This window comes from Mesorhizobium sp. M0923 (assembly GCF_040319365.1).
Classification (GTDB): Bacteria; Pseudomonadota; Alphaproteobacteria; order Rhizobiales; family Rhizobiaceae; genus Mesorhizobium.
The window spans coordinates 113,336-170,058 of the sequence record NZ_JAMYNW010000001.1; the positions used below are offsets into that span (position 1 = coordinate 113,336).

The following is a 56,723-nucleotide window of genomic DNA, read 5'->3' on the forward strand; positions in this document are numbered from 1 at the left end:
AGCGCCAGGGCGTCTCGCCGGCCATGATAGGCCTGTCGGCGGCAATGACGCCGATCGGCTTCATCGTCTCCTCGCCGCTGGTCCCGGCTCTGTCGCGCCGTTTCGGGGCCGGGCGCACCGCGCTTACTTGCGCGGCACTTTCCGCGCTGGTGCTGGCGCTGATCGGCTGGACGCAAAATGTCTATCTGTGGTTTCCGCTGCGCTTTTTGATCGGTGGGGTCACCAACCCGCTCTACGTGCTGAGCGAAGTCTGGGTGATCGCACTGGCGCCGCCAGCACGCCGCGGCCGCGTCATGGGCATCTATTCGACGATCATTTCGGCGGGCTTTGCGGCGGGGCCGCTGTGCCTGCTTGCGGTCGGCACCGTGGGATGGCCGCCGTTTCTGGTCGGCATCGGCGCATTCCTGTTTTGCGGCGCCTGCCTTGCCTCGGTGCTGGCACGGCTGCCGAGGGTCGACGAGAGCGGGCACCGGGTTTCGGTGCTGGGATTCGTGCCGCAGGCGTGGCTGCTGTTGTCGGCGGTCGTGGTGGCCGCTGGTTTCGAACAGGCAGTGCTCGCCTTGCTGCCGGTCTACGGAACGCATTACGGCATCGCCGAAGCGCGCATGTCGGCGCTGCTGTCGGTGATGATCGCCGGCAACATCGCTATGCAGGTGCCGCTCGGCCTGTTGGCGGAACGACTGACGGCGCGGCTGGTGCGGTTCATCTGTGTGGCGGTGACGGTGCTCGGATGCGTGCTGTTGCCGGTTCTCATCGAGACGCCGCTCATATGGCCATGCGTCTTCATCTGGGGTGCGGTTTCCTACGGCATCTACACGATGTCGATCATCGAGCTCGGCGAGCGGTTCACCGGCTCGGCGCTGGTCGCCGGCAACGCCGCCTTTTCGCTGATGTGGGGCGTCGGCGGCATCGCCGTGCCGCCGCTGGCGGGCGGCGCCATGGATGTTGTTGGCGCAGGCGGCCTGCCGCTCACGCTTGGCGCCATTTGCCTGGCGCTGGCGCTTGTAACGGTCATTCGAAGGCGGATGGTGTGAATGCCTGAAGTCGCCGTTCTGACGCAATGACTTGAATATTAGCGGCCCCGTGTCGATCTTGGCGATGCCGACGCCCGACTCAACCGGAGACCTCATGACCAAATTGAACAGCCAGGCCCAACCGGATCCGGCGGCCGAAGATCCCTTCCTCTGGCTGGAGGGCAGGACTGACCAGCGAGCGCTCGACTGGGTTCATCGCCAGAATGAAATCACTGTCGCCGAATTGCAGGGTGACCCGTCCTACCAGGCAACGTTCCAGACCGCGCTCGACCTGATGACGGCCGAGGATAACATCGCCGTCGGGGCCGCTATCAACGGCCATGTCTATAATTTCTGGCAGGACCGCACGAACGTACTCGGCCTCTGGCGGCGCACCACCGTCGCGTCCTACAAGACCGACAAGCCGGATTGGCAGACGATCATTGACTTCGACAGTCTGGCGGCGGAAGAGGGGGTGAAATGGGTGTTCAGCGGCGCCAGCCGGCTTTACCCCGATTTCAGCCGCTGCCTGCTCAGCCTGTCGCCGGATGGCGGCGATGCCAGCGAGATGCGCGAATTCGATATCGAAAGCAGGTCCTTCGTCGAGGGTGGCTTTCGTGCTCCCGCCTCGAAATCGAACTTCAGCTGGCTGGACGAGGACACGGTCATCGTTTCCGCCGCCTTCGAGGAGGACGACAAGACCCAGTCCGGCTATCCGCGCGTGGTCAAGCTCTGGCGGCGCGGCACGCCACTGGAAGCGGCGATGCCGATCTTCGAGGCGCTGAAGCAGGATCTCGCCGCCGGCGGATCCGTCGAATTCGACGGTGACAGGCGCCACGTCTTCCTGGCCCGGACGCTCGACTTCTTCGCCTCGCACAGTTTCCTGCGGCTGCCTTCTGGCGAGAACCGGCGCATCCCGTTGCCGGACGACGTCACCGATACGGCGCTGTTCAAGGGCCAGCTTGTCTTCGGCGTGCGTACCCCGTGGACGGCGCCGGACGGCACGCTGTGCAAGCCCGACGGGCTCTATTCACTCGATTTCGAGCGCTGGATCGAAACCGGTCTGTTCGGATCCATCGATATCGTGCTCGAGCCGGCGCACCGTGTCTCGATCGCCGGCATCGCCCGCACGCAGGCCCGGCTGTTCATCAATTTGATGGACAATGTGCGCGGCAAGGTCATCGCCGGCGAGCGCAGCGACAGCGGCTGGGAGTTCAAGCCCGTTGCATTGCCCGAAAACGGCAATGTCGGCATCAGCCATGCCGAGCATTTCGGCTCCAGCGTCTCCTTCTCCTTCACCGATTTCCTGACGCCGAGCTCGATCATCTGGTCGGACGATAATGCCGCGGCGCTGGCAACGGTGAAGTCGCAGCCGGCGCGCTTCGATGCGTCGTCCCTGGTCTCCGAACAGTTCGAGGCGCGCTCGAAGGACGGCACGATGATCCCGTACTTCGTCGTCAGGCGGCGCGACCAGGACGGGCCGGTGCCGACATTGCTTTACGGCTATGGCGGCTTCGAAGTGCCGCTGCTGCCCGGCTATGCCGGCGTGCGCGGCAGGCTGTGGCTGGAGAAGGGCAATGCCTATGTGCAGGCCAACATCCGCGGCGGCGGCGAGTTCGGCCCGAACTGGCACCAGGCGGCGCTCAAGGCCAATCGCCAGAATGCATTCGACGATTTCGCAGCGGTGGCGCAAGATCTGGTCAAACGCGGCATCGCCACACCGGCCACGCTGGGCATCCAGGGCGGTTCGAACGGGGGCTTGCTGACTGGCGTCTCGCTGACGCAACGCCCGGAATTGTTCGGCGCGGTGATCATCGACGTGCCGCTGCTCGACATGCTGCGTTACACCGAGCTGCCGCCCGGCGCGTCATGGACGGCCGAGTATGGCGATCCGGCGAAGCCGGAAGAGGCAGCTTGGCTCGCCTCCTATTCGCCCTACCAGCATGTAGACACGGATGCAGCCTATCCGCCGGTACTGCTGACGACCTCGACTGCCGACGACCGCGTCCATCCCGGCCATGCCCGCAAGATGGCGGCGCGGCTGCAGGCGGCGGGCCATGGCAAGACGCTGTTCTTCGAAGAGACCGAGGGCGGGCATGGCGGGCGCGGCGATCGGCGGCCGCAGGCCGCACAGGCGGCGATGAAGTACGTCTTCCTGCAGCGGGCCCTGACTGGCACCAATTGACCGACATCGCTTGACCGGTACGGCTTGAACTGAGGGCTGGAGGCAGCCTAAGGTACATGCATGGCTCGGCTGGCGAAATCGGGGTGCGCATTTGGGGTGGCGGTGACGCCGTCGCCGCGCACGCTTCGCGCCGAGCTGTTGCGGCTGTGCGCCCGTATCGGCTATTCGCCGCCCGCTGTCCTCTAACGAATCCGCCCCGGCGCGAAAGCTGCCGGATTGGTTCAAGAGGAAAGACCAGACATGACCTACCAGAATTATTCGCTGAAGCAGCTTCAGCAGATCGATGCCGCGCATCACCTTCATCCGTTCACCGACCACAAGGAGATGCGCGAGACCGGCTCGCGCATCATCACTCACGCCAACGGTCCGTTCATCTACGATGCCGAAGGGACGGAAATCCTCGACGGCATGGCCGGGCTATGGTGCGTCAATGTCGGCTACGGCCGCGACGAGCTTGCCGACGCCGCCTACGCCCAGATGAAGGAATTGCCCTACTACAACTCCTTCTTCAAATGCTCGACGCCGACGCCGGTTCTGCTGTCGAAAAAGCTGGCGGAGATCGCGCCAAGGCACATCAACCAGGTGTTCTACGGCTCATCCGGTTCGGAGGCCAACGACACGGCGCTGCGCCTCGTCCGCCACTATTGGGTGCTGGAAGGCAGCCCCGAGAAGAACCGCATCATCTCGCGCAAGATGGGCTACCACGGCTCGACCATAGCCGGTGCCTCGCTCGGCGGCATGGATTTGATGCACAACCAGCTCGGCGGCGCCGTGCCCAACATCGTCCACGTGATGATGCCCTATGCGTACGAGCTCGCACTGCCCGGCGAAAGCGACCATGATTTCGGCCTGCGCGCGGCAAAAGCGGTCGAGGACGCGATCCTCGAAGCTGGCGCCGATAAGGTCGCCGCCTTCATCGGCGAGCCGGTGATGGGGGCAGGCGGGGTGAAGATCCCGCCGATGAGCTACTGGCCGGAGGTGCAGCGCATTTGCCGCAAATACGATGTCCTGCTGATGCTGGACGAGGTTATCACCGGCTATGGCCGCACCGGCGAGTGGTTCGCCGCACAAGCCTTCGATGTCGAGCCCGACACCATCACCACGGCCAAGGCGCTGACCTCCGGCTATCAGCCGCTGTCGGCGCTGCTTGTCGGCGACCGCATCGCGGCGACGCTGGTCGAAAAGGGCGGCGAATTCTATCACGGCTACACCTATGCCGGGCATCCGGTGGCCTGCGCGGTGGCACTGAAGAACCTCGAGATCATCGAGCGCGAGGGCCTGGTCGAGCGCGTCAGGAACGACACCGGGCCTTACTTCGCCAGGGCGCTGCAGGAACGTTTCGGTGGGCATGATCTGGTTGGCGAGGTGCGCTCGTTCGGGCTGATGGGGGCGATCGAGATCGTCAAGGACAAGGTGACCAAGGAGCGCTTCCTGCCGGCCGGCAGCGCGGCGGTGATGGTTCGCGACCACGCCCTTGCCCAAGGCATGATGCTGCGCGCCACCGGCGACACGATGATCCTGTCGCCGCCGCTGATCTGGACGCGCGAGACGATCGACATGGCCTGCGACCGCATCGCCAGGGCGCTCGACCTGGCCGAAGCAGATTTGCGCAAGCGGTAAGATGGAACGATCGCCGGGCGTCCGGTAATCGGGCGCCCGGAGTTTGAATGCCGCTTTATGGCGAAGAGTTCGCCAGGCGAGGCTGTTGGCAGTATCGACGACCACGCGTGATCACTGGCCCGCCTTGACACCGATGACGTGCCCCTTCGCGTCAGTGACCAACATCCCTTTCGATTGGTCCAAGATCACAACAATGTTGCCGAAAGGATCGCGGACACGGGCGCACCGCCCGACCGCGATCTCGAATGGCGGTTGCACAGCCTCACCGCCGGCGGCCAAGAATTCCTCAAACGCGTCGTCCACGTTATCGACCAGGATGTCGGTCTCGGGACCGATATGAAGATGGACAACCAGCTCCGCATCGGTTTCAGGCAGCGCAAAGCCGGCGGCTTCATCGTCCCGCCAAACGAGCGCATGACCGAGACGATCCCCATAGAACGATACGGCTGCATCGAGGTCGCTCACCCGCAATAGATGATTATCGAGCTTGCGGAATAATGGTCTTTTTCGAGGCTCGTGCGCCATTGCGGGACCTCAATATGTGAAGAGATTCGTGCGGCCGTATAGCCTCTAATGAAATAGTCTTCGCGACTATGTCTGCAACTGGGTTGCCTTCAAGCTTTCGAGCCCGCTCGGTGGAAATGGTAGCGAGCCGAAATTCATGTGGGGGTCGTGAGCGGAAATTCAAACTGAGACAGCACCGAAGGGCCGCATCAGCGACGCGGCAATCGGAATATAGCTCCGACGACATGGCGAAAACGCAAAAACCGCGCTCCATCGGAACGCGGCTTTGCCAGATACGCATGGTGCTTCGCCAACAATACACTTGCGAAACTTACGGCGAAACTTACGGGCTCCGGTACGCGAGACCTGATCCGGAGCGCCGGGCGGATGTCCGCCTCGCAATCCGTTTTAAACGCACATCGTTACTGCAGGGTTAGCAAGAGCTTAAGCAAACCTAAATTTGCCGACTTTCCGCTTTGGGCAGATCGAAAACTATGAAATTTGACCTTACGCAGGGTCACCGCGCAGGAAATTGATGATGCCGGAAAAATCCGCGCCGGCATTGCCTTGTGCGTTGAACAGCGCATAAAGCTGGGCTGCCTCGGCGCCGAGCGGCGTTGCCGCACCGACGCTCTGTGCGGCCTCCTGCGACAGTTTCAGGTCCTTCAGCATCAGTGCCGCTGCAAACCCGGGCTTATAGCCATTGTTGGCGGGCGATGTCGGCACAGGGCCGGGCACCGGGCAGTAAGTGGTCAGCGACCAGCACTGGCCGGACGAGGTCGAGGCGACGTCGAACAGCGCCTGGTGCGACAGGCCGAGCTTTTCCGCCAGCACGAAGGCCTCGGCAACGCCGATCATCGAAATGCCCAAAATCATGTTGTTGCAGATCTTCGCCGCCTGCCCGGCGCCGTCGTCGCCGCAATGAACGATGCGGCCGGCCATTGGCTTGAGGATCGGTTCGGCCTTGGCGAAGGCGTCCTTCGAACCGCCGGCCATGAAGGTCAGCGTGCCGGCCGCCGCACCGCCCGTCCCGCCGGAGACCGGCGCGTCGATCGTCAGCAATCCGTGCTTGGCCGCGGTGGCATGGGCCTTTCGCGCCGACTCGACGTCGATGGTCGAGGAATCGATGAACAACGCGCCTTTTTTCGCCTTGGCCGCGATGTCTGCGTAAACCGACAGCACATGCTTGCCGGCCGGCAGCATGGTGATGACCGCATCGGCATCCTTTACCGCCGCAACGGCATTGGCCATGATGACGACGCCGTGCTCCCTGGCGATGACGAGGTTTTCCGGCACCAGGTCGAAGCCGTGCACGGCATACCCGGCCTTGACCAGGTTGGCGGCCATCGGATTTCCCATATTGCCGAGGCCGATGAAGGCGATGGTGGTCATAATGGCACTCCGCGGTTTGGGTAAGGCAGGCAGTAGGCAGTAGGCAGTAGGCGACCTATTCGGGCGCAAGTTTGCTAATAAGTTGGCGAAGCATTTTTCCGATGCCCTCGGTCGCTAACAGTACGTGATAAGCTTGGTCATGCGTGGCAAGGCCAATGCGTTCAGCGATCTGAAGGTGTGTCTCGAACTCCTTCAACGATCCTTGGGCTATCCTGAGAAATTGCTGATAGGAGCCTCTGTTGTCTCGACCATAAGCTTCCGCGATGTTTGCAGGAATAGAGGTTGCTGAGCGGCGAATTTGGCTGGTCAACCCATACAATTCTTCTTTTGGCCATGCCTTGGTCAAGGAGTAGGTGGTGACGGCCAGATCCATCGCCTGCTGCCATACGATAAGATCCTTGTACGAATTGATCTTGCCGGTCATCTTCCTGCCTACTGCCTACTGCCTACTGCCTACTGCCTACTGCCTACTGCCTACTGCCTACTGCCTTACCGTCCGATCAGCGCGCGAGCGATGATGACGCGCATGATCTCGTTGGTGCCTTCGAGGATCTGGTGGACGCGCAGGTCCCGTACCAGCTTCTCGATGCCGTAATCGTGCAGATAGCCATAGCCGCCATGCAGCTGCAGGGCGTCATTGGCGACGTTGAAGCCGGTGTCGGTGACGAAGCGCTTGGCCATCGCCGACCATTTTCCGGCATCCGGCGCCTTGCGGTCGAGCTTCGAGGCGGCGGTGTAGAGGAAGATGCGTGCTGCCTGCAATTCGGTCTCCATGTCGGCGAGCTTGAACTGCAGCGCCTGGAACTGGTTGATCTTCGAGCCGAAGGCCTTGCGCTCGGCGGTGTAGGCGAGAGCCTTGTCGAGTGCCGATTGCGCGCCGCCGAGCGAACAGGCGGCGATGTTCAAGCGGCCGCCGTCGAGCCCGGCCATGGCGATGCCGAAGCCGGCGCCTTCTGCCGACAAAAGGTTTTCCGCCGGCACCTTGCAGTCCTCGAAGACGACCTGGCGGGTCGACTGCATGTGCCAGCCCATCTTGTGTTCGTTGGCGCCGAAGGAAAGGCCGGGCGCATCGTTCGACACGACGAAGGTGGAAATGCCTTTCGGCCCGTCGGCGCCGGTGCGCGCCATGACGACATAGAGGTCGCTGTCGCCGGCACCGGAGATGAACTGCTTGGCGCCGTTCAGCACATAGTCACTGCCGCTTTTGACCGCGCGCGTCTTCAGCGCCGCCGCATCCGAGCCCGAGCCCGGCTCGGTCAGGCAGTAGCTTGCCAGCCATTCCATCGAGGTCAGCTTCGGCAGGAAGCGCCGGCGCTGCTCGTCGCTGCCGAAGCGGTCGATCATCGATGCTGCCATGTTGTGGATCGAGATGAAGGCGGAAAACGCCGGATCGGCACGCGAAAGCGCCTCGAAGATCAGCACGGCGTCGAGCCGGCCGAGCCCCGAGCCGCCGACATCGTCGCGGACATAGATGCCGCCAAGGCCGAGCGGGCCGGTCTCGCGGATCACGTCGGCGGGGAAATATTTGTTGCGATCCCAGTCGAGTGCGTTCGGCGCCACACGATCGGCGGCGAAGGCCTCGGCCATCTCTTGGATGGCGCGCTGGTCCTCGTTGAGTTCGAACTGGCTGGTGCCCGCATCGACAGCGGCGTCCATGGCGTGCTCCCTGATGTTTCCGGCCTGCTGGCCTGTCGTTTTTGGCTTTGCGCGCCGTCCAATCTAGACCAATGATGCCGCCGCGCAACCCGACCGTCTGCGCAGCCGCTGTGTGCGAATGCGCTTTGGAGCAAAGTGTGACGACAAATTTCGACGAACTGCTTGGACGCTTCCATGCCTATCTCCAGACGTTCGATGATGCGCTGGTGCGCGACGCCGTGGCCCGAATCGGCTGGGACATGCCAAGCCGGCCGCTCGAACCGCATGCACTGCGTTGTCTCGTCCTGCTCGACCGTATCGTCGAACTCGCTCCCGCTGCGGCCAAGCCGCTGGCGCGGCTGGTTGCGCAGCGTCGCGGCGATCTGCGCTGGGGCCAGACCTATGGCGAAGCGGATTTCGGCAAGATTTTCATCGACAATTACGGCTGGCTGGAGGTATTCGGCACGCGCGGTCATTTCGTCAATGAAGAGGTCGCGGCCGGCCTGCTGATCCTTGGGCCCGACATTGTCTACCCCGACCACCATCATGTCGCGGAGGAGATCTATATCCCGCTGACCGGCGGCGCCGAATGGCGCATGGGCGATGGCGGTTTTCGCCTTCGAGCGGCGGGCGAGTTGATACACCATGCCTCTGACGTCAGCCATGCCATGCGCACCGGCAAGGAGCCGCTGCTGGCGCTCTATCTCTGGCGCGGCGGCCCGCTGGCAGCCAAGTCGACGATCACCGGAACCGTTGCGCAGGGCAGGGGCTGATATGGCCAAGGCAATCATGCTGCAGGGCACGGGTTCGGATGTCGGCAAGACGGTGCTCGTCGCCGGTCTTTGCCGCGCGGCGAAGAACCGCGGCTTGAAAGTGCGGCCGTTCAAGCCGCAGAACATGTCGAACAATGCCGCCGTCGCCGATATTCCCGGCGATTCAAGCGGCGGTGAGATCGGCCGCGCGCAATGGCTGCAGGCGATCGCCTGCGGCGTGCCGCCGACCATCCACATGAATCCGGTGCTGCTCAAGCCGCAGACCGATGTCGGCGCTCAAGTTGTCGTGCAGGGCAAGGTGTTCGGCGAGGCGCGGGCGCGCGACTACCAGGCGCTGAAGGGCCGGTTGATGGATGCGGTGCTGGACTCCTGGGCGAAGGTCGGCGAGGGCGCCGATCTGGTCATTGTCGAGGGCGCCGGCTCGCCGGCCGAGATCAATCTCAGGAGCCGAGACATTGCCAATATGGGCTTTGCGACGCGCGCCGGCGTGCCGGTGATCCTGGTCGGCGATATCGATCGTGGCGGTGTCATCGCCTCGGTCGCTGGCACCCATCTGATCCTGCCGGAGGAGGACCGGCGTATGATCGTCGGCTACCTCATCAACAAGTTCCGTGGCGATGTCTCGCTGTTCGATGACGGCATCGAGGCGATCGAAAAATTCACTGGCTGGCGCTGTTTTGGCATCGTGCCGTGGCTGAAGGCGGCGGCGCGGCTGCCGTCGGAGGATTCCGTCGTGCTCGAACGGCTGGCGTCCGGCCAGAGGCGCGCGCTGAAGATCGCCGTGCCGGTGCTCTCGCGCATCGCCAATTTCGACGACCTCGACCCGCTCAAGGCCGAACCGCAGGTCGAGATGGTGTTCGTGCCGCCTGGCCAACGCCTGCCGCAGGATGCAGGGCTGGTGGTCATTCCCGGCTCAAAGTCGACGATCGGCGATCTCGTGAAATTCCGCGAGAATGGCTGGGACCGCGACCTTGCCGCGCACAGGAAACGCGGTGGCCATATCGTCGGTATTTGCGGCGGCTTCCAGATGCTCGGCCATAGCGTGCGCGATCCCTACGGCATCGAGGGCAGCGTTACCGAGACGCAAGGCCTCGGCCTGCTCGACGTCGAAACGGTTATGGAGCCGGAAAAGACGGTGCGCAATGTCAGCGCGCGCTCGGTGCCGTTCGATCTGCCGCTCGAGGGCTACGAAATCCATCTCGGCCGCACCACCGGTCCCGACACGCTGCGGCCATCCGCCGTTATCAACGGCGTCGATGACGGCGCCATCTCCGCCGACGGCAAGGTGTCAGGCACCTACATGCACGGGCTGTTTTCCGCCGACGCCTTCCGGGCGAAATTCCTCGAAAGCCTCGGCGTCAAGGGCGGCGGCATCGACTACCGCGCCGAGGTCGAACGGGCACTGGACGAGATCGCAGCCGAACTGGAAACCCACCTCGACTGCGACGCGATTTTCGGGCTGGCGCGTTAGCTGGCGGCTTCGTCAGCCTTCGGCCAGTAGGTGCCGAACGACCAGACATTGCCTTCCGGATCGCGGCAGATGAATTCGCGGCTGCCATAGTCGCGGTCGGTGAGCTCTTCCAGAATCTCGGCGCCGGCGGTTTTTGCCCGAGCGTATGCCGCGTCGGCGTCAGCGACCGCGACATAGATCGACTTGCCGCCGCCCGAGCCGGGCGCGCCGACCATCTTTCCATAGGCATCGTCGCGGGCCGTGCCGAGCATGATGATCGAGGAGCCGAATGCGAGTTCGGCATGGTGCACCACGTCGCCTTCGCCATAGCGGGTGCGGACGCTGAAGCCGAAGGCCTCGCACAACCAGTCGATCATTTTGCCGGCATTTCTGTAGCGCAGCGCCGGGTAAAGCCGCGGTGCTTCGGTGGTGTTCGGCATGGCTGATCTCCTTCGCTGTGTTGGTCGATCAACCCAGTCTGGGCGAAGGCCGGTCGCGCGTCTTGAAGAAATGTTACCTCACGGCGACAGTCGTCGGCGTGACGCCTGCGAGGTCGCGAAACTCGCGCACCAGATGCGCCTGGTCGGCATAGCCGCAGTCGGCGGCGATGTCGGCCCAATCGCTGTTGGCCTTTCTCGACAGGCAAAGCGCGTGGTTGAAGCGGACGATGCGCGAGAGCGTCTTGGGTCCAACGCCGACCGCGTCCGAAAATTTTCCGGCGAGATGCTTGCGGCTCCAGCCAAGCTTTTCGGCCAGCGTCGAGATGCGGGTCCGACCACTCGTCGAGACGATCGTCTCATAGGCCCAGACAATTTCGGCTTGAGTGCCGTCTGTGGTTGCCAACCGGTCGGCGACGAAGGCCTCGGCGATGGCAAAGCGTGAGCTCCAATCCGGCGCATTGCCAAGCCTTTCGCGAAGCGCGACGCCTCCAACGCCGAGCACGTCATCCAGGCCGACCATGCGATCGGTCAGTTCGCTCATCGGCCGGCCGAAGAAGCGACGAGCGCCGAGCGGGGTGAAATTGATCTGCACACAACAGGCGCCGCCGAAGGATTCGATCACCACCGGCCCGGCGTAGAGGCCGGCGGCAAAACTGGCGAAGCGGTCATTGTCGCCGGGGTCCCTGCCGAGCCCGATGGCAAAGGGTTCGGCAAAGCTGATGACCAGCGGCACGGTCAGCGAGGCATATTCGATGACGCGGAAATGGCCTGGCATGGTTTCGCGAAAGCCGCACATGTCGGTGACGGCGCCTTGAAGCCGATGACTGGGCGCGCGCCGCACCATCTCGAACCGATCGAGCCCTGGGCCGTCGTGGCGGCTGCCGTCTTCGCTGGCGGGCATGTGCTTCCCTCGTCCAGGAATTCTAACAGACCATTCTGCAGAATCAAAAGCGCCCGGCTTTTGGCCGGGCGCTCCGAGTTGCCTGAGATTCTGAATTGTCTGGACGTGTTTAAGCGCCGCGCATCAGGCAGCCGGCGGCCAGCACGATGTAGGCGATGACGACAATCCACGCGGCATTCAAAGGGATAAACGCAAGAACGCCAAGCGCGGCGAGAACGCCGATGATGGCGATGACAAGGGATATGATGAAAATAAGCTGGGTAGGCGCACTGAGATTCATGTCCGGTCCCTCCTCAACATGATTCGTACAACGGCATACTATCAGTCGCGCGGTCACACACCAATGCGCGCGCAGCGGGGCTTGCCGGATCGGCCAGCAGTTTTATGGGAGTGGCCAGAACGGTGCCGCGAGTTCGATCACGAAGGGCAATCGCTTCAGACGAATGACAGTTTCCAAATTGTGGCGGAGACCACCAATTGTCGATGTCGCCGCCGCCGCTCATTGCCCTGCCGGGCATTTCTCCCCGTATAGTGACGGGGAGAAAGGGCTGGTCGCAACGTCGGCGCCTTTTCTTGCAGCGTCTGCGATTGGCGAAACCGGTGACGAGAGCGCCCTCTCCCCGTCACTAAACGGGGAGAGGATGCCGGCAGGCAGGTGAGGGGCAGCGCCAACGCCCTAAAGGGGTGAGGAGACGAATTCAAAACCTGAAGCGATTGCCCAGTTCCACCCTTCGCACCCCGTTTGCGCAAAGCCGATTCCGCGCTACCTTCCCGACGAATCGGAAGGGGCTGATGGCGATGGGATTGCTGGACCAGATACGCTCGATCTTCGACGGCGATCCCGGCGTGCGCAAGGTCGCAGACGATCCGGTGCTGTCGGCGGAATTGCTGATGCTGTTCCGCATGATCCTGGCCGACGGATCGGTCAGCGAAAGCGAAATGACAGCCTTCAGGCGTATCTGCCGGGACGCCTTCGGCATTCCCGAAACCAGCATCGACAGCGTCATCGAGTATCTCAACGAATTCGGCTACGAGACCAACGGCTCGCAAGCCATCGCTCAGTTTCGCGACCTCGACGTCGAGCGGCGCAAGCTGCTCGCCCGTCACATGGCCGAGATCGCCAAGGCCGATTCGCAACTTGCCGGAAGCGAGATGCAGCTGTTGCGCCGCACCCTCGACCTGCTCGACATCAGCCCGGCCGATGTGGTGAAGCCGCAAGACTGAGTCATCGGCTGACTGCTGACGTTCTGAGCGTCATTTTGTCTGTAATAGGTCATCCTCCAGGATAACCTGTCACAGAAATTGCCGTGTCTCATTTATGTGGTGAGGTCCAGCACTGTCACCGTAGTTCCAGTTTTGTACATCTAGCGAAAAAAATCTTTAGGCATCTAATTTCTCTATTTACCTTTGCGTCTCCATCGCAAACTTTTTAAACTGTTCGATAATCTTCGACAAGTTCCTTGCCCCTCCAAATCCCTTGAAAGTACCATCCTTGACTGTTACAAAAAACCAATCTATTTCCTCGCCATACTGAAAGCTTACGTCTGTAAACTTTCTTCCATAGAGCTGCGTCCCGTGCAAATCTATTGAAACTTCCCATCCAGGGTTGTCGATCGTATCAATTTTTATGCCGTATTGGTGTTCCCAATCGCCGTTGCACTGCCCTTGGTACCACTCCTCTAACCACTCGAGCATTGATAGGTCGACCATTAGCCCCTCCTGTTAGTCGTTTGGAACAGAAGGAGGTTTATCGCCTCCTTTGTTGGGATTTGGCTTTACAGGGTCCCGACGCCCCGTTTCGCCGCCTCCTTAGCCATTCTAATGTCCGCCATTGTTGCCGGTCGAATCCTTGCTTTCCTTGTGGCTAGACTCGACACTCCGCTCGCCTGATTGACCGCGATCGGTGTAGTTTTCACGTGAGGGGGTAGGTATGCTTTGTGGATCAAGCCGTGCCACGAAGCTGCTCACCCCTGTTCTTGCAGCCGTTTCGCAATTGCCCGATGCAAATCGGGAGCGGCGGCGACCAACGCCTTGGCAGCTTCGGATTGCGGGTGGTCGAGCACTTCGCTCGTCCTGCCGCGCTCGACGATCTTGCCGTCATGCATGACCATCACTTCGTCGGTGATGGCGCGGGCGACGGTCAAATCATGGGTGATGAACAGATAGGCGATGCCGAGCTTCTGGTTGAGCTCGGCAAACAGATCGAGGATCTGGGCGCGGATCGAGACATCGAGCGCCGAGACCGGCTCGTCGGCGACGACCAGCTTCGGTCGCGTGATGATGGCGCGGGCGATCGACAGGCGCTGGCGCTGGCCGCCCGAAAACTCGTGCGGATATTTGTCCATGTCTTTAGGCGACAGGCCGACCTCGTGCAGCGCATGCGCCACCATTTCGCGCCGCGCGGCGGGCGCCGGCTTCTTCTCCAGCACATGCAGCGGCTCGGCCACCAATCTCTCGACCTTCTGGCGTGGGTCGAACGAACCATACGGGTCCTGGAACACGACCTGCATGTCGCGCCGCGCCGGCTTCAGCTCCGCCTCGCTCTTGCCGGTGAGGGTGTCGCCACGGAAGCGGATCGTACCGGCCGTCGGCTTGTCCAGCGCCAGGACCATGCGGGCGAGCGTCGACTTGCCGCAGCCGGAGCGCCCCACGAGCGCCACCGACTGGCCGGGCGCCATCGAGAAGGAGACATCGTCGACGGCGCGGATGGGAGCTGCCGGTTTCAACAGCGATATGCGCCGTCCGCGATAGTCCCGCGTTACGTTCGCTACCTGAAGCAGCGGTTTGGCTGATCCGCTGTCATGCGTGCGGGCTCGCGCCGGCAAATGCATCGAGGCCTGCGCCAGTTGGCGCGTGTAGGGGTGAAGCTGTTCGGATAGCGTGCGGGCCGTGTCGCCGGCCTCCATCACCTCGCCATGGCGCAGGATGGTGATGCGGTCCGCCATCTCCGTCACCACGGCGAGGTCGTGCGAGATGAGCAGAAGACCCATGCGGTTTTCCGCTACGAGGTCGCGCAGAAGGTCGAGGATCTGCGCCTGCAGCACCACGTCGAGCGCGGTGGTCGGCTCGTCGGCAATCAGCAGCTTGGGTTTCAGCGCACAGGCAATGGCAATGACGACGCGTTGGCGCTGGCCGCCGGAGAGTTCGTGCGGATAACGCGACAGCGGGAATTGTGCTGCCGGCAGGCCGACCCGGTCGAGCATTTTTCGCGCCCGTTCCTCGGCGTCGGCGCGGCTTGCCCTGGTGTGCCAGCGAATACCCTCGGCGACCTGCTCGCCGATGGTCTTGACCGGATTGAGCGCCGTCATCGGCTCCTGGAACACCATGCCGATATCGTCGCCGCGCAGCGCGCACATCTGGTCCTCGCTGGCGGCAAGGATGTCGATGCCGTCGAAGGTGATGCGTCCGCTGGTGTGCGCCGCCCAGGGCAGAAGCTGCATGACGGTGAGCGCCGTCATCGACTTGCCGGAGCCGGATTCGCCAACGAGCCCCATCACTTCGCCCGGCGCGACGGAAAGTTCGATGTCTCTGAGGATACGGGTGCTGCCGATGGTCAGCGACAGCTTGTCGATTTCGAGCAGGCTCATCGCTGCCGCCGCGATTTCGGATCGAGAATGTCGGCAATGCCGTCGCCAAGCAGGTTCAGGCCAAGCACGGTGACGACGATCGCCATGCCCGGAAAGATCGCCATCCAGGGCGCCACCACCATGCGGGTCTGGGCGTCGAACAGCATGCGGCCCCAGCTCGGCATCGGCGGCTGGGTGCCCAGCCCGACATAGGAAAGCCCGGCTTCGGCCAATATGCCCAGCGCGAACTGGATGGTGCCTTGCACCAGCAGCAGCGTGGCGATGTTGGGCAGCACATGTTCGATGCTGATCAGCGTCCTGCTTTTGCCGGCGGCGCGGGCGGCGAGGATGAATTCGCGCGGCCAGATCGCCAGGGCGCCGGCCCGGGCGACGCGCGCGAACACCGGGACGTTGAAGATGCCGATGGCGATGATGGCGTTGAACGCGCCCGGCCCGAAGATGGCGGTGATCATGATTGCCGAAAGCAGCGCCGGAAAGGCGAAGACCAGGTCGTTCAGCCGCATCAGCACGTCGTCGGCGATGCCGCCGCGCGCCGCGGCAAAGGCGCCGAGCGGCACGCCGATGCCCATGCCGATGCCGACCGCCACCAGCGCCACGGCGATCGAGTTGCGGGCGCCGACCATGATCATCGACAGGATGTCGCGACCGAAATGGTCGGTGCCGAACCAGTGCGCCAGCGATGGCGCCTGGGTCTTGTCGGAAATGACCAGCCTGGTGACATCGTAAGGCGTCCAGAAGAAGGAGAGGATCGCGACCGCAGCCACCAGCGCGGTGATGACGAAGCCGGCGAGGAACGAACGGTTTTTGAACGCCTTGGCCAGGATGCCGGCAAGGTTCTCGTCGGGGATGTCGATGTGCAGCGTCATTGCCGGCCTCTCAGGCGCGGATCGACCACCGCATAGGAGAGATCGACAACGAAATTGACGACGATGACGGCGGCGACCAGCAGCATGACGACGCTCTCGACCACGATCAAGTCACGCTGGTTGATCGCCTGGAACACCAGCCGGCCGAGGCCGGGCAAGTAGAAGACGTTCTCGATGATGACGGTGCCGGCGAGCAGGAAGGCGAATTGCAGGCCTAGAATGGTGACCACCGGGAGCATGGCGTTGCGCAGTGCGTGCCGCCACAAGACAATACGATAGGGCAGGCCCTTGGCGCGGGCGGTGCGGATGTAGTCCTCGCTCAGCACTTCGATCAGCGCTGAACGGGTGACCCGGGCAAGGATCGCCGCCTGCGGCAGAGCGAGTGCGATTGCCGGCAGGAGCAGCGATTTCAGCGCCGGCCAGACGCCGGCGCTCCAGCCGGGAAAGCCGCCGCCAGGCACCAGCCGCAGCCAGACGGCGAAAAGATAGATCAGCATCAGCGCAAACCAGAAATTGGGCACGGCGACGCCAAGCTGGGCGGCGCCCATAGCGATCGTGTCGCCGGCCCGGCCGCTACGGCTGGCGGAAAACAGCCCGACCGGGATGGCAATGACGGTGGACAGCGCCAGCGCCATCAACGCTAGCGGCAGCGACACGACGAGCCGCTCGCGGACCAGATCGATGACCGGCACCGAATAGGTATAGGAACGGCCGAAATCGAGGCTCAGCAGCCCGCCGGCCCAATGCAGATAGCGCAGCACGACGGGAGCGTTGAGGCCCATCTGGTTGCGCAGCAATTCGATCTGGTCGGCGCTGGCGTTCAGGCCAAGCATCAGCCGTGCCGGGTCGCCGGGAATGATCTCCAGCACGGCAAAGACCACCATCGAGGCCAGAACCAGCGTGACGACGGCGATGGCGAGGCGCTTGAGGAGGTAGGCGGTCATGGACGTTGAGGAACCGCTGTGTTGCCGGACGCAAAAACCGGGCGAAGCTTGCGTTCCCGCCCACCCCCCTCTGTCCTGCCGGACATCTCCCCCTCAAGGGGGGAGATTGGCAGTTTCCACGCTGACACTGTCCTTGCAACGCTAGTGGTTAGCGAAAGCGGCGATGAGGGCTCGATCTCCCCCCTTGAGGGGGAGATGTCCGGCAGGACAGAGGGGGGTGTGACGGAGTGCAACTTTCGCCCTTCTGTCAGCGGCTCAATCCGTCCACTTCACCTTGGTCAGGTCGTTGGCCTGGATGGGGGCGTTTTCCCATAGGCCCTGCAGTTTGGCGTCCCAGACGCCGACCTTCGGCAATTCGTAGAGGAAGCCGACCACGGCGTCATCGGCCAGAACCTTCTGCGCCTCGCCGAGCAGCGTCATGCGCTTGGCCTCGTCGGAGGTAAGGTTCAGCTCGTCGATGATCTTGTCGAAGGCCGGATTGTCGTAGTTGAAGTAATAGTCCTTGCGCGAATAGATATCGATGTCGTTGGGCTCGGTGTGGGAAACGATGGTCAGGTCGTAATCCTTCTTGGTGAAGACCTGATCAAGCCACTGCGCCCATTCGACAGGGATGATCTCGAGGTCGATGCCGATTTCGCGAAGCTCGGAGGCGATGATCTCGCCACCAAGCCGCGCATAGGAGGGCGGCGGCAGCTTCAGCGTCGCCTTGAAGCCATTCTCCAGGCCGGCTTCCTTCAGCAACTCCTTGGCCTTGTCCACATTGTGCGGATAGAGGCCGGTGAGGTCGACATAGGCCTTGCTGGCGGGCGACATGTGCGAGCCGATCGGCACGCCGAGGCCGGCCGAGGCGCCGTCGATGATCGCCTTGCGATCGAGCGCAAAGGAAATCGCCTGCCTGACCTGCAGCTTGTCGAAGGGCGGCTTCTTGTTGTTGATCGACAGGATGGTTTCGCCCTCGGTCGAGCCGATCACCACCTTGAAGCGCGGGTCGTCCTTGACCTGGGCGACACTGTCAGGATCGAAGAACGGAAAGGCCTGGATGTCGCCGGAAAGCAGCGCCGGAACGGCGGCGGCGGCGTCCGGAACGATGCGGAACTCGGCCTTGTCGAGGAACACCGGGGCGCCCCAGTAATTGTCCGACTTGACCAGCGTGATCGATGAGCCCTTGGCCCAGTTCTGGAACTTGAACGGGCCGGTGCCGATCGGTTTTTCCTTGTTGGTGTCGGCTGTCTCAGGCGCGACGATCACCGCGTCGCCCCAGCCCATATTGTAAAGGAACGAGCCTTGCGGGTTCTTCAGCGTGACCGTCACCGTCGCGGGATCGACGACCTCGACCTTGCCGATGGCGGCGAACAGGCCCTTTTGCGCGTTGACGGAATTGTCGGCGCGGGCACGATCGAGCGAGAATTTCACGTCGTCGGCGTTGAAGTCGCTGCCGTCATGGAATTTCACGCCTGTATGCAGCTTGAAAGTGTAGACCTTGTCGTCGTCGGAAATGCTCCAGCCTTCGGCGAGATCGGGCAGCACTTCGCCGTTCGGTCCGATGCGGGTCAGGCCCTCGAAGACATTGGCGTAGAGCACCTCGTCGATCGCAGCCGCAGCACCCGCGGTCGGATCGAGATGCGGGGGTTCGAGCGGAATGCCGATGACCAGGTCAGTTCGCGCGGCCATCGCCGAGGTTCCGGCGGCCAACGCCAGCGCCGCTGCGGCCAGAATGGTTTTCCACAATTTCATCGTGCAACTCCCCATATGCTAAAACACGTGCTGAAACCCGGCGGATAGAAGCGTGAATTCGCCGCCGAGTAAATTGCGTTTCGTACCGTCCGCCGCCGCCGGGAGGAATGTTTTTCCGCCCATAGCCGGATCATCGCGGGCCGGCGCTCCTCAGCAGAACGCCGAGGCCGATGGCCATCACCTTTGCCGAGTCCAGCATATCGGCAATGCCGACCCATTCGTCGGGTCGGTGGGCAAGGTCGAGAATACCCGGGCCATAAGCGATGCAGTCATAGATGTGGCCGATGCGGGCGATGTGCTTCTGGTCGTAGGTGCCCGGCGAAATCACATAGTCCGGCTCGCGGTCGAATATCTCCATGATGCCTTGCGCGACCGCCTTCACCACCGGTGCGTCGCGCTCGGTCATCAGCGGCAGCACCTCCATCAGATCGCGGATTTCGTAATCGAATTTCTTGCGCTCGCGCTTAAGCCGCTCGAGGATATCGATCACCTCGCTCTTGACCGTGCCGAGATCCTCTTCGAGCAGGAAACGTCGATCGATGGTCAGCCGGCAGGAATCGGGCACGTTGGGCGAGGGCAGGCCGGGCCGGAAATCCTCCGTCTGGCCGCCATGGATCGAGTTGATGTTCATGGTCGAGCGTTTTGCGCCTTCGGGCACGACCGGCATGCGCGTCATCTTGCGGTCGAGCGCCGGAAACAGCTCATCCTCGAAGGCCCGCAGCACGGCGCCCATATGGCGCACCGCGTTGTCGCCGAGGAACGGCATCGAGCCGTGCGCGATCTCGCCTTTGGTCTCGATCTCCGCCCACCAGACGCCGCGATGGCCGAGGCAGATGCGGTCCTTGTTGAGCGGCTCGGGAATGATGACGTGGTCGACCTTCGGCCTGGAGAAATAGCCGAGCTTGGCCAGATGGGCGACACCGCCAAAGCCGCCGGACTCCTCGTCGACCGTGCCCGAAATCTCGATAGCGCCGGGAAAATCGGGAAAGACCTCCATGAAGGCTTCAGCGGCGATGATCGAGGCGGCAAGCCCACCTTTCATGTCGCAAGCACCGCGGCCATAGACCTTGCCGTCCCTGACGATGCCGGCGAACGGATCGAGGCTCCAGCCGTCGCCGGGCTCGACCACGTCGATATGCGAATTGAAGTGCACGCAAGCACCCGGCGCGCGGCCATCGAAGCGGGCGACGACGTTGACGCGCGGATAACGGTCAGTGTCGCCGGGCGTGCCTTCGGCACGGATGAATTCGATCTCAAAACCGCGCTTCTTCAGCCGCGCGCCGATAAATTCGGCACACGGCCGATAGGCTTCGCCGGGCGGGTTGATGGTCGGAAAGCGGATCAGATCCGCGGCCAGCGCAACCAGATCATCGGCTCGGTCATCGATCGCCTTGAGGAGCCGTTCGTTCGGTTCGTTCATTCGGCGAATTGAGCAGCGGATGAGGCGGTTTTGCAAGCCCGATGGCGAATTGCGAGGCGATTGCGTGTCGTTACGGCAACTATTGCGGGAAATCGTTCAAATTCGCTGCTTTGGATTGGTGAAATCGTCAGGGAGTAGGTGTTAGCTCGCTGGCTTGCCATCAAAATGCTGGAGAACAGCGTGAGGGCACGCAGGCAAGGGGCATCAAAGGGGTTTGATCGCATGAAAAACACTGTTCTCATGGCAGCAGCATTGGTAGCGATGCTGTTCGGTTCGTCGTTCGAGGGCCGGGCGGCCAGCCTGGTCGCGAACATTGATATTTCCTCACAGACGATGACGGTAAGATACGGGCTTTCGTATTACCGGTGGAGCGTTTCCACCGCCCGCAAAGGCTACATCACGCCGCGCGGCAGCTATCGTCCGCAGCGGACGGCCAGGATGTGGTATTCGCGCAAATACGATATGTCGCCGATGCCCTATTCGGTGTTCTTCCGCGGCGGCTATGCCATCCACGGCACCGGTGCCGTCCGGCAATTGGGGCGCCCGGCATCGCATGGCTGTGTGCGCCTCCACCCCAGCAACGCCGCGGCCTTCTATTCGATGGTGCGCAAAGCCGGCTTCGGCAACACGCGGATCCTGGTGACGAATTAGGCCTGTCACTGGGCCCGAAAATAAAAAACCCGCCGGAGCGGCAGGTTCGTCGGCGCCAAGTAGCACCATACCGAAATTAGTAGCATAGCTGCCGGCACAAAGCAAGAACAAAATACGTCAGTAGCGGAAAATGTTTGCTATGATTTCCGCTCAGGCGGCTTTGTCGCGCAATTTCAACGGCCGCCGCTTTTTGCGCTTGCTGATCTCCCAGCGCTTGTGGAACCACATCCACTGGCCAGGGTCTTCGCGCACCCAGCGCTCGACCACATCGTTGAGAAGCTGGGTGGTGGCGGGGACGTCGACATTGCCGCCTGCGGTGCGCGGCAAGGTGAGCTTGTCCTCGATCTCGAGCCGGAAACGATTGTTCGGCAAGCGCACGCAGCGCGCCGGGTAGACATCGCAATCGTAGTGCCTCGCCAGCGTGCCTAGTACGCGGTTGCTCTCGCAGGGGCGGCCGAAGAATGTCGTCTCGAGCCCGCCCGTGAATTTCTGGTCGACCAGCACGCCGATATTGCCGCCGTTCTCCAGGATGGCCGCAAGCGCGAACGAGGCGCCGGTCGAAGACGGCAGCAGCGATCCCATGCTCGAGCGGCGGGTCGAGAGGATGTAGTCGGCGAGGTAAGGGTTGTTGGGCGGGCGAAACAGCGCCGTGATGTTCATGCCGAAGGTGGCAGCAGCCACCGGCAGCAGCTCGAAATTGCCGAGATGCCCGGTGAAGACGATATGCGGCTTGTCCTCGCCGGCGATGCGCACGAAATGCTCCACGCCCTTGACCTCGACACGGCCCGGCATCGTCGCAGCAGGATCGTAGTCGAACAAAGCATCGAGGAAGATATATTCGGCGGCGAGGCGAGCCATGTTGCCCCACATGTCGGAGGCGATCGCCTCGATCTCTGTATCGCTCTTTTCCGGATAGGCCTTGCGCAGATTGTCGATCGCAACCTTGTGGCGCTGCACCCAAGGGCCGATGCGGCGGGCGGCGCGGTCGGCGAAACTGAGCGCCCTGTCGGGCGGCAGCAGGCGCAGCGCGGAGATGATGATCATCGCGACCCGCGCGACCAGCCAGTAGTTGAACCGTCGAAGCCGCCGGCCATGGCGGAATCCCAGGTCCCGGCTGATCTTCCTGAAAGTCTTGCCGACCATTCTCAGCCGACGCGCAGGATGATCTTGCCGAACACGTCGCGGCCTTCCATGCGCTTCAGCGCGGCATCGATGCCGTCGAAACCGACCTCGGTGTCGATCACCGGCGCGACAAGACCCGCCGCCATCTTCTGCATGGCGTCGGCCATGTTTTCCATGCGGCAGCCGAACGAGCCGAGCAGCTTCAGCTGCTGCTGGAACAACTGCATCAAATTGATTTGCGTCGACACGCCGGAGGTCGAGCCGCAGGTGACCAGCCGTCCGCCGCGTTTCAGGCACAGCATCGAGGCGGCAAAGGTGTCGGCGCCGACATGCTCGAACACCACGTCGACGCCCCTCTTCTTCGTCAGCTTGCGCACGACGCCTTCGAAGCGGTCGTCGCGGTAATTGATGACGTGGTCGGCGCCGAGCGCCTTGGCCTTGTCGATCTTTTCGTGCGAGCCGACGGTGGTGATGACCGTGCAGCCCATCTTCTTGGCCAGCTGAATGGCGGCTGAGCCGATGCCGGAGCCGCCGGCATGGACGAGTATCGTCTCGCCGGGCTGCAGCCGGGCATTGTCGAACAGCATATGCTCGACCGTGCCGAAGGTAACCGGCGCCACCGCCGCGCCGATCTCGCTCACGCCTGGCGGGGCGGGGACCAGAAGGCGCGCCGGCAGGTTGATCTTTTCCTGCGCAAAGCCGTCGAGATGGAAGCCGTGCACGCCCGAAACATGCTCGCAGAGATTGTCGCGGCCTTCGCGGCAGGCGCGGCAAAGACCGCAGGTGCGGGCTCCATAGATCGACACCAATTGCCCGGGCACAAGGCTGGAAACGCCGGGGCCGACCGCCTCGACCTCGCCGGAAGCCTCGGCGCCGACGACCAGCGGCAGCTTGCGCTTGGCAAAAGCCATGCCGCGCCAGCCCCAGACGTCGATGTGGTTCAGCGCCACGGCCTTGATGCGCAGCGTCACCTCGCCGAGCGAAGGCGGCGGCGGTGGTGGCAGGTCCACCGTTTCAAGCCGGCGATCCTCGATAAGTTGCAATGCGCGCATGCCAGATCCCAGGTTGCGCATGACCCGAGAACCGTTTCGGAAAGGACCATGCGCACGACAACAGTGCTAGAGCGGAACGGTCGCTTAGACCGGTTCCCGCGCCATGACAAGGCAGGTGTTCTGGCCGCCGAAGCCGAAGGAGTTCGACAGGACCGTGCCGACCTCGGCGTTGCGCTTGGTGTTCGGCACCACGTCGAGCACGATCGCCGGGTCGGGATTGTCGTAGTTGATGGTCGGCGGAATGACGCTTTCGCGCATCGTCATCAGCGAAAATGCAGCCTCGACGGCACCGGCTGCCGATAGGGTATGGCCGATCATCGACTTGTTCGACGAGACCGGCATTGACGAGATACGCTCGCCGAACACCGTCGACAGCGACAAATGCTCCATCTTGTCGTTTTCGGGCGTCGAGGTGCCATGGGCGTTGACATAATCGATCCCGTCCTCGCTCAGGCCGGCATCGGCAAGGGCGGCGCGCACCGCCGCGATCGCCGGCGAACCGTCCGGCTTGGAGCGGGTGCGATGGAAGTCGTCGGCCTTTTCGCCGCAGCCGCGCAATATGCCGAGAATGGTGGCGCCGCGGGCAAGTGCTGCCTCCAGCGATTCCAGCACAAGGGCGCCCGAGCCTTCGGCCAGCACGAAGCCGTCGCGATCCTTGGAGAACGGCTTGGATGCCTTTTCGGGGATGTCGTTATGGGTGGAGAGCGCCGACAGAAGCGAGAAGCGGATCAGCGCCTCCGCGGTTGCCGATCCGTCGGCGCCGATCGACAGCGCCCGGTCGCATTCGCCGCGGCGGATCGCCTCGACGCCGAGCTGGATCGCCGTGGCGCCCGAGGCGCAGGCGGTCGACAGCGTGATCGGCAGGCCGCGCGTGCCGAAACGATCGGCAAGCCGGTCGGCGATCGAACCGAACTGGGTGGTCTCGAAAATGTCGAGTTCCCTCAGGCCGCGCGCCACCCGCAGGAGCCTCTCTGCACCGGTATCGTGCGTGTCGGAATTGTAGAGCGAAAAGCGCTCGCTCCAGTCGAGTTCGACCGGCGGCGAAGCGAGGAAAAGCGGTCCGCCGAAATCGCCGGCATCGAGGCCTGCCTCAGACATCGCTTCCTGGGCCGCGGTTTCGGCAAGCTCATAGGTGAGGAGACTGGCGCCCTTGGAACTCGACGGCAGGAAATCGACCATGCCGGAGATGCGGGTGTTGAGATGATCGACCGGGAAGCGGGTGATCGGATGGATGCCGGACTTGCCGGATGTCAGCGCCGCCCAATTATCGGCCTTGCCGACACCGAGCGAGGTCACCACGCCGATGCCGGTGACGGCGACGATCGGCCTGCCCATGTGGTCGTTCAGATTGGCCATTTGTTGTCCAAAAACCTGTTTCTCTTGGAGCATCGGATCGCCCGAAAACCGCGTCACGTTTTCGGTCCGATGCTCTAGGCGGCTTTGATCAGCGCCATGCCCTCGAATTGGTGATAGCCGATCGCCGTTGCAAGGACGGTCTTCGGGACGCCGGCAAACGGTTTTTCGACTGTGGCGTCGAAGACAGGGTAGGCGGCCTCGCGGTCGACAGCCAGGGCCGCCAGCGCGACGGCGAAGGGGAACTGCGCTTCCTTCATGTGGCCGGTGAGCGTCGAAAAGCCGCGTGCGGCGATCGCCGGATTGGCCTCGAGCGCCGATTTCTCGGCGGCGGTCGCGGCATGGGCGCCCGAAGCGCCGGAGATCGCCAGCAACTCGCCGTCCGGCAATGCGGCTTGCTTCAGCAGCATGGCGATCTCTCCATCGAGTTCGCCCCGCCGGCGCCTGGCGCGACCGGACAGGACCGGGCCAAGTTCCGCATAGATCTTCCGGCCACGGCTTGTCGCGTGCTCGCGCTGCTCCAGGACGAGAAACGCGCCGCCGGATCCGGTCACCACGCCGCCGCCCTCGGCACCTTGCCTCTGCCAGACCGGCCGCCACGGACCGCGATGCAGGTAGCCGGCCAGTTCATAGCCGAGCAGCATGTCGGAATGTTCGGTCTGGAAAGCGCCGCCGACCAGTATATGCGTCGACTGACCGGAACGGATGCGCGCGGCCGCGGTCTCGACGGCGGCGACGCCCGCACCTTCCTCGCCCATGAAGGTGCGCGACGACCCCGTCACCTTGTGGACAATCGAGATGTTGCCGGCGAGCAGGTTGGAAAGCTGTGCCAGAAACAGCGTCGGGCGCAATTCCGTGGTCAGCTTCTCGTTGAGCAGCACGTCGCGGTCATTGCGGCTTTCCGATGCCGCGAGAATGGCCGCGTCGACCGCTTCGTCGCGCTCGCCGCCGCCGGCGGCCACCACCATGTCCATGGTCGCGCAGAGTTCGTCATTGCCCTTGATGCCGGCATCATCGAGCGCAAGGCCGGCCGCATAGGTGCCGAGCCTCTGCCAGGTCTCCATCTGCCGCTGGTCGCCACGCTTGGAGATCTGCAGGTTCCAGTCGACCTCCGGCAGCGGGTGGACTGTATAGGGCGAGAAGCGCGAGGCCTCCAGAACCGGCTCAAGGCGCGGCTGGACGAGCTTTTGCCAATGCGCATCCGGACCCTCGCCCAGCGACGAGACTAGGCCGATGCCTGATATGACGACGTCGTGGGGGTTCATGGGCGGCTGTTCGGGTGAAGGCGCGTCAAGCGCTGTGCTTACGTGGCGTTCTTGGCGGCGACGAGCGCGTCGATCTTGGCGCACAGGTTCTTCATGACGAAATAGTCGTCGGTCGACGCCTTGCCGTCATTGACCTCCTGCGTCCACTTTTCCAGCGGCACCTTGATGCCGAATTCCTTGTCGATGGCAAAGACGATGTCGAGGAAGTCGAGGCTGTCGATGCCGAGATCGTCGATGGTGTGGCTTTCGGGCGTGATCGTCTCGATGTCGATCTCGCTGGTGTCGGCGATAATCTTGGCGACTTTGTCGAACGTGGTGGACAAGGGCTTTTCCTTCGATTGCGGGCGGAATCTGTCCGCATGTGTTTTGGGCTGTCTAATCGGTTTTTCCGGGCAGGAAAAGGCCTGATGCGCCGGCGGCAACTGGGATTGCTGTTCTGGCAGAGCAATAGGGGTCGCTGGCAACTCCTCCCGGCGATATGCCGAAACCGTCCCATCTCTGGTCATTGCGTGTACCAATGTACCACGAAGATCTATGACCATAGAACGCGTGCAGACCGGGTGCGCCTGGAAAAACGATTGGTGAAGGTGCTCAAGGCCTTGGCTAAGCATGGCGACATGAGCATGGGTGGGCGGCTGGCGCACCGCATCCGCTATGTTCGCGTTACGCCGGATTCGCGTGTCGGATTGTCGAGGTGGCCTGCCGACCGACCACTAACGGAGGCACGGAGGCGTCGATTACCTATGCGTTCACTGCCTGAGCCCGGCAGGAGCATCGTATCTGTCCGAACTGACGGAGGACGCGTTCGCGGACATGATCGAGGGATGGAAGCTCCATGTCGACGCTTGGCTGGTAGCGGTGAAAATCTGACGCCGGGTAACTTGAACGAATTGCCACCAACGGTGGAATGTTACCTTCGTCTCGTAGATGGGAACGAGCAAGTAGCGGACAAAGCGGTCGCTCAGTGAGTTTTCCTTCGTTCTGTGCCTTGATGGGACAATTCTTCGCCGCTGATCGGAGCAACACCCGTGGTCATGCATTCCTTCCACATCCACATCCCGGATGAACAGATCGAGTACCTCCAGCGTCGTATCCAAGCGACAAGATGGCCGTCGTCGATCTTCGCATACGGATGGGAGGACGGTACTGACGTTGATTTCCTCAGAAAGCTTTCACGTTACTGGGAATACGATTTCAGGTGGCGCGATCACGAAAAACGTCTGAACCTGTTGCCTCAGTTTAGGGTCACGATAGACGGGTGCGACATCCATTTCGTTCACCAGAAAGGAAAGGGGTCATCGCCCTTGCCGTTGATCCTCACTCATGGCTGGCCCGGCTCCTTCGCCGAGTTCGAGCATGTCATTCCGCTGCTCACGGAACCTGCCAAATACGGCGGGGATGCCGATGACGCCTTCGATGTCGTCGCACCGTCGCTTCCGGGTTTCGGCTTCTCGTCCCCGCCGCGTCAAGCCGGCGTTAGCTCAAAGCATGTCGCGAAGCTGTGGCGGGGGCTGATGCGCGAACTGGGATATGATCGCTTCGCCGCACAAGGTGGCGACATCGGCGCCGGCGTCTCGACCTGGCTCGCTCAGCTTTACCCGGAGGACCTTATCGGATTGCACCTGAATTACATTCCGGGCAGTTTCCGCCCGACCCTCGGTCGCGGCGACCCACCTGTCACGCCGGAGGAGAAGGCATTCCTCGACAGTGCGGCGAATTTCGTCGCGACGGAGGGGGCCTACGCTTTTCTGCAGGGGACCAAGCCCCAGACGCTAGCCTTTGCACTGACAGATTCCCCAATCGGGCTAGCCGCATGGATTGCCGAGAAGTTCCGCAGTTGGAGCGACTGCGAAGGCGAACTCGAACGCGCCATCCCTCTAGACACGCTGCTTACCGACATCTCGCTCTACTGGTTCGGTAACACGATCGAGGCCTCGCTCCGGATTTACAAAGAGAACCGGCTCTGCCCCCTGATCTTCGGGCCAAGGGAGCGAATAACACCGCCCCTCGGCGTTGCAGTCTTCCCTCGAGAGCTCCCTATGCCACCTCGCTCCTGGGTCGAACGAGTCTTCCGTGTCGAGCGCTGGACCGACATGCCGAAAGGAGGACATTTCGCGGCGATTGAGCAACCCGAACTCCTGGTCGAGGACATCCGGGCCTTTTTTCGGCCGCTGAGGCTCCGGCCGGCAAAGTAGAGGACGAAAACCTCGCCCGTTGTCACGGCTCGGAAGGCCTAATGAGACGTACCATCGCATTCGCTTTCGTTGAAAGCGCTCGTTGGTCCTGACTAAGGGTCAATGTCGACCTTGGACTCGATCAAGACCTCATCGCGGGTCGGAACCGGTATTCCGCTTAAGGTACCAAACGCTAGATTTCACTACTAGCGAACGCTTCAACCGGCTCCGGCGCAGTCAGAAAGTGACGCGGCCGAGTACTCGCAGGCCGTCGCCCTGCGGCTCGACGACCACCGCCTCGCCTTCACGCGGCGAGATCCCGGTCAATTCCTGGATGTTTTCGAGATGCGTGACCATGACCAGATTGTCGGAGCCGGAATAGCCGCGGATCTCGGCAAGGATCGCGGCAATTTGGTCGGCCTTTTCCTTTTCGTCGGTCTTCAGCAGGTCAAGCGGTGCGAACGGCTCCGGCTCGCTTTCGAAAGCGATGCGGGCGGTCTCGAGGCAGCGGCAATAGCGGCTGGACAGCACGCGCTCGACCGGTGCGGCGCGGGCGCCAAACAGCGCGCCGATCTTGCGCGCCTGTTGCTTGCCGCGCTCAGAGAGATTGACCTGGGTCGCGCATTTGCCGAGGTCGAAATTGGCCGCATCGGTGGTGCCGGTGACCATGGCATGGCGAAGCAGGACCACATGCCCGCCGTCGCGGAGCAGCGCCCAGCCGGCTTCCGTCGCATGGGCTGTGGCGGAAACGGCAAGCAACAGCAGCGCCAGCACAAATCGAAGCATCAGACATCCTTTCGGGTGACCGGCAGGCAGGTCCCCGGTGACCGGCATATAGGGACGGCAAAGCCGGCTGAAAGACAAGCCGAGTGCAACCTGCGGCCGAGACGCCTATTTCTTCGCTATCTGCTTCTTCACCAGATCGATCTTGCGGTCGGTCAGCGGGATGGGGAGTGTGTAGCCGGCTTCGGTAAAGCCTTGCTTGGCGTTCTCGAAGAATTCGATCGCCTTTTGGTATTCGGCATTGCCGCCGCCATAGCTGCCGCGGTTCCAGTGGACGTCGCCGAGATTGTTCTGCTCGAAGGCCCATTGCATCGGCTGGCCTTCGCGGGTGAAGACCTTGAGCGTCGCCTCGAAGGCGGCTTCGGCGTCGTCCAGATATCTGCCGGTCCGTTCGAGATTGCCGAGATTGATCAGGCTCATGCCGATGCCGTTCTGCGCGTTTGCCCAATCGACGGGGGAGGTCTCGAAGGTCAGCACCTGTAGCGCCGCCCGGCGCGCGGCGATAGAAGCGGCCAGTTTGCCGGGATCGGCCTCGCTCATGCTCAGCCATTGCAGCGCCGAGCCGAGGCCGGCCTGCGCCAGCGCCCATTGCCGCGGCGTCGTCTCGCGCTTGTATTCGCGCAGTGCATCGCGATAGGCCTCGATCGCGTCTTCGTAGTGCACCGGCTTGTCGGTCACGCCGCCGAGCAGTTGCAGCGTGTTGCCGAGATTATAGTGGGTCATCGCCCAGTCGAGCGGAAAGCCCTTCTTGGTATAGACGCGCCGTGCCGCCCGGTATGCGGCGGCCGATTGCTCAAGCCTGGCAGCATCGCGGGTGCGCTGGCCGAGCGTCTGGTAGATCGAGCCGAGATTGTTCTCAGCGGAAGCCCAATCCATCGGAAAGCGCTGGCGGGTGAAGATGGTCAGCGCATCGCCGTAGGCGGCAGCCGCCTCTTCGAGCAGGCCGGTGCCGAGATCGAAACGAGCAGCACTGCTCAGCGCGTTGCCGAGATTAAGGCGGCTGGTCGCCCAGGAGACCGGAAAGGTGGCGCGGGTGCGGATCTTGAGCGCAGCGCGAAAGGCATCGGCCGCTTCGTCGATTTTCGCCTTGTCGTTGCGTTGCGTGCCGAGAGACACCAGCGTGTTGCCCAGATTGTTCTGAAGCATCGCCCACTGAACGGGTGCTTTTTCGCGCGTGTACTCTTCAAGCGCCAGCCGGTAGGCAGTCTCGGCCTCGGTCAGGCGCTCGCCATTCGGTTCCCGTTCCGAAAGCGCATAAAGCGCAAGGCCGAGATTGTTTTGCGAGGCGGCCCAGTCCAGCGGGACTTTGTCCCGCGGACGCTTCTCCAGCGTGGCGCGCATCGCCACCACCGCCTCGTTCAGGCGTTTCGGGTCGCTCTCGCGCTCGCCGATCTTAAGCAGCACATTGGCCAGGTTGTTCTGGGCGGCGGCCCAGTTGAGGTCGTCCTTCTCGCGCTCGAACACGACAAGCGAATCGCGAAAGATCTTCGCTGCCTCTTCCAGCCGGTCGGTTTCGCGCTCGCGCTCGCCGATCGTCTGCAGCACCACCGCCATGTTGTTGCGGGTGATCGCCCAGTCGCGGTTCTGCTCGCCATTGGGGATGAAATTCAGGATGACGCGGTAGGCGTCGATGGCGCGCTGCAGCGCTTGCCTGTCGCCGGTGGCATTGCCATGGGCATTCAGCGCTTCCGCCTCCTGGTTCTTGTAGTTCCAGCGCAGTCTGTCGTCCCGTTTCTCGACCAGCGAGAAGGCCTTGCCGTAATCGTTGGCGGCCGACAGATAGTCGAAGACCAGCGCCGAAGCGTCGGCGCGCCTGGTATAAATCGCCGCGTCGGCAAGACGTTTTTGCCTGACCAATTCCTCCGCCTGGTCGACGGCGCCGCTGGCCTGCTCGACCCGGCCCACCGCTTGGTCGAGGAAGTTGCGCGCGGTGACGATGGCGCCCTGGCCTATGGCCTTGTCGGCCGAGGCGACGAGGCGGCTTATCTCGGGGTCGTCGGTGCGCAGCGCGTCGCGCTCGGAAATCATCTTCTTCAGGCGCTCGGCCTGGGCGTCGAGCAGCTTTTGCAGGTCGGTGGGGTCTTCCGGCATCTTTTCGGTGCCGAGCGCCTTCAGCACGCCATAAAGCGCGTCGAGCGGCACGCCGTCCTGCAGCGAGGCCAGTTCCACCTGTGCCCGCTTGGGGTCCGGCAACTCGGCAATCGTCAGCAGCAATTGCCGCCGCTCGCCGGTGATCAGCCCGTCGTCGCCGGTCGGTTCCTGCGGTGCTACGCCGAAATAGAGCAGCCGGCGCAGGCTTTCATTGACCCATGGCCGCTGCTTTGCCTTGGTGTCGAGATAGACCTCCTCGGTCACCATGCGCATGACCGAGCCGAACTCCGTGCCCTTCATCGCCGCGAGATGGCGCAGAAGTGCCGCTGCGTAGGGGCTGTTTTCGCCGACGATACCGTCGAGTGCCGGCCGCCCCGGCTCGGCGGCAAAGCCGATCACCGTTCCCAGATTTTCCGTCGCGGTCGCGTCCGCCAGTGCCTTGGCGCCGCGCACCGGCTCCAGTCCGCCGGCGCCGATCGGCGAGGCCGAGGCCGTGGGCGTCCGGCGCAGCACCGCGTCCGCCGGAAACGGGTTGGTGCGGCAGGCATCGAGCAGCATGATCGTTACCGGCACGGTCGTCTTCAATTCGTCCATGACGGCGGAGATCGGCACCAGGGCCTGATCGCGTCCTTCAATGAAGAAACGTCGGCGTCGACCGGCACCAGATAGTTTTCGCCGCCGGCCTCGATGCCGTGGCCGGAATAGTAGATCAAGGCGACGTCGGCGTCCTCGGCATCCTCGGCGAAACGCTCGAGATCACGCTTCAGCTTTGCCGCGTCGCGGTCGGTGACGCTGCGCGCGTCGAAGCCGAGATCGGTCAGCAACTTGGCGATGTCGCGGGCGTCGTTGGCGGGGTTGGGAAGAGCCGTTATGTGCCGGTATTTCGACTGGCCGACGATCAGCGCCACGCCCTTGAGGCTTGCTGGCTCCGCGGCATGAGTCGAGGTCACCACGAGACAGAGCAGGGCGGCGACGAAAGCCGTCAGCCACGCCTGCTTGAAGAAGTGCTGATTTCCGACAAGGCCCATTCGCCGCGTGTCCCCCGACAACCCTGTATAGCGCTGCCATCCAACCATGAGCAAATTCGGGCAAGATCCGAGCGGCCGGATTGTTGGCTGGTACATTCGCGAGGGAAGGGCGATTGCGCCGCGATCAGGGCTCGCCTATCACGGCAAAAATGTCTCCGCTTACCGAAACCGTCCTCTTCGTCTTCAGTCTCGTCGGGCTCGGCTATCTTGCCGGGTTGACCGGCTATTTGAAGCCGGCGAGCGGCGAGGGCGTATCCGAATTCGCCATCAACGTGGCAATGCCGCTTTTGCTGTTCCAGACCATGATAAAGGCGGATTTCCACGGCGTGGCGCCGTGGTCGCTGTGGGGCGCCTATTTCGCAGCGGTGGCGCTTACCTGGGCTGCCGGCCATCTGGTCATTACGCGCATCTTCGGACGAGACGCACGCGCCGGCGTCGTCGGCGGCGTGTCGTCGTCCTATTCCAATGTCGTCCTGCTCGGTGCTCCCTTCATCATCGGCGTGTTCGGCCCGGCCGGGTTCGAAGTGCTGTCGCTGCTGGTTTCCATTCACCTGCCGGTGATGATGATGGCCTCGATCATCCTGTTCGAAATGTTCGGCCGCGGCGGCAGCGAGCCTGTGCATCCGCTCCGCGTCATCACGAGCTTTCTCAGGAGGGTATTCATCAACCCGCTGATCATCGGCATACTGGCCGGGCTCGCGTGGCGCTTCACCGGTACGCCGCTGCCAGCGCTTGCGACGCGGTTGAGCGACGCGCTGGCCGGCACGGCCGCCCCGGTGGCGCTGTTTGCCATGGGGCTAAGCCTGCGCCGTTTCGGTATTTCCGGCAATGTCCGCCCGGCGCTGGCGCTGTCGGCGCTGAAACTGTTCCTGATGCCAGCACTGGTTCTTTGCCTGGTCTGGCTGATCGGCCTGCCGCCATTGACCGCCAAAGTGGCGGTCATGGTTGCGGCGTTGCCGTCCGGCATCAATTCCTATCTCATTGCCGTGCAGTTCAACACCGGCCAGGCGCTGGCATCGAACCAGATGACCATCGCCACCGCCAGTGCGGTCGTGACCACTGCGTTTTGGCTGACAGTGGTCGTCCATATTTTTGGATAGGAGCCCGGCGGGATCGCTCTCGCTTTGGCTGGCCTAAACCCTATATGCCATCTTGTGATTGCTTGCGGGGCTTGCCCTGGGCTAAGAGCAGTGGCTCTAGCGATGCTATCGCGCACGTCCATTCACGAAATCAGCGACCGGCCCGCCAGGTGCCGAACGGAGGCGAGATCATGCTTCAGAAAACCAGCCATTTCATGCGGCAGGCCAATCTCATCAATGGCGAATGGGTGCAGGCCGATTCAGGCCAGACGGTCGACGTCAACAACCCTGCCACCGGCCTCAAGATCGGCACCGTGCCGAAGTCGGGCAAGGCCGAGACCCGCCGCGCCATCGAGGCCGCCGACGCTGCCTTCAAGACATGGCGCAAGACCACCGCGCTCGAACGCTCGAAGCTGTTGCGCAAGCTGCACGACGCGATGATGGACAATCAGGACGTGCTGGCCGAACTGCTGACCATCGAGCAGGGCAAGTCGCTGTTCGAATCGAAGGGCGAGATCGGCTCGGCCGCGTCCTACATATTGTGGTTCGCCGAAGAGGGCCGCCGCACCTATGGCGACGTCGTTCCGTCACCCTGGGCGGACCGCCGCATCCTGGTGACCAAGGAGTCGGTCGGCGTCATCGCCGCCATCACGCCATGGAATTTTCCATCCTCGATGCTGGCCCGCAAGCTCGGCCCGGCGCTTGCCGCCGGCTGCACGGCCGTGGTCAAGCCGGCGTCGCAGACGCCTTATTCCGGGCTTGCCTGGGGCGCGCTTGCCGAAGAAGTCGGCTTCCCCAAAGGCGTGATCAACCTCCTGACCGGCGCCGCCGGCGAGATCGGCGACGAGATCTGTGCCAATCCGCTGGTCAAGAAGATCACCTTCACCGGCTCGACCGAGGTCGGCAAGATCCTGATCCAGAAGTCGTCGGTGACCGTCAAGAAAGTGTCGATGGAGCTCGGCGGCAATGCGCCGTTCATCGTTTTCGACGACGCCGATCTCGATCGGGCCGTCGCTGGCGCCATCACCGCCAAATACCGCAATTCCGGCCAGACCTGCGTCTGCACCAACCGCTTCCTGGTGCAGGCCGGCATCTATGACCGGTTCGTCGAAAAGCTGGCTACTGCGAGCAACGGGCTGAAGGTCGGTTCCGGCCTCGAAGACGGTGTCCAGCAGGGACCGCTGATCGATGAGAAGGCGGTGGAGAAGGTCGAGGAGCTGATTGCCGACGCTACTGCCAAAGGCGGCAAGATCGTCGCCGGCGGCAAGCGCCACGCGCTCGGCGGCTCGTTCTTCCAGCCGACGGTGATCGCCAATGCCACGCCGAAGATGCGCTTCATGAAGGAAGAAATCTTTGGCCCGGTGGCGCCGGTGTTCAAGTTCGAGACCGAGGAAGAGGCCGTAGGACTCGCCAACGATACCGAGTTCGGGCTGGCCGCCTATTTCTACACCGGCGATCTCGGCCGCGCCTTCCGGGTCATGGAAGGGTTGAAATACGGCATGGTCGGGGTCAATGAAGGGCTCATCACCACGCCTGAGGCGCCGTTCGGCGGCGTCAAGGAATCGGGCCTCGGCAAGGAAGGCGGCCATCAGGGCATCGAGGATTATCTCGACACCAAATATGTCTGCATCGGCGGACTTGGTCTCTAGAAGCCTCATACGGTAATACCGAAAACGATCCTGGGCCGCTTCGGAAAGGCCAGGCTGGCGTCGATCGAGCAACGAACTTGCGAGCATGGCGATGAAGGACGGCGAGGTTTTCGGCACGACGCAGGCGGGCGAGGAAGTCCGCCGTTTCACCATCCGTGGCGGCGGCCTTACCGCCAACATTATCGGCCTGGGCGCGATCATCCAGGATCTGCACCTGGCCGGGCACGAGGCGCCATTGGTGCTCGGGTATGATCGTTTCCAGTACTATGAGACGGATAAGGCCTTCTTCGGCACTGTCGTCGGGCGCTACGCCAACCGTATCCGCGACGGCCGCTTTACGCTTGCCGGCAAACGCTACCAGACCGAGCGCAATTTCCTCGAAAAGCATACGCTGCATGGCGGTTCGCAAGGTTTTTCGCGACGAGCCTGGGCGGTTTCGCTGCATGGCAGGGATTTTGTCACGCTGACCCTGCATGACCCCGACGGCACGATGGGCTTTCCCGGCGCGCTCGACGTGACCTGCACCTACCGGCTGAAGATCCCCGGCACGCTCAGCATCGAACTGACCGCCACCTGCGAGGAGCCGACGCTCTGCAACCTCACCCAGCATTCCTATTTCAACCTGGATGACGGCGGCGCCGGCGACATTCTCGACCACCGGCTGATGCTGAATGCCGGCGCCTATATTCCTGTCGACGCCGATTTGATTCCGACAGGCACGGTCAAGCCGGTCGACGGCACACCTTTCGACTTTCGCCAGGCGCGGCCGCTGCGCATGGAGACCGAGGGCGAACAGCTCCCCTACGACCAGAATTTCTGCCTTGCCTCGACGCGCGGGCCGCTGAAGCAGGCATCATGGGCGCAAGGCGCGAATTCCGGCGTCGAGATGGAGCTCTGGACCACCGAGCCGGGCGTCCAGCTCTATACCGGCCAGTATCTGGCGCCGTCTTCGCCTGGTTTGGGCGGCCGCCAGTACAAGCCTTTTTCAGGCTTCTGCCTGGAACCGCAAATCTGGCCGGATGCGCCCAACCGGCCGTATTTCCCGCAAGCCACGCTGTGGCCGGGCCAGATCTACCATCACGTGACGGAATACCGGTTTAGGCTGCCTTAGGGCATGACACCCGGAAACCGGCATGGTTTTGCTGCGCTGACCTCCGGTTCGGAAAGGATCATGCAAATTCAAAGTGTTATAGCGTCCTTTGCGCGTCCAATGACGCGCGGCGCTCTGGAGTCAAAACGCAATCACTCTGAACGACCGACTTCGAACCCTCTCGGACCTTTGACGCCGAGAGCCCTGACGACGCAAGTTGACCCTGAGCTGCCCTTCGTCAGCCCATTTCACTGCGCGATAGCCGACATTCGCGGCACTCGGCACTGACCCCTTGCTGACCTTCTCCAAGACGAGCCCCAAGCGCAAGTCGTGGCCCCAGTGGGGACAATCGACAGGCGCGATCACCCTATGTAGCTGCTTGGCGATCGAGCCTCGAAGTCAACCTGATAGACTTTTGAAATGGGCGGCATAAAATTCGCTTTTCTGCTTTCAATGAAAGCAACGCGAAATGGCCGAAGAACGCGCCCAACGCCGCCTTGCCGCCATATTGGCTGCCGACGTGGTGGGCTACAGTCGACTTCTGGACCTGGACGAGCAAGGAACGTTGGCCGCTTTAAGGAGGACGAGGAAGGAAATCCTCGAACCACTCGTCCGCGACCGTCATGGCCGTATTGTGAAAGTGATGGGTGATGGCGTTCTGGTCGAGTTCGGAAGCGCGGTGAACGCCGTGTCATGCGCCGTGGACCTTCAGAAGCGGATGGCGGCCGCAAACGAGGGTGTGACCGCCGACCGGAGAATCTACCTGCATATCGGCATCAATCTGGGCGATGTCGTTGTCGAGGACGGCGATCTGTTCGGCGACGGCGTCATTGTCGCAGTGCGGCTCCAGGCAATGGCCGGGGCAGGAGATGTCTGTGTGTCCGGCAGCGTCTACGACCAAGTCAAGCGGAAGCTCGATTGCGGCTTCGACGAACTTGGTCCGCAAGCGATCAAGAACGTCACCGAACCAGTGTCTGTCTACCGGATCCGGCTGTCGACCGCATCGGACGATGGCGGGCTCGCGGAGAAAGCGCCTCTGCAGCTCCCCGCCAAGCCCTCCATTGCCGTCCTGCCCTTTACGAACATGAGCAATGATCCGGAGCAGGAGGCATTTGTCGATGGCCTCACCGAAGACTTGATTACGGATCTGTCGAGGACAAGCGAGTTGTTCGTCATCGCCAGCAACTCGGCATTTGCATACAAAGGCAGGCACGTGGATGTGCGTCGCATCGCGCGAGAACTGGGAGTTCGCCATCTTCTTGAAGGTAGTGCACGGCGGGCCGCTGGACGGGTGCGTATCAACGCCCAACTGATCGACGCGATCGCGGGTGACCACCTTTGGGCCGAAAGATTCGATCGGAGCCTAGAAGATATCTTCGCCGTTCAGGACGAGGTGACCGGCAAGATTGTCGAGGCTCTGGTTGGCCGCCTGACCACCGCGCCGGCGCGCAACAGACCGAGCAACCTGGAGGCCTATGATCTCTGTGTGCGTGCCCGGGCCCTTGGCCTGCAAACGGCGCTCACCGCGAAAGAGGCCATTTTGCTGCTGAACCGGGCAATCGCGCTCGACCCGGAATACGCGGAGGCGCACCGTTGGCTGGCACTCAACCTCTGGCTGGGCTGGGAGTTCTGGGACGAACCGATGGACCCCAAACGCGCAAGAGCGCTCGCCGAAGCACAGCTGGCGGTCGAACTCGACCCGAACGACGCCGGGAACAGATGGGTATTGGGCGTCATACTGGGACATGAGAGTCGCTGGGTGGAATCGGATGCCGAATTCGATGCTGCCCACGAGCTGGACCCCAACCACGCCGACGCTTGGGCGATGCGGGCCGAGTTGACGACTGAAAAGGGGCGACCTGCCGAAGCCATAGAGCAGGTCCGCAGGGCACTGCGACTCAACCCTCACCCGCCCGGTTGGTATTACTGGATGTTGGGCCAGGCCCAATATGCCATGGGCGACTACGAATCCGCGATCCAAACGCTGCGCAGGCCCGAAACCTATCGCACGACTTCACGACGCCTGCTTGCAGCAAGCCTTGCGCAACTTGGCCGTTTGGAGGAAGCGCGCTGGGAGGCGAAAATGTTCATGATAAGCAATCCGCACTTCACTATCCGGCACTGGTCGGATTCGCAGCCATTCCCAGCCGAAGACGTGCGCCGGCATATCGTGGAAGGTTATCGCATGGCGGGGCTGCCAGAATGACTGTCATTGGTTATACCTTCGGCCTGCTGTCGACAGGCGTCCCAAGGCTGCCGCAGCAGCGAACATTTTGGTCTTCTGACGGAACGAAATTCGCCATATCGTGCGTTTGTTTCGCCTCATGGTGTGCTTGAACATGGCCAGTGAAGACTTTCGGCACCGGATAGCGCGACGCGAGGACCTCGCCTCCATGATTGCGCTCATGGATGCAGCGATCTCCGAACTCCAGAAACCGTTTCTCGACGATGACCAGATCCGATCCAGCCGCGCAATCATGGGGCTGGACACGCAGCTTGTCGATGATGGCACCTATTTCGTCGTGGAGCACGCCGGCGTCCTGGCAGGCTGCGGTGGCTGGAGCCGGCGCACGACCATGTATGGTGGTGATCAGTCACCGGGACGCAACGCGGCACTGCTTGATCCAGCCACGGACGCGGCGCGTATCAGAGCCATGTATACGCATCCGGACTTTGTCCGGCGAGGCGTCGGCCGCCTTATCCTTTCGCTGTGTGAACGTGCCGCTAAGGCTGAGGGCTTCCGCCGTGCCGATCTGGCAGCCACGATGGCAGGAGAGCCGCTCTATCGAGCCTGCGGCTACCAACCCGCCGAGAAATTCGTCGATGACCGTGGCGGCGCTCCGGTTCCGATCCTGATGATGAGCAAGACGCTCTGAGCTACGCTCAAAGGCCACTCGCTCGCGGCCGGCACTCGCTCCGGCCAGTATGGCAGGAGGAGGATGCTGGAGATTGAACCAGGCCATCTCGAACGAAACAGTACTTCGCCTGTACTTCCGCTCCATGGTCGAGTCGCGACCGACGTGGGGGTTTTCGGGAACGTCTCGAGATGGCGCATGTGGTCGGGTGGCGCGTTGAGTTTAACCGGATCAAACGACCATCCGCTTCGGGTCCGCATCAGGTCGTAGCGAGAACGAGCGCAATGCTGAAGCGCCATGATTGTCAGCAAATGGCGCTCTGTGCTCATTCCCGCCGACTAATTCAAACGGCAAGTTCCGCCCATCTGGGCCATTGGCGGCAGCCAGTCTGATTGAGTTTTGACCCTAATCCTCAAACGCCGCCCTCAGCGTTTCGAACGTCGCAAACACGCCCAATGCAGCGCCCTCGGGATTCTTGGTCGGTGGCAGAGCTTCAGCTATCCGGCGCACCAAGGTCGTCTCAGAACCGGCTGGAGCGTTCTTTCGGCTGAGGCGACTTCAAGCCGTGACAGGAGCATTCCGGATCAGCGGGAAGTCGCGCGGCGGTCTCCAGCGCGACCCGCGAGGCTGTCATGGAGAGACTGGGCAGCACGTCCTCCTGCAGCAATTTCTGGCGATTGCGATCCATATAGTCGTTGAAGCCCGCCGTCACGAATGCGCAAGGCACGAAACACGCGCCGATCTCGCGCGACAAGGTCGCCTCAGGGGCGATGGAATGGTTGAGGACATCCGCACCCATGCCCCGATACGCCAAGGCTTCGGCTGGCGTTGTCAGTCGGGGCCCATAACAATGGGCAGCCACCAACTGCTGTTCGATGCCGTAAACGCGGCATTCGGCTGGCCAATGACGGCGGGCCGTTTCGACCAGAACCGCCGCACATCTTGGACACACGATTTGCTTGCCCGAACAGTCAAAGCTCTGGCGGTCAGGAAGCAGTGAAAACGGGGTCTGCGTCAGTTCAATGATGTCGGCGGTCACCACCATGTCGCCCGGCTGGATCGCCTTGTTGACGGCGCCTACAGTCGAGCAGGCGAGAACTTGCCGTACACCCGCCCGCATCAATACCCAGAACGCGCGGCGATGGCAGGAATGGTCGATACGGTCGCGGGGATTGCCGTGCGAATACATGCACAACGCACGTTTTGCTCTCCCTTCGGCTGTGATCGACGCATCGAACTCGAGCAGCTTCCAGTTGTCGGTACGACCGAAAGGCGTTTCAAAACTCATGTCGCGCCGCAACGTGCGCACACCATCGAATTCGACATCTTCCGGGAAGGCAAGCCCCCAGTTTGCCGACCCGGTGATGATGGCCAACCCTACCTGAGGGATGTCCGTGGAATGATCCGTCAGATCGTCGGCTGCATGGTGATTGGTGGGCATGTTTCCAGTCTCGGTCAGGATTTTTGGCGAAGGGTCACAATCAGGACCACGGCCACCACGATGACGGTCCACAATGTCGAGATCGCCGCAATGGTCGGATCGATCTGATCGCGCAGCGACAGGAACATAAGCTTCGGCATCGTGCTGTTGCGACCGCTTGCGATGAAGATCGAAATCACAGACTCGTCGAGCGAAGTCAGGAACGCCATCAATGTCGCCGACAGCAAGCTGATCCGAAGTTGCGGAACGATTATTCCGCCAATGGCTCTGGCCCAGTTTGCACCGAGGCTGCGCGCCGCCTGGACCTGGTTCCAGTCAAAGCGGGCGAGAGCCGGCAGCAACACAATGCAGGCGACCGGAACGGCCAGCACCACATGTCCGACCAGCACACCGAATAGCGTTCCGATCAGATGTTGTGCAGCCAAGACAAAGAAGAGACCGATCGCAAGCAGGATACCCGGGGTGATCGAGGGGGTTAGCAGGACGCTCTGGATGATCGCAGCGGTTTTTCCGCCTAGCCGATTCATTGAAATGCAGGCGAGCAGCGCAAACGGCACCGCGATCAACGCCGTCAATGTCCCAAGGATCAAACTCGTTCTGAGCGCAGCCATCCACGTTGCCGAGCCGAAGAAGTTCTCATACCAACGCAACGAGTAGGCGTGCGGCGGAAACTCGAGGAGATTCGACGCCGAAAAGGAAAGCGGCACCACCACGAGCGTTGGCAGCATCAGAAATGCCATGACAAGAGCGGCAAAGCTCCAGAGCAAAATGCGGGCGAGCCTGTTTTGCGGATAGGCTTCAAGCATGGGGGGCTTCCACTGTGTTCTGGGCCACCAGGCGGCGTGCCGCCAGCAACATCACACCGATCAGCGCCATAAGAACGAGGAGCAGAATGCCCAGGACGCTCGCCGACCCCCAGTCCTGAAAGGTCGATAGTGTACGCTCGATCCGGGTAGAGAGAGGATTTACCTTGCCGCCGCCAAGCACCGCCGGCGTGATGAAAAAACCTATGGCGTAGATGAGGACGATGATCGAACCCGAGAAGATGCCGCCCGCCGATAGCGGCAAAATGACCGTGCGGATGACCTGCCTGAGAGTGGCTCCCATGCTCGCCGCCGCGCGAATGAGATTTGGGTCGATATCGCGCATCGCAGCATAAACCGGCAGCAGAAAGAGCGGCAGCATGTAGTGCACCATGCCGATGAGCGTTCCGGTGAAGTTGTAGACCAGCGGCAATGGCTCCGCCGTCAGGCCTGAACCGGTCAAAGCCGCGTTGATCAGGCCATCGCGCCGCAAGAGCACGAGCCAACCATAGGTACGCACCAGAATGGAGGTCCACAGCGGCAGCATGACGAACGCCATCAGCACGTTGGCCACCCTTGGTCTGACGCTGGCCAGAGCCAGCGCCAGGGGGGTGCCGAGAAGAATGCAGGCCGCCAGCGTACCCAGGGACAGTTCGAGGGTCGTGACGAGCGCCGACCATGTCAGTCCGCTTGAAAGGGCCTTCTGGTAATTGCCCACGGTGTACTCACCCGCGGTGGTCAGGAAGGACTGCCGGATGATCCAAAGGATGGGCAGTATCGCCGCCAGCCCAACGATGAACAGCGCCGGGAGCGAAAGTGAAAGAAAAAACCGCCGCTCGCGCCGTGCATCCGCAGCGAGCGCCGGATCCCGGACGACGGTCACGCCGTCGCTCCCGGTATGGCGTGAACCTTCGCTGCTGGTGCATATGCGGTCATCCGCTGACCGGCGGCAAGCTCGGCGCAGCCGCCGGCCAGCGCTGCCGGAATGCAGACAAGAACCTCTTGCCCACCGTCAAGCGCCAGCGTCAAAAGCCAGTTTTCGCCGCGGAACGCTTTGGCGCGCAGTATTCCTTCGAGAGCCACTCCGTTTCCCCCGACGAGCTTCGCATCAAGATGGAAGCTTTCGGCGCGGATCATCAGAGTTTCGCGTGATGGTTCGGCGCCGTCGATTCTGCGTGCTGAGCCTGGCGCCACAATGTTAGCCTCGCCCATGAACTCCGCGACGAAGCGGGTCGATGGACGATCATAAATCCGCTGCGGCGTATCTATCTGCTGGATGCGGCCAGAGTTCATCACCGCAATCCGGTCAGACATAATCAGCGCTTCGCGCTGGTCATGGGTCACATAGATTGTGGTGATCCTTAGATGATCATGCAGGCGCCGGATCTCATACTGCATGGTCTCGCGCAGATTCTTGTCGAGCGCCGACAGCGGCTCGTCCATCAACATCACGCGCGGTTCGAAGACGATAGCCCGCGCCAATGCCACCCGTTGACGTTGGCCGCCGGATAGTGCGGCAACATTGCGCTCCGCCAGGCCATCCAGCTTCACGCGGGCCAAGGTATCAAGCGCCCGCTGACGCGCCTCCGCTCTCGGTATCTTGCGCAGCACCAGCGGATACGCGACGTTCGCCAGGACATTCATGTGGGGAAACAGGGCGTAATTCTGGAATACTATGCCAATGTCTCGTTTGTTGGGCGGCAGGCGGGTGATGTCTCGATCGCCCAAGAGAAGTTTACCGGAATCCGGCCGGACAAAACCGGCCAGAGCCATGAGTAACGTGGTCTTGCCCGATCCCGATGGCCCTAGCAGCGTGAGGAATTCGCCAGCCTGAATGTCGAGCGAAACATCATCCAGTGCGACGTAGGATCCATAAGCCTTGTGCACGCTTTCGATGGTGATCGCGAGCGACTTCATCATGTGCTCCAGCCTTAAGGCGCGTCGCCTTCGACCGGCCTCACGCGACACGCTTTAGGTTCTTGTTTTCATGCATGTTGTTGTCGCAAAACCGCTGCACACTTTTGCGCGATATGCATTAGAGCTGAGAGTCAGCGGGCCATCATTTCATCGAAGGCTCTTTGGGCAGCCTCGCCATTCTTGACCCACCATTCTGAATTCGAAAACACCGACGTGCCAGCATTTTCAGGCGCGGTCGCAAGGGTCTTCAGACGGTCCTCGGGAATAAGGCCACCCTCATATGCCGCAGGATTGACTGGGCCGTAGGCAATGAAATCGGTCAGCTTCGCAACTCGCGCAGGCTGCGTCATCGCTGCGATGAGCTTCATCGCGGCTTCCTTGTTCGGCGCTCCCTTCGGCACCCCAAGGCAGTCCGTGCCGATGACCGAACCCTTGAACGTGTAGTCAGCCGCGCCGCCATCTGCTTTCACGGTTTGAGCCCGTCCGTTCCAGGTAATGACCAAATCCGCCTCACCATCTTTCAGCAACTGCGCGGACTGAGCTCCCGAGGTCCACCACACGGCGACATTTGGTTTGATCGCTTCAAGCCGGTTGATGGCGCGCTCTAGCCCTTCCGGCGTGCTGAGCACGGAATAGACGTCCGCGGGTGCCACGCCATCGGAGAGAAGCGCGATCTCGATCGAGTCTTGCGCATTGGCGCGCAACGCGCGCCGGCCAGAAAATTTGGCAACATCCCAGAATTCCGCCCACGTCTTCGGCGGGTTCTGGCCATAGGTCTTGGTGTTCCACGACATGACGGTGCCGTAGGAGTCGAACGGATAGCAGTAGTCGGACTTCGCACCCTCCGGCACGGATTTCGGATCGATGATCTTGTAGTCGAGTGGCTCAAGCAGCGATTGTGCGGCCGCCTGGGCACCTTCCGGTGAGCCCAGGTGAATGACGTCGGTCGTGACCGCACCCGATGTGACCTGCATCTTCAAGGCGGCCAGGCCGTCGCTTAGGGTCTCCTCGCGGACATCATAGCCGAGCTCTTTTGCAGCAGGCCCCCACATGGCTTCCTTCATGGCGTTGCCATAATCGCCTCCTGCGGTCGTGATGGTGACTGTTTGCGCATGGACGGGCAAGGCAGCCGAGATTGCGAATGCTGTTAAGGAAATGCGTAGCCAGGACATAGGTTCTCCTCCCCAACTTTATCCAAATGTCGCTCAAAAGTGCCATTATTTTGTAATCGTAACGTTACGATTGCATCTGAATGCGCTGGAGTCAAGCTGCTTCCTGCGGGAGTTTGGATTGACCGGGATGTCGAATCCGGTAACGTTGGCGGTCAGCAAAATCAGCCGGCGCTTTCGCAAACGAAGTCGGGCGAACAATGGCCAATCTAAAGCAGATCGCGGCGGAACTTTCCCTCTCGGTGACCACGGTATCCCGCGCTCTGAAGGATGGGCCGGAAGTGCAGCCCTCGACCATAGCCCGCGTCAAGGAGGCGGCTAAGCGGGTCGGCTATTTACCAAATCATCATGGTCGCGCGCTCAAAACCGGTCGAACGCAGACGCTGACGGCAGTACTCCCGATGGAGACACGAGATCATCTGTCCGATCTGTTGAAGCTTCCTTTAATCGAAGGCATGACGCTGGCGGCGCGGCAAGCCGGTTATAGTCTGTCCATCTATTCCACCACTCCCGACGACGATCCCGTCGAGAGTGTGGAGCGGCAGCTCCAGGCGCGCAGCGCAGACGGCCTGATCATCACACGCCTGGTGTCGGCTGATCCGCGCGTCAAGCTGCTGCTGGATAAACGCATGCCATTCGTCGCGTTTGGAAGAACCGACCTGGATATCGCGTATCCTTATGTCGATGTCGACAATGAACAGATTGCCTACGAGGCGACCCGGCGGCTCATGGATAAGGGCTGTCGACGCATTGCGCTGCAACTTCTCGTTCCGGAGGACCAAGCGAGTGCCATGCGTCTTTCCGGGTATGGAAGGGCAATGGCCGAGGCCGGTATTCCGATCGACCAATCGCTGATCGGTCATGGCATGTTCACCATGGAATCGAGCGCAGGCTGGTTCGATCGCTTGCTGGCGTCATCAGATCCGCCGACGGGCTTGGCGTGCGCCAACGAACTGGGCCTTCTGGGAGCGTTGCACGCCCTCGGCAAGCGGGGTCTTACACCAGGCCGCGACGTCCACATCGTCACCCGTGACAGCACGCGGCTGGCACGTTTCCTGCCGGCAAAGATCGGAGTTCATTCCGTGGATATGGCGGGTGTTGGACGCAAACTTATCGAAGTCCTGGAGAGCCAGATCATCAATCCGCTTGGGCCGGTGGAGACAGTCTTGGTGCAAGGCAGATTCGAGCCGGCCGAATAGTCCGGGCTGCCGTCAGGGGGCCACCTCGTCTTGAACCGGCCGGATCAGCGCCTTTGCGGCAGCTGCTCCCGCTGCAAGGATGCGATCCGACAATTCCGTCCCTTCCAGGGCGCGGGCCAGTTGAAGCGCGCCGATGAGCGTTGCAAACACACCCAACGCAACGCCCTCTGGATCATTGGTCGGCGGCAGAGCGTCGGCTATCTGACGCACCAGGGATTGGGCGCGTTCGGCATAGAGGGCCCGCGTTTCAGGCGGCTGCCGCGCTATTTCCGGCAGTAGCGCGGCCGAAGCGCAGCCCTTTCCAGGATTGTCCCGGTGCTCGGCCGATAGATATGCCCCTATGGCCATTTCCGGACCGCCGGCGGCCAACGCTTCCTGCACTTGCTGCGACTGCGCGTCCAGGGCCGCCGCCACGCTTTCACGGACGAGCTCCGCCTTGGACTGAAAGTGCGGATAGAAGGCCCCGTTCGTCAGCCCGGCGTCGCTCATGATGGTCGCCAGCCCGGACGCCGCGATGCCGTCAGATCGAAAACGTTCGGCGGCGACCTCCATGATCCGGCTGCGTGACGCGTCTTTTCGGCCCTTTTCGTAGCGCATGTCTTCTTTCCTGCCCTGCTATTGCATTATGCTCATAATCTGATATTACGACCATAATTCAATTCGTGGAAATAAGCTAGACCTCTCGAACCTGGAACATCAAAAATGAATGGGAATTCTGAAAAAACCGCAATCGTGACCGGAGCCTCCTCGGGCATTGGCCGCGCCAGCGCCGAGGCCTTGGCGCGGGCGGGGTTCACTGTCTTTGGCACAAGTCGCCGCAAGACCAGTAATGGCCCGGAAGGGGTGACCATGCTGGCATGCGACGTGACCGATGATGCGGCCGTCACTGCGCTCGTTGCCACCGTGCTCGCGCAGACCGGCCGGATCGATCTCCTGGTCAACAATGCCGGTGTCGGCCTGCTAGGGGGTGCCGAGGAATCCTCGGTCGCACAGGTACAAGCCCTGTTCGACGTCAATCTGTTCGGCGTCATGCGGATGACCAACGCAGTGTTGCCGTCGATGCGGCGGCGCGGCCAAGGGCGCATCATCAATATCGGCTCCATTCTGGGATTGGTACCCGCGCCATACTCAGCGCATTATTCGGCAGTCAAGCACGCGCTCGAAGGCTATTCGGAATCGCTCGACCACGAGGTGCGCGCCTTCAACGTCCGCGTTTCCGTCATCGAGCCGGCATTCGTCCGCACCGTCTTCGACCAGAACGGCATCGAGCCGGATTCGCTGTTGAAGGAATACGATCGGGCTCGAGCCGGGCTCAAGGCGTTGCTGGGCGATGTGATGCCGATAGCCGATCGGCCGGAAGTGGTGGCGAATGTGGTCGTCAAGGCGGCGACCGATGCCCGTCCGCGACGGCGTTACACCGCTGGCAAGGCAGCGCGCCAGGTCAGCCTGCTGCGCCGCTTTGCCCCCGCGGGGATGTTCGACAAGAGCCTGCGCAAGCAGTTCCGCTTGCCGGTCTGAACAACAGAGCCAGGGGATTTCGCGCATATGCGACTAGCAACCACAACACATTTGGTCAGGCCCTTGTGCGCAAACTCATCCTGGCTGGCAAGGGGCCGGCCGGTGGCGAAGGCATCGACAAGGTGACGCCGCTGACGATCGTGGACATGATCAAGGGCGCGCTGACTTTGCGGGATCCGAAATACTATCTCTTCTTCACAACGACGCCGAATGGGCGCCGCGCCGCAAACGCATTTCTGCAACGGCTGAAAGAGCGCCGGTCCAACCGGGACAAGGCGGTATCGCTGAGCGCCTTCGGCGCGCAACTCAAGGCGATCAAGGCCTACGGACTCCAGGCGCCGCAAGACCTGAGCGCTATCCGCATTCCCACTTTGGTTGCGAATGGCGACCAGGACAGGATGGTGCCGAGCAGCAATACCTACGATCTCGCCGGGCGTATCCCAGGGGCGCATCTGGTTATCTATCCGGATGCCGGGCATGGCGGGGTAGTTCAGAACTACGCCGATTTCGTCCCGAAAGCCCTGTCCTTCCTCGAGGCTGAGGTCTTGCCGCAGGGCGGCCATGCAACTGAAAACGTTCGGCTTGTTTTGTCGCGGAACACCAACAGACATTCTTAGAAAGTAACTGCCATGAAGGCATTCGTTGTCGATAAATATAATAAAAAGGGCCTTCTGCGGCTGGCCGAAATGCCGGAGCCGCAGCTCCAGGACAGCGATGTCCTGGTCGAGGTTCATGCCGCAGGGGTGAACCTGCTCGATTCCAAGGTCAGAACCGGAGAATTCAAGCTCATCCTGCCCTATCGCCGGCCCTTCATCCTGGGCCATGACGTGGCTGGGAAGGTTATCCGCGTGGGATCGAAAGTCCGCAAGTTCAAGGCCGGCGACGATGTCTATGCGCGGCCGCGCGATGGCCGGATTGGGACATTCGCCGAGTTCATCGCCATGGATGAAGCCGATGTGGCCTTGAAGCCTGAGAATCTCAGCATGGAAGAGGCGGCCTCGATTCCCCTGGTCGGTCTCACCGCCTGGCAGACGCTTATCGACAGGGCAAACCTGAAGAAGGGACAGAAGGTCTTCATCCAGGCTGGTTCCGGGGGCGTGGGAACATTCGCTATTCAGTTGGCCAAGCACCTCGGCGCGACCGTTGCGACAACCGCGAGCGCGTCGAGTGCCGATCTGGTGAAAAGTCTCGGCGCCGATGTTGTCGTCGACTACAGGCAAGAAGACTTCGAGAAGGTTCTGTCGGGCTACGATGTCGTCTTGAACAGCCAGGACGCCAAGACGCTCGAAAAATCCCTGAGCGTGCTGAAACCGGGTGGCAAGCTCATCTCCATCTCGGGTCCACCGGATTCCGAGTTTGCCAGGGAAAAGGGACTGAATTTTATGCTGAGGCTGGTGCTGCGCTTCCTGAGCCGCGGAATTCGGGCCAAAGCCAAGCGCCGTGCCGTGCAGTTTTCGTTCCTTTTCATGTGGGCGCAGGGCGATCAGCTGAGCAAAATCACCTCCCTAATCGAATCCGGCGCGATCCGCCCGGTTCTGGATCGGGTCTTTCCATTCGAAGCGACCAATGAGGCTCTGGCCTATGTCGAAACAGGACGCGCCAAGGGCAAGGTCGTCATCAAGGTCAGATAGCAGTTGCCTCGAACGCAGCCCTGAGCGTCTCGAACGGCGCCAGGGCGCCGCGCACCTGTACGACGGCGGCGGCGACGCGATGGGCGCGCTGCACCGCCTCAGTCGGCGCATGGCCGGCAAGGCGGGCGGCGAGATAGGCGCCATTGAAGGAGTCGCCGGCGCCGGTGGTGTCGACCGGGGTGGCGACGTGTACCGCCGGCACGGTTTGCAAGGTTCCGTTTTGCGCGATCAGCGCCGGTTCCTCGCCGTTCTTGACGACGACCTCGCCGACCAGCTTTCGCAGCCGTTCGGCTGTTTCCTGCGGTGTCGTATCACCAAACAGCATCTGTTCGTCGGGAAAGGTGGGTAGCGCGATGTCGGCGACGGCGAGCGCCTCGAGGATCGCGGCCTGCGCTTCCTCGCTTTGGCGCCACAGCCGCGGCCGGTAATTGGGATCGAAGGCGATCAGCGAGCCGGCCGCGCGCGCCTTGGCCACGGCCGTCAGCAGTACCTTGCGCGCACCCTCGTCGAGGATTGCCAAAGTGATTCCGGAAAAATAGACCAGCGCCTGGTTTTCAAGGCTTTTCTGTAAAGCGGCTGGGTCCGAAGCCAACTGCCTCGCGGCCGCATCGGCCCGCCAATAGGTGAACGAACGTTCGGCGCCGGTCAGCGTGATCGCATAGAGGCCGGGGCGGGCGCCCGCTATCACCGGGCTGGCGCCGACGCCGATGCCGTTTTCGGCGAGGAATTTGATCTGGTCGCCCGAGAACGGGTCGTCGCCGAAGGCCGAGACATAGGTCGCCGGCCGCTCGCCGCTCAAGGCATGCAGCGCCCATAAAGTGTTGAACGTGTCGCCGGCAAAGCCCATGCGCCAGTTCGGCCCGGCCTGGCCCGAAAGCTCGAGCATGCACTCGCCGATCGAGGCGACGCCGTTTCCTGCCATGAAGTACTCCTCCATCCGTGCAATTGCGGTGCTGTAGCTTTTTGCGGCCGGCAGCGCCATGCTTGGCGACGGCGGATTCTTGCGCTGGGCGCGATTTCCCACAGGGGCGTGGGACGCGATCTGCCCAGCGAATCGTTATCCGCAGAACAGGAATGGGTTTGGCATCGTTATGGCGTTATCTTCTTGGAGGCTTCGGCCTGGCTGCCTTGCTCGCCGGTGTGCTGGCCGTCGTCTATCTGACGGCGCCGCATGCGCCGCAACCAAGCTCGGACGTCGGCCGTTCAAGGACGACGGCGAACAAGCTGTTCGTGGCGACTTTCGAGCCCGAGAAAGGCGTCATCCGGCAGGGCGAACTGGAGTCCTGGCTGCTCACATTGAAAACCGTCGAGGGTGCGCCGGTGGAAGGTGCTGCGATAACGATTTCCGGCGGCATGCCGCAGCACAAGCACGGTCTGCCGACCAGCCCGCAGGCGACCGATTACCTCGGCGCAGGACGCTATCGCATCGACGGCGTGAAATTCACGATGAGCGGGTGGTGGCAGTTGCATTTTGCTATTTCCGCCGCGGCCGGTTCGGACACTGTCGTCTTCAACGTGGTGCTGTGAGCCATAGATGAGCCGGTTTTCCAGTCTTCTCGCGTTGGTGATGGTGGCCGTGCTCGCCGGCTGCGGCAGGCCGGAGTTTTCCGACGCCGAGAAGCAAACCGTCGCCTCATTGACGCTGTCCAAGCTGCCGCCGCTGAAGCCCGACACGACCAATCGCTTTGCCGACGTGCCGGCCGCCGCGGCACTCGGTTCGACGCTGTTCTTCGACACCGGGATGAGCGGCGGCGGCACCGTATCCTGCTCGACCTGCCACAAGATCGACCGCCAGTTCCAGGACGACCTGCCGCAAGCGGTCGGCGTCGGCCGCACCAACCGGCGTACCATGCCGCTGGCCGGCGTCGCGCATGATCCCTGGTTCTTCTGGGACGGGCGGCGCGACAGCCTGTGGGCGCAAGCACTGACGCCGCTCGAAAATCCGCTGGAGCACGCCGGCAACCGCGCCGCCTTCGCGCATTACATCAAGGCCCGTTTCGGCGAGCGCTACGAGCGCATCTTCGGGCCGCTGCCGGACCTTTCGGGTGTGCCGGCCAATGCCAGCCCGCTCGGCACCGATGCCGAGAGGGCGGCCTGGAACGCCATGCCGGAGGCGCAAGCCGAGGAGGTCAATCGCGTCTTTGCCAATATCGGCAAGGCGATCGCCGCCTTCGAGCGCTCGATCGCGCCGCCGCAGACACGCTTCGACCGTTTTGCTACCGATCTTGCGGTGGGCGCCGAGCCGCAAGGCGACGCCGTCTTTTCGCCGGAGGAAATCCTCGGCCTGAAGCTGTTCATCGGCAAGGGCAATTGCGTGACCTGCCACAATGGCCCGCGTTTTACCGACGGCAGTTTTCACAACACCGGCGTGCCGCCTGTCGCGGGCCTGCTGCCGGATCGCGGCCGCGTCGACGCGGTGGCGCAGGTCGAGGCCGATCCGTTCAACTGTTTCGGCACCTTTCGCGACGGTGATGCCAGCGCCTGCCGCGAGTTGCGCTTCATGGTCAAGGCCGGGCCGGAACTCATTCGTGGGTATAAGACGCCGTCGCTGCGCGGTGCCGCCACCCGGCCGCCCTACATGCATGCCGGGCAGTTTTCCTCGCTGGACGAAGTGGTGGCGCATTATTCCAAGGCGCCGGCCAGTGTCGAAGGTGTATCCGAGATCCACCCGCTGCAGCTTTCGGACCGCGAACGCGCGGCTCTGGTGGCGTTTTTGAAGACGCTGGCGGAGTGAGGCCGGGTTTGTGTGCGACAAGAGCGGACCACCGTCTTGGGCCGCCAAATAACGTTGACACGATGCAGGGTCGCTGCTCACGATAACCAAGGCGCAAAGTGCGATACCTCAGGCTGTGGGAGGATAAAATGCAGCCACTTGAAATCGACGCCAAGCCTCAACCTGTTTCAATTGACCCCGCCAAGACCGCAGTTCTCGTCGTGGACATGCAGAATGACTTCGGCTCGAAAGGCGGGATGTTCGACAGAGCCGGAATCGACATTTCCGGGATTCAGCGGGCTGTCCGCCCCACCGCCCATCGCGTCGGATGCACCCAGGAGCAATCATGACGCCTCGATTACGCTCGTGCAGATACTCTTTGGATGGACATCGACGTCCGACCATTTCCTGAGGGCGATCGAGGAGCAATTTCAGGAGCGTCTTGAACGAGCCGGATGAGCTGACGAGATATCAGTGAGCGCCTACCGATCCTTCACCGTCTCCATCGCCACGAAGGTCGAGGTCTGGGCGACGTGCGGCAAGGCCGAGATGCGTTCGCCGAGCACGCGCCGGTAGGCGGCGATGTCGGTGGTGCGGACCTTCAGCAGATAGTCGAAGCTCGATGCCATCATGTGGCACTGCTCGATCTCCGGCACCGTCTGCACGGCGCGGTTGAAGGCGTCGAGCGCGGCCGAGCGGGTGTCGGACAGTTTCACCTGGACGAAGGCGACATGGCCTTCGCCCATGCGCTCGCGGTCGACGATCGCCTGGTAGCCCCTGATAAAGCCGTCCTTCTCCAGCCGCTTCACCCGCGCCTGCACCGGCGTCTTCGACAGGCCGACTTTTGCCGCCAGTTCTGACATGGAAAGCCGGCCGTTGCTGCCCAGGGCCGACAGGATGTTTCTGTCGATGCGGTCCAATTGGTCTTCTGCCATCGGATTCCTGGTCGAATTGGAGGTGATTGGCCATAATGATAGATCAATCGACCTGTCCTGTCGATTTCTTTGGACCGGACGAAATCCCTACTTATGTTAGCTTGCGCCATTCGGTCCGGTGACCGCCGGCCCGCTTCCTTATGCTCGCTCTACAGGACCGCCATGCCAGCGCTCGACACCATCCGCCAGCAAATCCGTGCCAATTATTTGCCCGACGAAGACCAGGCGGTGAAGCGGCTGGCCGAGGCGGCCGGGCTGTCCGTGCACGATCGCAAGGCGATTTCGGCCCGTGCCGCCGATCTGGTGCGGGCGGTGCGCGGCTCGTCCGATCCGCGGCTGATGGAAGTGTTCCTGTCCGCCTACGGCCTCTCGACCAAGGAGGGCGTGGCGCTGATGTGCCTGGCCGAAGCGCTGCTGCGGGTGCCCGACACCGAGACGATGGACGACCTCATCGCCGACAAGATTGTGCCGCACGACTGGTCGGCGCATTCGGGCGGTTCGAGCTCGATCTTCATCAATGCATCGACCTGGGCGCTGATGCTGACCGGCCGCGTGCTCGACGAAGGCGAGGGCGGCATCGAAGGCACGCTACGCGCCATGGTGCGCCGGCTGGGCGAGCCGGTCATCCGCAAGGCAGTCGCCGCCGCGATGCGCGAGATGGGCGAGCAGTTCGTGCTCGGCCGCACCATCGCCGAGGCCGTCAGGCGCGGCCGGCCGATGACGCAGAAGGGCTATCTCTATTCCTTCGACATGCTGGGCGAAGCGGCCCGCACCGAGGCCGACGCGCTGCGCTATCTCAAGGCCTATGCCGAAGCCATCTCTTCGCTCGATGCCGGCGCCAACGGCCCCGACATCCGCCAGAACCACGGTATTTCGGTCAAGCTGTCGGCGCTGCATCCGCGCTATGAAGTGACCCAGAAAGAAAAGATGCTGCCGGTGATGGCCGAGCGGCTGTTGTCGCTGGCGCTGGCGGCGCGCCATTCGCGCATGGGGCTCAACATCGACGCCGAGGAAGCCGACCGCCTCGATTTGTCGCTCGACGTCATCGAGCGGGTGTTGGCCGAGCCGGAGCTTGCCGGCTGGAACGGTTTTGGCGTCGTCGTCCAGGCCTATGGACCGCGCGCCGCCTTCGTCATCGACTGGCTCTACGCTCTGGCCAGGAAATACGACCGCAGCATCATGGTGCGGCTGGTCAAGGGCGCCTATTGGGACACCGAGATCAAGCGGGCGCAGACGCTCGGGCTCGACGGCTATCCGGTTTTTACCCGCAAGGCCAACACCGACGTCTCCTACCTGGCCTGCGCCAAGAAGCTGTTGGCGATGACCGACCGCATCTACCCGCAATTTGCCACCCACAACGCCCACACCGTCGCCGCGATTCTGTCGATGACGACGGAGCGCGATACGTTCGAGTTCCAGCGGCTGCATGGCATGGGCGAGGCGCTGCATGAGACGGTGCGGCGGGCCGAAGGCACTCGCTGCCGCGTCTATGCGCCGGTCGGTGCTCATTCCGACCTGCTCGCCTATCTGGTCCGCCGGCTGCTCGAAAACGGCGCCAATTCCTCCTTTGTCCACCAGCTCACCGACGAGGAAGTCGAGCCCGAGGACATTGCCCGCGACCCGCTCGAAACGGTGGAGAAACAAGGTCCCGCCGCCAATCCAGCGATCGTGCCGCCGTCGGCAATCTTCGGTCCAGGCCGGCGCAATTCCAAGGGCTTCGATATCACCGACACGCTGACGCTGGCTGCGATCGACAAGGCGAGGGCCGAGTTCGCCGGGCCGGAGCGCTGGCACGCCAAGCCGGTCAGCCGCGCGGCCGGCTACGGCAAGCAGCGTCCGGTCGTCAATCCGGCAAAACCTTCGGAAGTGGTCGGCACGGTCAGCGAGGCCGGCGCCAAGCAGGTCGAGACCGCCGTGCGCATCGCCGTCGAGGCACAACCGGCATGGGCAAGACGGCCGGTCGCCGAGCGCGCTGCCATCCTCAACCGCACGGCCGATCTCTACGAGGCGAACGCCGTCGAGTTCTTTGCGCTGGCCGCCCGCGAGGCTGGCAAATCGCTGGCCGACGGCGTTGCCGAGGTGCGCGAGGCGGTCGATTTCCTGCGCTACTATGCGGCTGAGGCCGCCAATGCCGAGGCGGGCACCGAGGCGCGCGGCGCCATCGCCTGCATCTCGCCGTGGAATTTTCCGCTCGCCATCTTCACCGGCCAGATTGCGGCGGCACTGGTCACCGGCAATTCGGTGATCGCCAAGCCAGCCGAACAGACGCCGCTGATCGCCTTCCGCGCTGTCCAGCTGCTGCGCGAGGCCGGCGTGCCGGAAGACGTCATCCAGCTTCTGCCCGGCGACGGCCCCTCGGTCGGCGGCCCGCTGACCGCTGACCCGCGCATTGCCGGCGTCTGCTTCACCGGCTCGACCGATGTCGCCAAGCTGATCGAAAAGCAGCTCGCCGAGACCGCCGTGCCTGACGCCATGCTGATTGCCGAGACCGGCGGCCTCAACGCCATGATCGTCGATTCCACCGCACTTCCCGAACAGGCGGTGCGCGACATCCTCGCCTCCGCCTTCCAGAGCGCCGGCCAGCGCTGCTCGGCATTGCGCATTCTCTACGTGCAGAAGGACGTCGAGAAGAAGATGCTTGAGATGCTGAAAGGCGCGATGGAAGCGCTTAGCCTCGGCGACCCGTGGCGGATATCGACCGATGTCGGCCCGGTCATCGATGACGAGGCGCAAGCGTCGATCCGTGACTATTGCACCAAAATGGGCCTGCAGGGCCGGCTGATCGCCAAGCTTGAAGCGCCGAAGGACGGCCGCTTCGTTGCGCCGCACGTCTTTCGGGTCAAGGGCATCGAGGAGTTGGAGCGCGAGGTGTTCGGGCCGGTGCTGCATGTCGCCACCTTCGATGCCGACGAGATCGATGCGGTGATCGCTGCGATCAACCGCAAAGGCTATGGCCTGACCTTTGGCCTGCACACCCGCATCGAAGGCCGCGCCCAGCATTTCGTCGATGGCATCCATGCCGGCAACATCTACGTCAACCGCAACCAGATCGGCGCCGTCGTCGGCGCGCAGCCGTTCGGCGGCGAGGGCCTTTCCGGCACCGGGCCGAAGGCCGGCGGGCCACATTATCTCCGGCGCTTCCGCAAGGGGCCGGAAGCCGGCACCCATCTTGCCGAAGGCCGCAAGGTGACGGCGACCGAGCTCGCCGACAATCTGCCGGACCCGGCCTTTGGCGGCTGGTCGACGCGGCCGGATCGCGTCGCCATCCTGAGGAAACATCTGCGCGGCAAGGGTGCCGCGGCTATCGGCACTGCCGCCGGCATCGATTTCGGCCAGGTCGACCTGCCCGGGCCGACCGGTGAGGCCAACACGCTGTCGCTGTCGCCGCGCGGCCGCGTGCTCTGCCTCGGTCCCGACGCGGATACGCTGCTTGCGCAGACGATCCAGGCGCTGGCCGCCGGCAATGCCGTGCTCGCCGTCGCACCCGGCGCGCCGGCAGCGCTGTCGGCGCTGACCGGCAAGGGCCTGCCGCTGGCGGCCATCGACGGCCGGCCGGACCCGGTCGAAGCGCGCTCGCTGCGGGTCGATGTCGTGGCCTTTTCCGGCACGCCCGAGGCCGCGCGCATCGTGCGCAAGGTCATCGCCGAGCGCGCCGGCCCGATCGTGCCGCTGATCAGCGAAGTCTATTATCCGGCCGCCTACGCCCACGAGCGCGCCGTCTGCGTCGACACCACGGCGGCGGGCGGCAATGCCAGCCTGCTGGCCGCTGCGTAGGTTTCGCCAGGGTTCGCGCATCGCGGGGCAGGGGTGGCGCCGACTTTGGTATCCGCATGAGGACGATCGTTACCTGATACCGAGCGGCACTTCGAACTGCCAAGCCGAGCGACCGGCTCCTTCCGGAATAGGAGGAAACGGAGAAGCCCGGCGGACTGCGTCGAGTGCGGCTTTGTCCAGCGCGGCAACACCCGAACTGCCCGTCAGCCTGGCTGACCGGACGCTGCCGTTCGAGCCGACGGTAAAGGCAACGGTTGCTGTGCCGGTGGCGCGCGTGCGTGTCGAATTGAAGGCCCGCACCAGTTTTGACCTGATCTTGCCGGGATAGTTCGTGACGGCTGCATTGCCGATGCCTGATTTGCCGCCTCTGCTGGCGGTCAGGATCTTGCCGTCCTTCCTGCCGTCGGCCATGCCGCGCGCGACATCCGTTTCGTCACGGCCGCCGGAGCCGGCTTCTTTCTTCTTGGTGTCGGCTTTTGCCGCAGCCTTGCCCGCCTTCTTGCGCAGGGGCGGCTTTTCGGTTTCAGTCGGTTCGGCTTTTTTGACCGGCTTGTTCTTTGCGGTTGCCTTCTTCGGCTGCTTGGGCTCCGGCCTGTCCGGCTTCGGTTCTTCCGCCGCGCCGACTGTCTCGGTCGTCTGAACCGTTTCGGCCGGCGCCGGGTCGGCTGGTGCCGGCGCACTCGTCTCGGCAGGTTCGGCCGTTTCGACCGCGCTGACTGGCGGCGGCACGGCATTGTCGTCGGCAGGCACCAGCCTGTCGGTTGCAAGAACGTCGGGCGATGGGTCCTGGCGCGCCGGCTGCGCAGGTGCTGGCTCGGTGCGATCGGCAGGCACAGCGATTTCCGTGGCGGCCTCGTTGACCGGCTCAACCACTTCTTTGTCCGATGTCTCCGCCGCATCGGTGACCGGCTGGAGCGTCTCCTCTGCCGCGGCCGCCTGCGCCTCGAGCGTTTCGACCGGCTTGGCG

Annotated in this window: 50 protein-coding genes and 1 pseudogene (2 of these 51 running past the window's edge); 21 read left to right on the forward strand and 30 right to left on the reverse strand. The window is 62.7% G+C overall.

Translation table 11 applies throughout. The features are described from left to right. From NKH89_RS00535 to NKH89_RS00545, 3 genes are all read left to right on the forward strand, one after another. Window positions 1-1,034, forward strand: partial view of an MFS transporter gene (locus NKH89_RS00535; RefSeq protein WP_352484533.1) — the 3' portion only. It extends 127 nt beyond the left edge of the window; the window shows 1,034 of its 1,161 coding nt (coding positions 128-1,161); its start codon lies beyond the left edge, outside the window; it ends in the stop codon at window positions 1,032-1,034. Window positions 1,035-1,128: 94 nt separating this feature from the next. Then, entirely contained in the window at window positions 1,129-3,198 is a 2,070-nt protein-coding gene (locus NKH89_RS00540; RefSeq protein ID WP_352908299.1) for a prolyl oligopeptidase family serine peptidase, read from the forward strand. Window positions 3,199-3,438: 240 nt separating this feature from the next. Continuing rightward, window positions 3,439-4,818 (forward strand): aspartate aminotransferase family protein, encoded by a 1,380-nt coding sequence (locus tag NKH89_RS00545; RefSeq protein ID WP_352484535.1) that lies wholly within the window; start codon window positions 3,439-3,441, stop codon window positions 4,816-4,818. 111 nt (window positions 4,819-4,929) lie between these two features. Here NKH89_RS00545 and NKH89_RS00550 read toward each other — a convergent pair whose 3' ends face one another. From NKH89_RS00550 to NKH89_RS00565, 4 genes are all read right to left on the reverse strand, one after another. Then, the gene (locus NKH89_RS00550; protein WP_156948098.1) at window positions 4,930-5,343 is read right to left on the reverse strand and encodes a VOC family protein; all 414 of its coding nucleotides are present in this window, start codon (window positions 5,341-5,343) and stop codon (window positions 4,930-4,932) included. A 486-nt stretch (window positions 5,344-5,829) separates the two neighbouring features. Next, the gene (mmsB, locus tag NKH89_RS00555; protein ID WP_352484536.1) at window positions 5,830-6,714 is read right to left on the reverse strand and encodes a 3-hydroxyisobutyrate dehydrogenase; all 885 of its coding nucleotides are present in this window, start codon (window positions 6,712-6,714) and stop codon (window positions 5,830-5,832) included. 55 nt (window positions 6,715-6,769) lie between these two features. Continuing rightward, the gene (locus NKH89_RS00560; protein ID WP_352908300.1) at window positions 6,770-7,138 is read right to left on the reverse strand and encodes a four helix bundle protein; all 369 of its coding nucleotides are present in this window, start codon (window positions 7,136-7,138) and stop codon (window positions 6,770-6,772) included. Window positions 7,139-7,203: 65 nt separating this feature from the next. After that, window positions 7,204-8,370 (reverse strand): isobutyryl-CoA dehydrogenase, encoded by a 1,167-nt coding sequence (locus NKH89_RS00565; RefSeq protein WP_023719959.1) that lies wholly within the window; start codon window positions 8,368-8,370, stop codon window positions 7,204-7,206. Window positions 8,371-8,507: 137 nt separating this feature from the next. On the opposite strand from NKH89_RS00565, the gene NKH89_RS00570 reads away from it, so the two are divergent. Beyond that, the gene (locus NKH89_RS00570) at window positions 8,508-9,122 is read left to right on the forward strand and encodes a dimethylsulfonioproprionate lyase family protein (protein ID WP_352495959.1); all 615 of its coding nucleotides are present in this window, start codon (window positions 8,508-8,510) and stop codon (window positions 9,120-9,122) included. Window position 9,123: 1 nt separating this feature from the next. Further along, the gene (locus tag NKH89_RS00575; RefSeq protein WP_352495960.1) at window positions 9,124-10,593 is read left to right on the forward strand and encodes a cobyric acid synthase; all 1,470 of its coding nucleotides are present in this window, start codon (window positions 9,124-9,126) and stop codon (window positions 10,591-10,593) included. Here the strand turns inward: NKH89_RS00575 and NKH89_RS00580 are convergent. The 3 genes from NKH89_RS00580 to NKH89_RS00590 all read right to left on the reverse strand — a co-directional run bounded on the left by NKH89_RS00580 (window position 10,590) and on the right by NKH89_RS00590 (window position 12,193). Continuing rightward, complete coding sequence (locus NKH89_RS00580) at window positions 10,590-11,012, reverse strand: VOC family protein (protein ID WP_023719962.1); 423 nt, start codon at window positions 11,010-11,012, stop codon at window positions 10,590-10,592. The two genes, NKH89_RS00575 and NKH89_RS00580, sit on opposite strands and share 4 nt — an antisense overlap. Window positions 11,013-11,085: 73 nt before the next feature. Next, the gene (locus NKH89_RS00585; RefSeq protein ID WP_031194284.1) at window positions 11,086-11,913 is read right to left on the reverse strand and encodes a helix-turn-helix domain-containing protein; all 828 of its coding nucleotides are present in this window, start codon (window positions 11,911-11,913) and stop codon (window positions 11,086-11,088) included. Window positions 11,914-12,022: 109 nt separating this feature from the next. After that, window positions 12,023-12,193, reverse strand: a complete 171-nt coding sequence (locus NKH89_RS00590; RefSeq protein ID WP_023676480.1) for a hypothetical protein — start codon at window positions 12,191-12,193, stop codon at window positions 12,023-12,025. 512 nt (window positions 12,194-12,705) lie between these two features. Here NKH89_RS00590 and NKH89_RS00595 point away from each other — a divergent pair. Next, a complete protein-coding gene (locus tag NKH89_RS00595) occupies window positions 12,706-13,137 on the forward strand; it encodes a TerB family tellurite resistance protein (RefSeq protein ID WP_352495961.1) in 432 nt (143 codons plus the stop codon). Window positions 13,138-13,314: 177 nt separating this feature from the next. Here NKH89_RS00595 and NKH89_RS00600 read toward each other — a convergent pair whose 3' ends face one another. The 6 genes from NKH89_RS00600 to NKH89_RS00625 all read right to left on the reverse strand — a co-directional run bounded on the left by NKH89_RS00600 (window position 13,315) and on the right by NKH89_RS00625 (window position 20,464). Then, window positions 13,315-13,623, reverse strand: coding sequence for an immunity 53 family protein (locus NKH89_RS00600; RefSeq protein ID WP_352495962.1), 309 nt, complete (start codon window positions 13,621-13,623; stop codon window positions 13,315-13,317). A 254-nt stretch (window positions 13,624-13,877) separates the two neighbouring features. Continuing rightward, on the reverse strand, window positions 13,878-15,500 hold the full coding sequence (locus NKH89_RS00605) for an ABC transporter ATP-binding protein (protein WP_352908301.1): 1,623 nt from the start codon (window positions 15,498-15,500) through the stop codon (window positions 13,878-13,880). Further along, window positions 15,497-16,366, reverse strand: coding sequence for an ABC transporter permease (locus NKH89_RS00610; RefSeq protein ID WP_352844342.1), 870 nt, complete (start codon window positions 16,364-16,366; stop codon window positions 15,497-15,499). The genes NKH89_RS00605 and NKH89_RS00610 overlap by 4 nt, the downstream gene beginning before the upstream one ends. Next, window positions 16,363-17,310, reverse strand: coding sequence for an ABC transporter permease (locus tag NKH89_RS00615; RefSeq protein ID WP_352495965.1), 948 nt, complete (start codon window positions 17,308-17,310; stop codon window positions 16,363-16,365). Before NKH89_RS00615 ends, NKH89_RS00610 begins: the two co-directional genes overlap by 4 nt. 255 nt (window positions 17,311-17,565) lie before the next feature. Next, window positions 17,566-19,044, reverse strand: coding sequence for an ABC transporter substrate-binding protein (locus NKH89_RS00620; protein ID WP_352908302.1), 1,479 nt, complete (start codon window positions 19,042-19,044; stop codon window positions 17,566-17,568). A gap of 130 nt (window positions 19,045-19,174) precedes the next feature. Continuing rightward, window positions 19,175-20,464 (reverse strand): acetylornithine deacetylase/succinyl-diaminopimelate desuccinylase family protein, encoded by a 1,290-nt coding sequence (locus NKH89_RS00625; protein ID WP_352908303.1) that lies wholly within the window; start codon window positions 20,462-20,464, stop codon window positions 19,175-19,177. A gap of 222 nt (window positions 20,465-20,686) precedes the next feature. Here NKH89_RS00625 and NKH89_RS00630 point away from each other — a divergent pair, with 222 nt between their 5' ends. Further along, complete coding sequence (locus NKH89_RS00630) at window positions 20,687-21,115, forward strand: L,D-transpeptidase (RefSeq protein ID WP_023719972.1); 429 nt, start codon at window positions 20,687-20,689, stop codon at window positions 21,113-21,115. Window positions 21,116-21,265: 150 nt separating this feature from the next. Here NKH89_RS00630 and NKH89_RS00635 read toward each other — a convergent pair whose 3' ends face one another. The 5 genes from NKH89_RS00635 to NKH89_RS00655 all read right to left on the reverse strand — a co-directional run bounded on the left by NKH89_RS00635 (window position 21,266) and on the right by NKH89_RS00655 (window position 26,230). After that, window positions 21,266-22,258, reverse strand: coding sequence for a lipid A biosynthesis lauroyl acyltransferase (locus NKH89_RS00635; RefSeq protein ID WP_352908304.1), 993 nt, complete (start codon window positions 22,256-22,258; stop codon window positions 21,266-21,268). Window positions 22,259-22,260: 2 nt separating this feature from the next. Next, window positions 22,261-23,289, reverse strand: coding sequence for a zinc-binding dehydrogenase (locus tag NKH89_RS00640; protein ID WP_352908305.1), 1,029 nt, complete (start codon window positions 23,287-23,289; stop codon window positions 22,261-22,263). Window positions 23,290-23,373: 84 nt separating this feature from the next. Then, window positions 23,374-24,645, reverse strand: a complete 1,272-nt coding sequence (locus tag NKH89_RS00645; RefSeq protein ID WP_023719975.1) for a beta-ketoacyl-ACP synthase — start codon at window positions 24,643-24,645, stop codon at window positions 23,374-23,376. 74 nt (window positions 24,646-24,719) lie between these two features. Further along, window positions 24,720-25,907 carry a beta-ketoacyl-ACP synthase gene (locus NKH89_RS00650; RefSeq protein ID WP_352495968.1) on the reverse strand — a complete coding sequence of 396 codons (1,188 nt, stop codon included), beginning with the start codon at window positions 25,905-25,907 and terminating at the stop codon, window positions 24,720-24,722. Window positions 25,908-25,945: 38 nt separating this feature from the next. After that, entirely contained in the window at window positions 25,946-26,230 is a 285-nt protein-coding gene (locus NKH89_RS00655) for an acyl carrier protein (RefSeq protein ID WP_023719977.1), read from the reverse strand. A 711-nt stretch (window positions 26,231-26,941) separates the two neighbouring features. On the opposite strand from NKH89_RS00655, the gene NKH89_RS00660 reads away from it, so the two are divergent. Continuing rightward, window positions 26,942-28,102, forward strand: coding sequence for an alpha/beta fold hydrolase (locus NKH89_RS00660; RefSeq protein ID WP_036245003.1), 1,161 nt, complete (start codon window positions 26,942-26,944; stop codon window positions 28,100-28,102). A 216-nt stretch (window positions 28,103-28,318) separates the two neighbouring features. On the opposite strand, the gene NKH89_RS00665 is transcribed toward NKH89_RS00660, so the two are convergent. The 3 genes from NKH89_RS00665 to NKH89_RS00675 all read right to left on the reverse strand — a co-directional run bounded on the left by NKH89_RS00665 (window position 28,319) and on the right by NKH89_RS00675 (window position 31,983). After that, window positions 28,319-28,867, reverse strand: coding sequence for a histidine phosphatase family protein (locus NKH89_RS00665; RefSeq protein ID WP_352495969.1), 549 nt, complete (start codon window positions 28,865-28,867; stop codon window positions 28,319-28,321). A gap of 105 nt (window positions 28,868-28,972) precedes the next feature. Then, window positions 28,973-31,567: a caspase family protein gene (locus NKH89_RS00670; protein ID WP_352908306.1), complete on the reverse strand. Its 2,595-nt coding sequence runs from the start codon at window positions 31,565-31,567 to the stop codon at window positions 28,973-28,975. Next, complete coding sequence (locus tag NKH89_RS00675) at window positions 31,537-31,983, reverse strand: caspase family protein (RefSeq protein ID WP_352908307.1); 447 nt, start codon at window positions 31,981-31,983, stop codon at window positions 31,537-31,539. Before NKH89_RS00675 ends, NKH89_RS00670 begins: the two co-directional genes overlap by 31 nt. A gap of 149 nt (window positions 31,984-32,132) precedes the next feature. Between NKH89_RS00675 and NKH89_RS00680 the strand changes: the two genes are divergently transcribed. From NKH89_RS00680 to NKH89_RS00700, 5 genes are all read left to right on the forward strand, one after another. Then, complete coding sequence (locus NKH89_RS00680) at window positions 32,133-33,083, forward strand: AEC family transporter (RefSeq protein WP_352495988.1); 951 nt, start codon at window positions 32,133-32,135, stop codon at window positions 33,081-33,083. 170 nt (window positions 33,084-33,253) lie between these two features. After that, on the forward strand, window positions 33,254-34,711 hold the full coding sequence (locus NKH89_RS00685; protein WP_352908308.1) for an NAD-dependent succinate-semialdehyde dehydrogenase: 1,458 nt from the start codon (window positions 33,254-33,256) through the stop codon (window positions 34,709-34,711). Between the two features lie 85 nt (window positions 34,712-34,796). Further along, on the forward strand, window positions 34,797-35,822 hold the full coding sequence (locus NKH89_RS00690) for an aldose epimerase family protein (RefSeq protein ID WP_023719983.1): 1,026 nt from the start codon (window positions 34,797-34,799) through the stop codon (window positions 35,820-35,822). A 448-nt stretch (window positions 35,823-36,270) separates the two neighbouring features. Further along, the gene (locus tag NKH89_RS00695) at window positions 36,271-38,007 is read left to right on the forward strand and encodes an adenylate/guanylate cyclase domain-containing protein (protein WP_352908309.1); all 1,737 of its coding nucleotides are present in this window, start codon (window positions 36,271-36,273) and stop codon (window positions 38,005-38,007) included. 187 nt (window positions 38,008-38,194) lie between these two features. Further along, complete coding sequence (locus tag NKH89_RS00700; RefSeq protein ID WP_245278622.1) at window positions 38,195-38,677, forward strand: GNAT family N-acetyltransferase; 483 nt, start codon at window positions 38,195-38,197, stop codon at window positions 38,675-38,677. A gap of 499 nt (window positions 38,678-39,176) precedes the next feature. On the opposite strand, the gene NKH89_RS00705 is transcribed toward NKH89_RS00700, so the two are convergent. The 5 genes from NKH89_RS00705 to NKH89_RS00725 form a co-directional block, all read right to left on the reverse strand. Continuing rightward, window positions 39,177-40,097: a phosphorylase family protein gene (locus NKH89_RS00705; protein ID WP_023719986.1), complete on the reverse strand. Its 921-nt coding sequence runs from the start codon at window positions 40,095-40,097 to the stop codon at window positions 39,177-39,179. Window positions 40,098-40,111: 14 nt separating this feature from the next. After that, on the reverse strand, window positions 40,112-40,903 hold the full coding sequence (locus tag NKH89_RS00710; RefSeq protein WP_023719987.1) for an ABC transporter permease: 792 nt from the start codon (window positions 40,901-40,903) through the stop codon (window positions 40,112-40,114). Beyond that, on the reverse strand, window positions 40,896-41,783 hold the full coding sequence (locus tag NKH89_RS00715; RefSeq protein ID WP_352908310.1) for an ABC transporter permease: 888 nt from the start codon (window positions 41,781-41,783) through the stop codon (window positions 40,896-40,898). The genes NKH89_RS00710 and NKH89_RS00715 overlap by 8 nt, the downstream gene beginning before the upstream one ends. Then, on the reverse strand, window positions 41,780-42,817 hold the full coding sequence (locus NKH89_RS00720; RefSeq protein ID WP_023719989.1) for an ABC transporter ATP-binding protein: 1,038 nt from the start codon (window positions 42,815-42,817) through the stop codon (window positions 41,780-41,782). Before NKH89_RS00720 ends, NKH89_RS00715 begins: the two co-directional genes overlap by 4 nt. Window positions 42,818-42,948: 131 nt before the next feature. Further along, window positions 42,949-43,989, reverse strand: coding sequence for an ABC transporter substrate-binding protein (locus tag NKH89_RS00725; protein WP_023719990.1), 1,041 nt, complete (start codon window positions 43,987-43,989; stop codon window positions 42,949-42,951). Window positions 43,990-44,186: 197 nt separating this feature from the next. Between NKH89_RS00725 and NKH89_RS00730 the strand changes: the two genes are divergently transcribed. Then, window positions 44,187-45,185, forward strand: a complete 999-nt coding sequence (locus NKH89_RS00730; RefSeq protein ID WP_352908311.1) for a LacI family DNA-binding transcriptional regulator — start codon at window positions 44,187-44,189, stop codon at window positions 45,183-45,185. 12 nt (window positions 45,186-45,197) lie between these two features. Here NKH89_RS00730 and NKH89_RS00735 read toward each other — a convergent pair whose 3' ends face one another. Further along, window positions 45,198-45,782, reverse strand: a complete 585-nt coding sequence (locus NKH89_RS00735; RefSeq protein WP_023719992.1) for a TetR/AcrR family transcriptional regulator — start codon at window positions 45,780-45,782, stop codon at window positions 45,198-45,200. 105 nt (window positions 45,783-45,887) lie between these two features. Between NKH89_RS00735 and NKH89_RS00740 the strand changes: the two genes are divergently transcribed. From NKH89_RS00740 to NKH89_RS00750, 3 genes and pseudogenes are all read left to right on the forward strand, one after another. Then, a complete protein-coding gene (locus NKH89_RS00740) occupies window positions 45,888-46,703 on the forward strand; it encodes an oxidoreductase (RefSeq protein WP_352495973.1) in 816 nt (271 codons plus the stop codon). 62 nt (window positions 46,704-46,765) lie between these two features. Continuing rightward, window positions 46,766-47,242, forward strand: a pseudogene (locus NKH89_RS00745) (alpha/beta fold hydrolase); the annotation flags it as partial. 90 nt (window positions 47,243-47,332) lie between these two features. After that, window positions 47,333-48,334: an NADP-dependent oxidoreductase gene (locus NKH89_RS00750; protein ID WP_352495974.1), complete on the forward strand. Its 1,002-nt coding sequence runs from the start codon at window positions 47,333-47,335 to the stop codon at window positions 48,332-48,334. On the opposite strand, the gene NKH89_RS00755 is transcribed toward NKH89_RS00750, so the two are convergent. Then, complete coding sequence (locus tag NKH89_RS00755) at window positions 48,327-49,256, reverse strand: sugar kinase (protein ID WP_023719996.1); 930 nt, start codon at window positions 49,254-49,256, stop codon at window positions 48,327-48,329. The genes NKH89_RS00750 and NKH89_RS00755 overlap by 8 nt on opposite strands. Before the next feature lie 158 nt (window positions 49,257-49,414). Here NKH89_RS00755 and NKH89_RS00760 point away from each other — a divergent pair, with 158 nt between their 5' ends. From NKH89_RS00760 to NKH89_RS00770, 3 genes are all read left to right on the forward strand, one after another. Then, window positions 49,415-49,861 carry a FixH family protein gene (locus NKH89_RS00760; protein WP_352590225.1) on the forward strand — a complete coding sequence of 149 codons (447 nt, stop codon included), beginning with the start codon at window positions 49,415-49,417 and terminating at the stop codon, window positions 49,859-49,861. A 7-nt stretch (window positions 49,862-49,868) separates the two neighbouring features. Then, window positions 49,869-51,068: a cytochrome-c peroxidase gene (locus NKH89_RS00765; RefSeq protein WP_352908312.1), complete on the forward strand. Its 1,200-nt coding sequence runs from the start codon at window positions 49,869-49,871 to the stop codon at window positions 51,066-51,068. Between the two features lie 128 nt (window positions 51,069-51,196). Further along, window positions 51,197-51,397 carry a hypothetical protein gene (locus tag NKH89_RS00770; RefSeq protein WP_031194293.1) on the forward strand — a complete coding sequence of 67 codons (201 nt, stop codon included), beginning with the start codon at window positions 51,197-51,199 and terminating at the stop codon, window positions 51,395-51,397. A gap of 132 nt (window positions 51,398-51,529) precedes the next feature. On the opposite strand, the gene NKH89_RS00775 is transcribed toward NKH89_RS00770, so the two are convergent. Further along, a complete protein-coding gene (locus NKH89_RS00775; protein WP_023720000.1) occupies window positions 51,530-51,982 on the reverse strand; it encodes an Lrp/AsnC family transcriptional regulator in 453 nt (150 codons plus the stop codon). 162 nt (window positions 51,983-52,144) lie between these two features. Here NKH89_RS00775 and putA point away from each other — a divergent pair, with 162 nt between their 5' ends. Next, a complete protein-coding gene (gene putA, locus NKH89_RS00780; RefSeq protein WP_352908313.1) occupies window positions 52,145-55,756 on the forward strand; it encodes a bifunctional proline dehydrogenase/L-glutamate gamma-semialdehyde dehydrogenase PutA in 3,612 nt (1,203 codons plus the stop codon). Window positions 55,757-55,825: 69 nt separating this feature from the next. On the opposite strand, the gene NKH89_RS00785 is transcribed toward putA, so the two are convergent. Further along, window positions 55,826-56,723 carry the 3' portion of an energy transducer TonB family protein gene (locus NKH89_RS00785; protein ID WP_352908314.1) on the reverse strand. The gene runs 392 nt beyond the window's last position, so the window shows 898 of its 1,290 coding nt (coding positions 393-1,290); its start codon lies beyond the right edge, outside the window; its stop codon occupies window positions 55,826-55,828.

Bases quoted from the DNA above. Each gene is read 5' to 3' on its own strand.
- NKH89_RS00540 (WP_352908299.1), top strand. From the start codon at position 1,129: ATGACCAAATTGAACAGCCAGGCCCAACCGGATCCGGCGGCCGAAGAT.
- NKH89_RS00545 (WP_352484535.1), top strand. From the start codon at position 3,439: ATGACCTACCAGAATTATTCGCTGAAGCAGCTTCAGCAGATCGATGCC.
- NKH89_RS00550 (WP_156948098.1), bottom strand. From the start codon at position 5,343: ATGGCGCACGAGCCTCGAAAAAGACCATTATTCCGCAAGCTCGATAAT.
- mmsB (WP_352484536.1), bottom strand. From the start codon at position 6,714: ATGACCACCATCGCCTTCATCGGCCTCGGCAATATGGGAAATCCGATG.
- NKH89_RS00560 (WP_352908300.1), bottom strand. From the start codon at position 7,138: ATGACCGGCAAGATCAATTCGTACAAGGATCTTATCGTATGGCAGCAG.
- NKH89_RS00565 (WP_023719959.1), bottom strand. From the start codon at position 8,370: ATGGACGCCGCTGTCGATGCGGGCACCAGCCAGTTCGAACTCAACGAG.
- NKH89_RS00575 (WP_352495960.1), top strand. From the start codon at position 9,124: ATGGCCAAGGCAATCATGCTGCAGGGCACGGGTTCGGATGTCGGCAAG.
- NKH89_RS00580 (WP_023719962.1), bottom strand. From the start codon at position 11,012: ATGCCGAACACCACCGAAGCACCGCGGCTTTACCCGGCGCTGCGCTAC.
- NKH89_RS00585 (WP_031194284.1), bottom strand. From the start codon at position 11,913: ATGCCCGCCAGCGAAGACGGCAGCCGCCACGACGGCCCAGGGCTCGAT.
- NKH89_RS00590 (WP_023676480.1), bottom strand. From the start codon at position 12,193: ATGAATCTCAGTGCGCCTACCCAGCTTATTTTCATCATATCCCTTGTC.
- NKH89_RS00595 (WP_352495961.1), top strand. From the start codon at position 12,706: ATGGCGATGGGATTGCTGGACCAGATACGCTCGATCTTCGACGGCGAT.
- NKH89_RS00600 (WP_352495962.1), bottom strand. From the start codon at position 13,623: ATGGTCGACCTATCAATGCTCGAGTGGTTAGAGGAGTGGTACCAAGGG.
- NKH89_RS00605 (WP_352908301.1), bottom strand. From the start codon at position 15,500: ATGAGCCTGCTCGAAATCGACAAGCTGTCGCTGACCATCGGCAGCACC.
- NKH89_RS00610 (WP_352844342.1), bottom strand. From the start codon at position 16,366: ATGACGCTGCACATCGACATCCCCGACGAGAACCTTGCCGGCATCCTG.
- NKH89_RS00615 (WP_352495965.1), bottom strand. From the start codon at position 17,310: ATGACCGCCTACCTCCTCAAGCGCCTCGCCATCGCCGTCGTCACGCTG.
- NKH89_RS00620 (WP_352908302.1), bottom strand. From the start codon at position 19,044: ATGAAATTGTGGAAAACCATTCTGGCCGCAGCGGCGCTGGCGTTGGCC.
- NKH89_RS00625 (WP_352908303.1), bottom strand. From the start codon at position 20,464: ATGAACGAACCGAACGAACGGCTCCTCAAGGCGATCGATGACCGAGCC.
- NKH89_RS00630 (WP_023719972.1), top strand. From the start codon at position 20,687: ATGAAAAACACTGTTCTCATGGCAGCAGCATTGGTAGCGATGCTGTTC.
- NKH89_RS00635 (WP_352908304.1), bottom strand. From the start codon at position 22,258: ATGGTCGGCAAGACTTTCAGGAAGATCAGCCGGGACCTGGGATTCCGC.
- NKH89_RS00640 (WP_352908305.1), bottom strand. From the start codon at position 23,289: ATGCGCGCATTGCAACTTATCGAGGATCGCCGGCTTGAAACGGTGGAC.
- NKH89_RS00645 (WP_023719975.1), bottom strand. From the start codon at position 24,645: ATGGCCAATCTGAACGACCACATGGGCAGGCCGATCGTCGCCGTCACC.
- NKH89_RS00650 (WP_352495968.1), bottom strand. From the start codon at position 25,907: ATGAACCCCCACGACGTCGTCATATCAGGCATCGGCCTAGTCTCGTCG.
- NKH89_RS00660 (WP_036245003.1), top strand. From the start codon at position 26,942: ATGCATTCCTTCCACATCCACATCCCGGATGAACAGATCGAGTACCTC.
- NKH89_RS00665 (WP_352495969.1), bottom strand. From the start codon at position 28,867: ATGCTTCGATTTGTGCTGGCGCTGCTGTTGCTTGCCGTTTCCGCCACA.
- NKH89_RS00675 (WP_352908307.1), bottom strand. From the start codon at position 31,983: ATGGGCCTTGTCGGAAATCAGCACTTCTTCAAGCAGGCGTGGCTGACG.
- NKH89_RS00680 (WP_352495988.1), top strand. From the start codon at position 32,133: ATGTCTCCGCTTACCGAAACCGTCCTCTTCGTCTTCAGTCTCGTCGGG.
- NKH89_RS00685 (WP_352908308.1), top strand. From the start codon at position 33,254: ATGCTTCAGAAAACCAGCCATTTCATGCGGCAGGCCAATCTCATCAAT.
- NKH89_RS00690 (WP_023719983.1), top strand. From the start codon at position 34,797: ATGGCGATGAAGGACGGCGAGGTTTTCGGCACGACGCAGGCGGGCGAG.
- NKH89_RS00695 (WP_352908309.1), top strand. From the start codon at position 36,271: ATGGCCGAAGAACGCGCCCAACGCCGCCTTGCCGCCATATTGGCTGCC.
- NKH89_RS00700 (WP_245278622.1), top strand. From the start codon at position 38,195: ATGATTGCGCTCATGGATGCAGCGATCTCCGAACTCCAGAAACCGTTT.
- NKH89_RS00705 (WP_023719986.1), bottom strand. From the start codon at position 40,097: ATGCCCACCAATCACCATGCAGCCGACGATCTGACGGATCATTCCACG.
- NKH89_RS00710 (WP_023719987.1), bottom strand. From the start codon at position 40,903: ATGCTTGAAGCCTATCCGCAAAACAGGCTCGCCCGCATTTTGCTCTGG.
- NKH89_RS00720 (WP_023719989.1), bottom strand. From the start codon at position 42,817: ATGAAGTCGCTCGCGATCACCATCGAAAGCGTGCACAAGGCTTATGGA.
- NKH89_RS00725 (WP_023719990.1), bottom strand. From the start codon at position 43,989: ATGTCCTGGCTACGCATTTCCTTAACAGCATTCGCAATCTCGGCTGCC.
- NKH89_RS00730 (WP_352908311.1), top strand. From the start codon at position 44,187: ATGGCCAATCTAAAGCAGATCGCGGCGGAACTTTCCCTCTCGGTGACC.
- NKH89_RS00735 (WP_023719992.1), bottom strand. From the start codon at position 45,782: ATGCGCTACGAAAAGGGCCGAAAAGACGCGTCACGCAGCCGGATCATG.
- NKH89_RS00740 (WP_352495973.1), top strand. From the start codon at position 45,888: ATGAATGGGAATTCTGAAAAAACCGCAATCGTGACCGGAGCCTCCTCG.
- NKH89_RS00750 (WP_352495974.1), top strand. From the start codon at position 47,333: ATGAAGGCATTCGTTGTCGATAAATATAATAAAAAGGGCCTTCTGCGG.
- NKH89_RS00755 (WP_023719996.1), bottom strand. From the start codon at position 49,256: ATGGCAGGAAACGGCGTCGCCTCGATCGGCGAGTGCATGCTCGAGCTT.
- NKH89_RS00765 (WP_352908312.1), top strand. From the start codon at position 49,869: ATGAGCCGGTTTTCCAGTCTTCTCGCGTTGGTGATGGTGGCCGTGCTC.
- NKH89_RS00770 (WP_031194293.1), top strand. From the start codon at position 51,197: ATGCAGCCACTTGAAATCGACGCCAAGCCTCAACCTGTTTCAATTGAC.
- NKH89_RS00775 (WP_023720000.1), bottom strand. From the start codon at position 51,982: ATGGCAGAAGACCAATTGGACCGCATCGACAGAAACATCCTGTCGGCC.
- putA (WP_352908313.1), top strand. From the start codon at position 52,145: ATGCCAGCGCTCGACACCATCCGCCAGCAAATCCGTGCCAATTATTTG.